51 protein-coding genes, 1 tRNA gene and 2 pseudogenes (1 of these 54 only partly in view) are annotated in these 56418 nt (G+C 67.9%); 25 read left to right on the forward strand and 29 right to left on the reverse strand.

Features of this window, described 5'->3' with window-relative positions; genetic code table 11:
- A pseudogene (locus D893_RS10365) lies at positions 1-192 on the reverse strand (IS256 family transposase); the annotation flags it as partial.
- Between D893_RS10365 and D893_RS13820 the strand changes: the two are divergent.
- Together D893_RS13820 and D893_RS10380 are read left to right on the forward strand one after the other, a co-directional pair.
- A complete protein-coding gene (locus D893_RS13820; protein WP_168409943.1) occupies positions 191-469 on the forward strand; it encodes a hypothetical protein in 279 nt (92 codons plus the stop codon). The pseudogene D893_RS10365 and the gene D893_RS13820 sit on opposite strands and share 2 nt — an antisense overlap.
- Before the next feature lie 522 nt (positions 470-991).
- Entirely contained in the window at positions 992-1513 is a 522-nt protein-coding gene (locus D893_RS10380; protein ID WP_110619744.1) for a hypothetical protein, read from the forward strand.
- A 60-nt stretch (positions 1514-1573) separates the two neighbouring features.
- On the opposite strand, the gene D893_RS10385 is transcribed toward D893_RS10380, so the two are convergent.
- The 6 genes and pseudogenes from D893_RS10385 to D893_RS10410 all read right to left on the reverse strand — a co-directional run bounded on the left by D893_RS10385 (position 1574) and on the right by D893_RS10410 (position 6548).
- Positions 1574-2614: a fatty acid desaturase gene (locus D893_RS10385; protein ID WP_110619745.1), complete on the reverse strand. Its 1041-nt coding sequence runs from the start codon at positions 2612-2614 to the stop codon at positions 1574-1576.
- A gap of 248 nt (positions 2615-2862) precedes the next feature.
- The gene (locus D893_RS10390; protein WP_018945626.1) at positions 2863-3555 is read right to left on the reverse strand and encodes a hypothetical protein; all 693 of its coding nucleotides are present in this window, start codon (positions 3553-3555) and stop codon (positions 2863-2865) included.
- Between the two features lie 547 nt (positions 3556-4102).
- Positions 4103-5095 (reverse strand): hypothetical protein, encoded by a 993-nt coding sequence (locus D893_RS10400; protein ID WP_246863912.1) that lies wholly within the window; start codon positions 5093-5095, stop codon positions 4103-4105.
- 130 nt (positions 5096-5225) lie between these two features.
- On the reverse strand, positions 5226-5414 hold the full coding sequence (locus D893_RS10405; protein WP_018945623.1) for a hypothetical protein: 189 nt from the start codon (positions 5412-5414) through the stop codon (positions 5226-5228).
- Between the two features lie 14 nt (positions 5415-5428).
- Positions 5429-5635: pseudogene (locus tag D893_RS13945) on the reverse strand (IS3 family transposase); the annotation flags it as partial.
- A 142-nt stretch (positions 5636-5777) separates the two neighbouring features.
- Complete coding sequence (locus D893_RS10410) at positions 5778-6548, reverse strand: class I SAM-dependent methyltransferase (protein ID WP_018945622.1); 771 nt, start codon at positions 6546-6548, stop codon at positions 5778-5780.
- A 150-nt stretch (positions 6549-6698) separates the two neighbouring features.
- On the opposite strand from D893_RS10410, the gene D893_RS10415 reads away from it, so the two are divergent.
- Positions 6699-8132, forward strand: a complete 1434-nt coding sequence (locus tag D893_RS10415) for a PLP-dependent aminotransferase family protein (RefSeq protein WP_110619747.1) — start codon at positions 6699-6701, stop codon at positions 8130-8132.
- A gap of 217 nt (positions 8133-8349) precedes the next feature.
- On the opposite strand, the gene D893_RS10420 is transcribed toward D893_RS10415, so the two are convergent.
- Positions 8350-8425, reverse strand: a tRNA-Ala gene (locus tag D893_RS10420).
- Positions 8426-8606: 181 nt separating this feature from the next.
- On the opposite strand from D893_RS10420, the gene D893_RS10425 reads away from it, so the two are divergent.
- Both D893_RS10425 and D893_RS10430 read left to right on the forward strand, forming a co-directional pair.
- A complete protein-coding gene (locus D893_RS10425) occupies positions 8607-9440 on the forward strand; it encodes a 3',5'-cyclic-nucleotide phosphodiesterase (RefSeq protein WP_051073598.1) in 834 nt (277 codons plus the stop codon).
- A gap of 64 nt (positions 9441-9504) precedes the next feature.
- Positions 9505-9930, forward strand: coding sequence for a glutathione S-transferase N-terminal domain-containing protein (locus D893_RS10430; protein WP_110619748.1), 426 nt, complete (start codon positions 9505-9507; stop codon positions 9928-9930).
- Between the two features lie 48 nt (positions 9931-9978).
- Here D893_RS10430 and D893_RS10435 read toward each other — a convergent pair whose 3' ends face one another.
- From D893_RS10435 to D893_RS10460, 6 genes are all read right to left on the reverse strand, one after another.
- The gene (locus D893_RS10435) at positions 9979-11889 is read right to left on the reverse strand and encodes a methyl-accepting chemotaxis protein (protein ID WP_110619749.1); all 1911 of its coding nucleotides are present in this window, start codon (positions 11887-11889) and stop codon (positions 9979-9981) included.
- 194 nt (positions 11890-12083) lie between these two features.
- On the reverse strand, positions 12084-13994 hold the full coding sequence (locus D893_RS10440; RefSeq protein ID WP_026288818.1) for a methyl-accepting chemotaxis protein: 1911 nt from the start codon (positions 13992-13994) through the stop codon (positions 12084-12086).
- A gap of 126 nt (positions 13995-14120) precedes the next feature.
- Positions 14121-15671 (reverse strand): DASS family sodium-coupled anion symporter, encoded by a 1551-nt coding sequence (locus D893_RS10445; protein ID WP_077243936.1) that lies wholly within the window; start codon positions 15669-15671, stop codon positions 14121-14123.
- A gap of 3 nt (positions 15672-15674) precedes the next feature.
- Positions 15675-16589 (reverse strand): ornithine carbamoyltransferase, encoded by a 915-nt coding sequence (argF, locus tag D893_RS10450; RefSeq protein ID WP_024329362.1) that lies wholly within the window; start codon positions 16587-16589, stop codon positions 15675-15677.
- Positions 16586-17782 carry an acetylornithine transaminase gene (locus D893_RS10455; protein WP_024329361.1) on the reverse strand — a complete coding sequence of 399 codons (1197 nt, stop codon included), beginning with the start codon at positions 17780-17782 and terminating at the stop codon, positions 16586-16588. Before D893_RS10455 ends, argF begins: the two co-directional genes overlap by 4 nt.
- Before the next feature lie 111 nt (positions 17783-17893).
- A complete protein-coding gene (locus D893_RS10460) occupies positions 17894-18475 on the reverse strand; it encodes a Fe-Mn family superoxide dismutase (protein ID WP_024329360.1) in 582 nt (193 codons plus the stop codon).
- Between the two features lie 232 nt (positions 18476-18707).
- On the opposite strand from D893_RS10460, the gene ppk1 reads away from it, so the two are divergent.
- Complete coding sequence (gene ppk1, locus D893_RS10465) at positions 18708-20798, forward strand: polyphosphate kinase 1 (protein WP_026288817.1); 2091 nt, start codon at positions 18708-18710, stop codon at positions 20796-20798.
- 33 nt (positions 20799-20831) lie between these two features.
- On the opposite strand, the gene D893_RS10470 is transcribed toward ppk1, so the two are convergent.
- Genes D893_RS10470 through egtD form a run of 3 tightly spaced genes read right to left on the reverse strand, consistent with a single transcriptional unit; the run spans position 20832 to position 23891 of the window.
- Positions 20832-22352, reverse strand: coding sequence for a Ppx/GppA phosphatase family protein (locus D893_RS10470; RefSeq protein ID WP_110619750.1), 1521 nt, complete (start codon positions 22350-22352; stop codon positions 20832-20834).
- 2 nt (positions 22353-22354) lie between these two features.
- Positions 22355-22858, reverse strand: coding sequence for a histidine phosphatase family protein (locus D893_RS10475; RefSeq protein WP_110619751.1), 504 nt, complete (start codon positions 22856-22858; stop codon positions 22355-22357).
- Between the two features lie 4 nt (positions 22859-22862).
- Positions 22863-23891 carry an L-histidine N(alpha)-methyltransferase gene (gene egtD / locus D893_RS10480; RefSeq protein WP_110619752.1) on the reverse strand — a complete coding sequence of 343 codons (1029 nt, stop codon included), beginning with the start codon at positions 23889-23891 and terminating at the stop codon, positions 22863-22865.
- A gap of 115 nt (positions 23892-24006) precedes the next feature.
- Between egtD and egtC the strand changes: the two genes are divergently transcribed.
- The 7 genes from egtC (at position 24007) to D893_RS10515 (ending at position 29642) form a co-directional block, all read left to right on the forward strand.
- The gene (gene egtC, locus D893_RS10485) at positions 24007-24789 is read left to right on the forward strand and encodes an ergothioneine biosynthesis protein EgtC (protein ID WP_018945609.1); all 783 of its coding nucleotides are present in this window, start codon (positions 24007-24009) and stop codon (positions 24787-24789) included.
- A gap of 15 nt (positions 24790-24804) precedes the next feature.
- Positions 24805-25986, forward strand: coding sequence for an SUMF1/EgtB/PvdO family nonheme iron enzyme (locus D893_RS10490; RefSeq protein ID WP_110619753.1), 1182 nt, complete (start codon positions 24805-24807; stop codon positions 25984-25986).
- 34 nt (positions 25987-26020) lie between these two features.
- Entirely contained in the window at positions 26021-26767 is a 747-nt protein-coding gene (locus D893_RS10495) for an SIMPL domain-containing protein (protein ID WP_077243941.1), read from the forward strand.
- 24 nt (positions 26768-26791) lie between these two features.
- Positions 26792-27112 carry a rhodanese-like domain-containing protein gene (locus D893_RS10500; RefSeq protein WP_018945606.1) on the forward strand — a complete coding sequence of 107 codons (321 nt, stop codon included), beginning with the start codon at positions 26792-26794 and terminating at the stop codon, positions 27110-27112.
- 97 nt (positions 27113-27209) lie between these two features.
- A complete protein-coding gene (gene dapC, locus D893_RS10505; RefSeq protein ID WP_018945605.1) occupies positions 27210-28406 on the forward strand; it encodes a succinyldiaminopimelate transaminase in 1197 nt (398 codons plus the stop codon).
- A 68-nt stretch (positions 28407-28474) separates the two neighbouring features.
- A complete protein-coding gene (gene dapD / locus D893_RS10510; protein WP_018945604.1) occupies positions 28475-29296 on the forward strand; it encodes a 2,3,4,5-tetrahydropyridine-2,6-dicarboxylate N-succinyltransferase in 822 nt (273 codons plus the stop codon).
- Positions 29289-29642: an ArsC family reductase gene (locus D893_RS10515; protein WP_018945603.1), complete on the forward strand. Its 354-nt coding sequence runs from the start codon at positions 29289-29291 to the stop codon at positions 29640-29642. Before dapD ends, D893_RS10515 begins: the two co-directional genes overlap by 8 nt.
- Before the next feature lie 15 nt (positions 29643-29657).
- On the opposite strand, the gene D893_RS14045 is transcribed toward D893_RS10515, so the two are convergent.
- The 4 genes from D893_RS14045 to D893_RS10535 form a co-directional block, all read right to left on the reverse strand.
- Positions 29658-31571, reverse strand: a complete 1914-nt coding sequence (locus D893_RS14045; protein ID WP_110619754.1) for a methyl-accepting chemotaxis protein — start codon at positions 31569-31571, stop codon at positions 29658-29660.
- 170 nt (positions 31572-31741) lie between these two features.
- The gene (locus D893_RS10525) at positions 31742-33073 is read right to left on the reverse strand and encodes a DEAD/DEAH box helicase (RefSeq protein ID WP_110619755.1); all 1332 of its coding nucleotides are present in this window, start codon (positions 33071-33073) and stop codon (positions 31742-31744) included.
- A gap of 171 nt (positions 33074-33244) precedes the next feature.
- A complete protein-coding gene (locus D893_RS10530) occupies positions 33245-35710 on the reverse strand; it encodes an EAL domain-containing protein (RefSeq protein ID WP_246863913.1) in 2466 nt (821 codons plus the stop codon).
- Positions 35711-35868: 158 nt separating this feature from the next.
- Complete coding sequence (locus tag D893_RS10535; RefSeq protein ID WP_110619756.1) at positions 35869-37494, reverse strand: methyl-accepting chemotaxis protein; 1626 nt, start codon at positions 37492-37494, stop codon at positions 35869-35871.
- A 268-nt stretch (positions 37495-37762) separates the two neighbouring features.
- On the opposite strand from D893_RS10535, the gene D893_RS10540 reads away from it, so the two are divergent.
- Positions 37763-38389: a class I SAM-dependent methyltransferase gene (locus D893_RS10540; protein WP_110619757.1), complete on the forward strand. Its 627-nt coding sequence runs from the start codon at positions 37763-37765 to the stop codon at positions 38387-38389.
- A 205-nt stretch (positions 38390-38594) separates the two neighbouring features.
- Entirely contained in the window at positions 38595-39305 is a 711-nt protein-coding gene (gene cysZ, locus D893_RS10550) for a sulfate transporter CysZ (RefSeq protein ID WP_110619759.1), read from the forward strand.
- A 53-nt stretch (positions 39306-39358) separates the two neighbouring features.
- Here the strand turns inward: cysZ and D893_RS10555 are convergent, their stop codons facing one another.
- Together D893_RS10555 and D893_RS10560 are read right to left on the reverse strand one after the other, a co-directional pair.
- Positions 39359-40582 (reverse strand): hypothetical protein, encoded by a 1224-nt coding sequence (locus D893_RS10555; protein WP_110619760.1) that lies wholly within the window; start codon positions 40580-40582, stop codon positions 39359-39361.
- A 245-nt stretch (positions 40583-40827) separates the two neighbouring features.
- Positions 40828-41274 carry a YaiI/YqxD family protein gene (locus D893_RS10560; RefSeq protein ID WP_028492305.1) on the reverse strand — a complete coding sequence of 149 codons (447 nt, stop codon included), beginning with the start codon at positions 41272-41274 and terminating at the stop codon, positions 40828-40830.
- Positions 41275-41742: 468 nt separating this feature from the next.
- Here D893_RS10560 and D893_RS10565 point away from each other — a divergent pair, with 468 nt between their 5' ends.
- Positions 41743-41919 (forward strand): PLDc N-terminal domain-containing protein, encoded by a 177-nt coding sequence (locus D893_RS10565; protein WP_110619761.1) that lies wholly within the window; start codon positions 41743-41745, stop codon positions 41917-41919.
- 38 nt (positions 41920-41957) lie between these two features.
- Here the strand turns inward: D893_RS10565 and D893_RS10570 are convergent, their stop codons facing one another.
- Together D893_RS10570 and D893_RS10575 are read right to left on the reverse strand one after the other, a co-directional pair.
- The gene (locus D893_RS10570) at positions 41958-42467 is read right to left on the reverse strand and encodes a nicotinamide-nucleotide amidohydrolase family protein (RefSeq protein ID WP_110619762.1); all 510 of its coding nucleotides are present in this window, start codon (positions 42465-42467) and stop codon (positions 41958-41960) included.
- On the reverse strand, positions 42464-42790 hold the full coding sequence (locus D893_RS10575; protein ID WP_077243950.1) for a PilZ domain-containing protein: 327 nt from the start codon (positions 42788-42790) through the stop codon (positions 42464-42466). Before D893_RS10575 ends, D893_RS10570 begins: the two co-directional genes overlap by 4 nt.
- 128 nt (positions 42791-42918) lie before the next feature.
- Between D893_RS10575 and D893_RS10580 the strand changes: the two genes are divergently transcribed.
- The gene (locus tag D893_RS10580) at positions 42919-43656 is read left to right on the forward strand and encodes a hypothetical protein (RefSeq protein ID WP_018945591.1); all 738 of its coding nucleotides are present in this window, start codon (positions 42919-42921) and stop codon (positions 43654-43656) included.
- A 69-nt stretch (positions 43657-43725) separates the two neighbouring features.
- On the opposite strand, the gene D893_RS10585 is transcribed toward D893_RS10580, so the two are convergent.
- Positions 43726-44931, reverse strand: a complete 1206-nt coding sequence (locus D893_RS10585; RefSeq protein WP_110619763.1) for a hypothetical protein — start codon at positions 44929-44931, stop codon at positions 43726-43728.
- 177 nt (positions 44932-45108) lie between these two features.
- Between D893_RS10585 and mutS the strand changes: the two genes are divergently transcribed.
- Together mutS and fdxA are read left to right on the forward strand one after the other, a co-directional pair.
- Positions 45109-47763, forward strand: coding sequence for a DNA mismatch repair protein MutS (mutS, locus tag D893_RS10590; protein ID WP_110619764.1), 2655 nt, complete (start codon positions 45109-45111; stop codon positions 47761-47763).
- 117 nt (positions 47764-47880) lie between these two features.
- Entirely contained in the window at positions 47881-48204 is a 324-nt protein-coding gene (gene fdxA, locus D893_RS10595) for a ferredoxin FdxA (protein ID WP_018870469.1), read from the forward strand.
- A 30-nt stretch (positions 48205-48234) separates the two neighbouring features.
- Here fdxA and D893_RS10600 read toward each other — a convergent pair whose 3' ends face one another.
- The 3 genes from D893_RS10600 to D893_RS10610 form a co-directional block, all read right to left on the reverse strand.
- The gene (locus tag D893_RS10600) at positions 48235-48588 is read right to left on the reverse strand and encodes a DUF4870 domain-containing protein (RefSeq protein WP_018945588.1); all 354 of its coding nucleotides are present in this window, start codon (positions 48586-48588) and stop codon (positions 48235-48237) included.
- A gap of 124 nt (positions 48589-48712) precedes the next feature.
- Positions 48713-49606, reverse strand: coding sequence for a DMT family transporter (locus D893_RS10605; RefSeq protein WP_018945587.1), 894 nt, complete (start codon positions 49604-49606; stop codon positions 48713-48715).
- 1 nt (position 49607) lies between these two features.
- The gene (locus tag D893_RS10610) at positions 49608-50111 is read right to left on the reverse strand and encodes a hypothetical protein (protein ID WP_028492309.1); all 504 of its coding nucleotides are present in this window, start codon (positions 50109-50111) and stop codon (positions 49608-49610) included.
- Between the two features lie 166 nt (positions 50112-50277).
- On the opposite strand from D893_RS10610, the gene D893_RS10615 reads away from it, so the two are divergent.
- The 6 genes from D893_RS10615 to D893_RS10640 all read left to right on the forward strand — a co-directional run.
- Positions 50278-51201, forward strand: a complete 924-nt coding sequence (locus tag D893_RS10615) for a UbiA prenyltransferase family protein (RefSeq protein ID WP_019589506.1) — start codon at positions 50278-50280, stop codon at positions 51199-51201.
- A complete protein-coding gene (locus D893_RS10620) occupies positions 51198-52187 on the forward strand; it encodes a lysylphosphatidylglycerol synthase transmembrane domain-containing protein (protein ID WP_110619765.1) in 990 nt (329 codons plus the stop codon). Before D893_RS10615 ends, D893_RS10620 begins: the two co-directional genes overlap by 4 nt.
- Positions 52184-53479, forward strand: a complete 1296-nt coding sequence (locus D893_RS10625) for an FAD-binding oxidoreductase (protein WP_110619766.1) — start codon at positions 52184-52186, stop codon at positions 53477-53479. The genes D893_RS10620 and D893_RS10625 overlap by 4 nt, the downstream gene beginning before the upstream one ends.
- Entirely contained in the window at positions 53476-54237 is a 762-nt protein-coding gene (locus D893_RS10630) for an SDR family oxidoreductase (protein WP_110619767.1), read from the forward strand. Before D893_RS10625 ends, D893_RS10630 begins: the two co-directional genes overlap by 4 nt.
- Positions 54234-55778 (forward strand): glycosyltransferase family 39 protein, encoded by a 1545-nt coding sequence (locus tag D893_RS10635; protein WP_110619768.1) that lies wholly within the window; start codon positions 54234-54236, stop codon positions 55776-55778. Before D893_RS10630 ends, D893_RS10635 begins: the two co-directional genes overlap by 4 nt.
- 171 nt (positions 55779-55949) lie before the next feature.
- On the forward strand, positions 55950-56418 hold the 5' portion of the coding sequence (locus D893_RS10640) for a molybdopterin-dependent oxidoreductase (protein ID WP_110619769.1). It continues 101 nt past the right edge of the window; 469 of the gene's 570 nt are visible here — the first part of the coding sequence; the start codon lies at positions 55950-55952; the stop codon falls past the right edge of the window.

Genomic DNA, 56418 nt, shown 5'->3' on the forward strand with positions numbered 1-56418 from the left:
GCGCTCCGGCTGATAGCCATTGCGCACCACCGCCCGGCGACCGTCCGGCAAACGATCCTCCGCGTAGGTCTCCATGAACGTCTGCAACTCTGCCTCCACCGCTTGCTTGATCAGATCCCGCGCCCCGCGGCGCAGAAGTTCGGTCAACGGGTCCTCTGGTCCGTTCGGCAGGTCTGTCGTATCGTGAGCCATGGTGGCGTATCTCCTCTGGCTGGCTGGTTGGTCGCACTCCCATTCCAGCCGGATACGCCGCCTTCCTCAATCCCCCCCGTACACCACTTTCGACAGTAACTCTAAAAACAGCGCGTTCGCCGGTCTGGAAGGCGGCCTGAAGTATTACGTGCTGGAAAACACCTACGTCCTGGGCCGCATGGAATACCAGTGGTTCTTCAGCCGCTCCAGCGATGCAGAGGATGCTTTCCGCGATGGCGCGTTCGCCTACACCGTAGGCCTTGGCTACAACTTCTGAGCCTTCTTGCCCGGGGCAGGGTCAATCCGAAAGAAGGCCTGCTGCCCTGCCCCGAGGCACACCACGATCAGGGGAGCAGCTGCCCCCCGCCACTATCCAGTCGGGCCAGAAAGTCGCTTCATAACGGGTCGAAGAGCCGGTTGACAGAAACCTGGGTCCGTCCACGATCCGGCCCCTTTCGTTCACGACCCAATGCACAGCGCCCTTGTCCTGGACGACATGGGGCGACCCCGCGAGAACACGCAAACGCGCTTCAACCAGCATCTCGCTGAAGATCCTTTTGAACACCTCATATGAAGTATCGAAAGAATCTTTAAGCACCTGTTCTCTTGCCTTTTTTCTGTCTCCTGTCACCTGAAACCCAACACGCCCGGTGACGAATGTGCGGCAACGAACAGATGCCCCCTCGGTTGCGACCCCAATCTGCCGTTTCGGATGCAAAGCGGGCCCTCCCGGTCGGAGTCGCACTCCAAAGGCTCTGCGCCAGGCCAACGCGGTGGGTAACGTTTCAGGAGGCACGTAATGATGAAAAAGGTGATCGCAGTCATGCCCTGCCTGGCTGGACCATTCACCCTTTCCGTCCAGGCTCAACAAGGATCGGCCGCCAACTTTGGGCCCTCCATAGGCGACCGCGAATTCTCGCTTTCCGGAAGTGGCAGCAGTGACCGGAGTTTCGACAACACCAACCTCGGCATCACGGGTGATATAGGCTGGTATCTGCGTGGCCACTTGGTCCTCGGCGTCCGCCAGGACATTCACTACGCCGACTTCGAGGGCGACTTCCTGACCAATGACTTCTTTCAAAACACTGCCGGCCGCCTGCGTCCCTTCGCTGGCGGTAGCCTGGGCGCATTCTACGGCGACGGCGTCAACGACAGCGGGTTCGCCGGATTGGATGGGGGCTTGAAGTACTACGTCCTGGACGACACCTACGCCCTGGGTCGCATTGAATACCAGTGGTTCTTCAGCCGCGCGAACGACGCAGAGAATGCGTTCCTCGATGGTGACGTTTCGTACACCGTCGGACTTGGCTACAACTTCTGATTCTCGTCCAGGGCCGGGACCAGACACGCACGCAGGATTTGCCTGTATCGCCCGTCGCTCTCACGGGCGCACCGGAGGCGTCTCCGCGTTCGCGTGCTCGAAGGGGACCAGACGCCGGCGCTCCTCGTCCCACAGGGCGAGTCGTGCGCAGTGGAGACTTTGCCGCAGCGTGAGACGACTAATCTCGCGAAGCTGCGGGAAATCCTTCAGCACCTCGGGCAACCGGTAGAACGGGATGCGGCTGGCGAGATGATGGACGTGGTGTACCCCGATATTCGCGGTCATCCAGCGCAACGGAGCCGGCAGATCATAGTAGGAGCTCCCATAGAGCGCGGCTTCGCGGAAGGACCACTCCTCGTCGTGCGCCCAGCAAGTATTCTCGAACTGGTGCTGCACATAGAACAGCCAGACGCCGATGGAAGAAGCCAGAATCCCGATCGGCAGGTGCACCAGAAGAAAGGTTCCCACCCCCACCAGCGACATCATCGCAATGACGACCAGCACGATGGCCGCATTCGTACCCATGGTGCTCAGCCACGGCATCCATCCCGCGCGCATGAACCCGACGGGTACGCGGTTCTGCAACATGAACAGGTAGACCGGACCCAGGCCGAACAGGATCAGCGGGTGGCGGTACAGCCGGTAACGCAGCCGCTGCGCCCGCGGCAGGGCCTGGTATTCACGTACGCTCAAGGTGTCGATGCCCCCCTCGTCAGCGCGATCCAGATTGCCCGAGTGCGCGTGATGGAGGGCGTGGGTGTGGCGCCAGAGGTCGTAGGGCGTGAGCGTCAATACCCCCAGGGCCCGTCCCACCCAGTCGTTGGCGCGCCGGGACGGAAAAAACGACCCGTGCCCGCAGTCATGCTGGATCATGAACAGCCGCACGAGAAATCCAGCGGCGGGTATCACCAGCAACAGGCCGAGCCAGTAGCCCGCGCTCACGCTTGCCCAGGTCAAAAACCAGAAAAGGCCGAACGGGATCATCGTAACGAGCAGTTCGAAGACGCTGCGGGCGAGGCGCGGCGCACGATAAGCGGACAGTGCCCGCTGTAACGCTCGGGGATCACCGGTTGTTTCCTGGTGCAGTACTTCTGGATCCATGTATGGACTCCGTAATAGGCTCGACCTCCAACCTACGGGTTCGCAACCCATCGCCGGCGTGCCGGTTTCTGACACAGAGCCATCGCCCCGATACCGGTCACAATAGCCATTGCCTTTTAAGACATATTGGACCCATGCGCGTTCACCGTCTGTTCGATACCGCACACCGAACCCGCGATGCCGCTACCCCGCGCAGGCAGCCCCGGGGTGGGCTTCAAAAGCGCCAACTACGTTGACCGATAGGGCACCTAACGGACGAGATCTGCTGTGCGGCGTGTGGTCGAGCCGAACCACAGGGGTTTGTCGACGACGAACTTCATCGACCGTTTCACCAGTCCTTGGCCGGGGGAGAAGCCAAGATCGAGCCAAAACCGGATCGCCGCCGGAGCATCAAGATCGATGCTCTGCTCGATCGGCACCAGGAAGCCTTCGTAATCACCCGCCGGAGTCGCATACCGCTCTAGAGTGATGGGCATGACTCGGTGCTTATACTCACCCGTGTGTTCAACCTCTTGCGTCTCTCTATTCACGACGGTGGCCCTGCCAGAGGCGCTCCATGTCCGATCGGGCACTATCCTGCTGGGTAGCAGCACCACGGGTGGCTCGTACAGCACGGTCTGGCCTTGCGTCAGCACGTCCAGACCGGTCAGCACCACGCTGCCATCCCAAAGCTCGGAAAGATGGAGAATGTTGTAGTCACCAAACCGAACTTCCCAGCGGCCTTCACCTTCTGCGGGAATCAGTTCCTGCACCACTTGCCGACCCTCTCCGTCTCCGTCAACCACCCTGAACGTGCTTTTTCCGGGAACCAGAGGGAAAAGATCCCCAGCCTCAACCTCTTGAACCGTCGATATCGGAGACGCCGATGTCTCCGCGAGGGTGGCCCCGGAGGTGCAGAGGCCGACGCCGATCAGTATCGCTCGCGCGTAAAACTGGTACATCGCATCTCTCCTGGAGTCTGAGGGCAAGGTGCCGCGCAACACTCGTGGCAGTGAAGCGACGTCAACGGGAGAACCGGCCCCACTGGCGGGGGATTGTGAGATCTCTCCTGGATTGTAGAGGACGTCCGCGTCGTGGTCCTCGGCGGTCCAGAGGTATTAGTCGGTTTCGCCCCCTATCGGTCAACGTAGTTGTCACCTGATTCAAGCCCAGAGGATGCAATGCGGCGCGCTCTCCACATCCGGGTTATAGCGGGCGAAAAATTCGAGCATCGTCGGGAAATGCGGATCGCTCGGCTTGCTGAAGCGATAGAACATGCGCGGCGCCTCTCCCGCCTGGCGCACCGCGTAGCCCCCTCTTCGATGAAATCCCACATGCGCTGCCCGAACTCGGCAGTCAACGACTCCACGCACAGCACGATATCGAGATCCCCCGTAGCGCGCGGATCCAGGCCGGCTTCCTCCTGCACCAGATAAGCCGCTGCCCCGCCGATCAGCACGTAGCAATCTTGGAAGCCGGCAAAGCGCTTGGCGAACCATTCCAGCCCTCTCACCATGGCAAGGCTTCCAGCATTTCCTCGACCGCCTGCTCCACACGCTCGTCGGTGCGGTCACGCAGGCTCAGATCCAGCGAGAGCGGGTCCACACATCCATCGCGCGCACTCGCTTCCGGCGGATAGCGCCATAGCTCCACCAGACAAGTGCCGTCGTCCTGCACGGGAATCAGCTCCAGGCCCTGCCCAAGCCGCCGCCAGGCGCGGCTGGCCAGGGCATAGACCGGCTCAGCGGGCGGTCCCAGCAGGGAGTACTCGGCCAGCGCCGACTCGCCAGCACGCGGCAACGACCACTCCGCAATATCCGTCGCCATCACCCGCACCGTCTCGCGTACCGGGCTGCGCAACCAGGGTTGCGCCTTCTGCCATAGATCCTTCGGCGGCGCGGCGAGCTCAACAACGCGCTCCCGCCCATGGAGCTCGGTGCGCACCAGCCCATTGCCTTCCAGCTCCTTGATTGCACGGCTCATACTCATAGCGGTATAGCCCAGTGGCTCAGCCATCGCAGTCGCGCTGGCAGGCATGCCGATCTGGCCGAGCAACATGGCCACGAAGACCGCCTGCGTAGCCGGGCTCAACCGCTCGGTGGGTGCCGCGCCCCGCCGCTGAGAGCGCTGGTTGGTCATCAGATAGCCCAGGCGCGGCCAGTAGATCTGCTCGCCGACCACCACGAAGGGCACCCGCACACCCACCAGCCGCCGTCGCAGATAGCTGGGCAATGCATCGGCCACCAGGCAGTACGCCGAGTCTGCCTCGCCTGCCAATTCCATGGCCTTCTCGATCTGCGCGACAAAGGCGCGGGTGCCGCGAACACGACTCTCGTCGCGCAGCAGCAGAACCACCGCGCGTTCGCCGTCGACCGTGCATTCGTGCAGCGCGAACAGTTGGCGCAGGTACGTGGGCAAATTGGCAAGCAAAGCCCGCCCCCAGGTCACGGGCAGCCCCGTCTCCTGCTCGAAGTACCGCGCAAATGCCTTTCCTAGTGTCATCGTCGGGCAACGCTAACACAATTTTCTAACGCTAACATTTTTTTTGTTAGCGTCCGGACATCCTGTTAGCCTCGTTCCGGGTCACCGAGGCAGGAACGGGCACCCCCGCGACAGCCCCCATCCTCGGGCATTACACACCACGCGCCGCCCGCTTCTCGGCCAGGGTCAGGTGGTGATCGTTGATCCGCTCGCCGCCAAAGGTGTCGAACCAGGGGGCCGACTCGACATCCTTGCCGCGATCCTTCTTCCAGTGGATGCTGGGCTTGTCGCGCAGCACACCCGCGCCCTTCTTCTTGATGTCGGCGGTGTTTGTCAACATAGTTGTCCGCTTTTTCATGCGGCGTGAGAACCCGCCGGAGCTTGGATTTCGGCATGCTCCTTCGGTGGGTTGAGCCAGACGTGATCGATCGGTGTCCAGTCCCGGGTGTGGCGGGACCAGCGGGCGGGGTTAGCCTGTTGAGCCGTTTGGTAGACCCGGTGCCGGTTGGCCAGGATCGCGATGTCCTCTCCGCGATGGCGTTGTCCAGGGATGACGAAGCGGCTCGGCTACCGGGCTCCACTCGAGGTGCTGGAGTGGTTGTTCGCAGGGCGTTGGCGGGGGACCGCACGCAGCAGGGGGCAGGCCCGCCCACCACTGGTGCGGACCTGTGTGGGCGGCGGGGGGCGGACCTCCGGGAGTTCCTCAGGTGCGAGGGCGGTAGGCGACCTGCTGAATGAAATCGACCTCGTCACGCTCGTAGGGGGTGGCGAAATCACCGTAACGGTTCACGTTGATGAAGCCGGCATCTTCCAGCAGGTGGGAGACATAGTCCTGGCGCAGGGGGTACATGTTGAGCTGGAAGTGCGCCCCGTCCGGGAACTTGTACTCGAACCGGGCGAGGTAGCGGTTGAGTTCCGCCGGATAGGCCTCCACGCCCTTGCCGGTGTAGTAGTGCTGGTGCTTCGAGTTGTAACCGTTGTCCAGCATGGAATCGTAATTGCGGTGGTCCAGGATGATCATGCCGCCGGGGCGCAGCGCCCGGAAGAAGGCATGCATGGCGTCGCGCCGGGCTTCGTGCTCGAACAGGTGGGTAAACGAGTTGCCCAGGCACACCAGCGCGTCGAAACGCTCTTCGCCCAGCTGGCGGTCGAGCTGAACCCAGTCGGCCACCTGGGTGTGAGCCAGCGTGACACCGAGTCGCTGCGCGTTTTCGCGGGTCTTGGCCAGCATGTTCTCGGAGCCGTCGGTGGCGGTGACCACCAGGCCGGAACGGGCCAGGTTGATCGCGTTGAAGCCGGTGCCGCAGGCGACGTCGGCGACTTCGCGGCCGCCGGCGTTTTTCACCAGCCGCTCGTAGAAACCACCTTCGGATTCGGTGCGGCCTTCCCAGCCGACCAGGTCGTCCCAGTAGTCGACAAAGTCAGGGGTGTACTGACCGTACTGATTGCCGGTGTCGAGGTTCTGAATGCTCATGCAGTGCTCCTTGGTTGCGCGGCAGCTCGCCGCTGACACCGACAAAGCCTACGCCGGAGCCGCGGATCATTGCAGATGTAGTAGGGTGTGCAATGAACCGGTACAGTTTGGGCTATATGAGAACTGTACCGATGGGTTCCGGAGGCAACTGTGACGGAAAGGCCGGCGGCGCATCGCTACGAGGCGGTAGCCAGAGCGCTGGAGGAAGCGATCGAGGCCCGCGTGCACGGGCCCGGTGACCGGCTGCCCGGGGTACGCAAGCTGGCAGCCCAGTTCGGGGTGAGCATTTCCACGGTGGTGGCCGCCGAGCACCTGCTGGAGGATCGCGGGCTGATCGAGGCCCGCCCGCGTTCGGGATATTACGTGCGCCGTCATCCGTGGCGGCCGCCGGAGCGGCCGGCACCTTCCAGGCCGGCGAACGAGCCGGTAGCGGTGACCAGTCAGGCACTGGTGCTGCGGGTGGTGCAGGCGGCCGGCGATCCCGATGTGATCCAGCTCGGTGCGGCGGTTCCGCACGCGGGTTTTCTCCCGGCACGTGGCCTGCGGCGCGCGTTCGCCGGAGTGCCGGCGCGCTGGGGTGGCCGGGAGCTGGATTACGCATTTCCGCCCGGGCCGTACGAGCTGCGGCAGCAGATCGCGCGGCGCAGGGCGGATGCCGGCTGCCAGATTACCCCGGAGGAGGTGGTGGTGACCAACGGTGCCCAGGAGGCGCTGGCGCTTTCGTTGCGCGCGGTCACCGAACCCGGCGACGTGGTGGCGATCGAGTCACCCACGTTCTACGGCCTGCTGCAGGCGATCGAGGCGCTGGGGCTGCGGGCACTGGAGATTCCCACCGATCCGGACGAAGGCATTGTGCCGGAGGCCCTGGCGCTGGCGCTGGACCAGTGGCCGGTGAAGGCGGCATTGCTCATGCCCAACTTCGGCAATCCGCTGGGGCACTGCGCTGGCGACGAGCGCAAGCGTGCCCTGGTGGAGCTGCTGGAGGATCGTGGGGTGCCGCTGATCGAGGATGACGTTTACGGGGATCTGGCCTTCGAGGGGCCGCGGCCGTGGGCGGCCCGGGCGTTCGAGACCCGGGGCGGGGTGCTCTACTGCGGTTCCTTCTCCAAGACATTGTCGCCGGGGTTGCGGGTCGGCTGGGCCGTGCCCGGACGCTTCCGCGACAGAGTGGAGTATCTGAAGTATTCCGGCAGTTCCTCCACGCCCGCCTGGCCGGGACTGGCGGTGACCGACTTCCTGGAGCGCGGTGGCTACGACCGCTATCTGCGCCGAGTGCGCGGTGATTACGCCCGCGCGGTGGATCGCGTGAGCCGGGCGGTAGCTCGTCATTTCCCGTCCGGGACACGCCAGACGCGACCGGCCGGCGGCTTCGTTCTCTGGCTGGAGCTCCCGGAGGCCGTCGATGCGCTGGCCCTGTATCGCCGGGCCCTGGGCGAGGGGATCAGCATCGCACCCGGCCCGCTCTTCTCGCCGACCGGCAAGTACCGTCATCACCTGCGCCTGAACTGCGCTCAGCCCTGGGGCGCGCGCCTCGAACGTGCACTGGCGCGCCTCGGCGCGATGGCCCGGGAAGCCGCTGCCTGAACCGGAATGCCCCCTCGGGATTCGTCTGGGCGTTCTCCACTTCGACTCGCGCCGGACATCGCGTCGCGGCCCGGCGTCCAATGGGGGCGCATCCGACGGGCGCACAAAAAAGCCCCGCCAGTAATTTACCGGCGGGGCCTACCGTTCCTAAGAATGGCAAACAGGATGGTATATATGGCGTTTTTTGCCCTATAACTTCCTGATTTTCTGGGGTGTTTGGTGGAGCGGAGGAGGATCGAACTCCCGACCTTCGCGTTGCGAACGCGACGCTCTCCCAGCTGAGCTACCGCCCCTCGAGATGCTGCGCATTCTAGCAGGGACCCAAGGCCACGGGAACCCCGGCGGCCATCCGGTTGTTCCCGGGAACGGGTCGCATTTCGGTAACGGGTGCCACAATCCGTGCGCCGTTTCGCGTGCGGCATGACAGGCAGCCGCCTAGAATGAGCTTTCTGATCGAGTCATTTGCCACAGCTCATGAGCGCGCATCCTCACATTGATGACTGGCCCCATACCTCTTCGCCGGAGTCCGGAACGAGTCTCTCCGTGCGTATCCTGGGAGCCAGCGGCGGCATCGGGCCGGGTCGCCGAACGACCTCCATTCTGATCGACCGGGACATCCTGATCGACGCCGGCAGCGGCGTGGGCGACCTGGAACTCCCGGAGCTCCAGGCCATCCGGCACGTCTTCCTGACACACTCGCATCTGGACCACGTGGCGTTCCTGCCTTTCCTGATCGACACCGTGTTCCGGGTGGACGCCCCGCCGGTAACCGTTCACGCGCTGCCCGACACCCTGGAAGCGCTGCAGCGCCACATCTTCAACTGGGTGATCTGGCCGGATTTCACCGCCCTTCCAACCCCGGAGCATCCCGCGCTGCGTTTTCGCGCTCTCGAACCCGGCGAACAGATCGACCTCGACGGACGCTGGATCACCGCCCTCCCCGCGAGACACACCGTTCCGGCGGTGGGCTATTCGGTCAGCCGCCCCGACATCGGGGCCTTCGCCTTCAGCGGGGATACCACCTCGACCCGGCACCTGTGGCAGACCCTCAATGAGCTGCCCCGCCTCGACCTGCTGATGATCGAGACCGGGCTGCCGGACGAGATGGATCACCTCGCCGGCGCCACCCGCCACTACACCCCGTTGCAGCTGGTACGCGACCTCGACCACCTGCGGCATCGGCCGAGAATCGCGATCACACACCTCAAACCCGGCTACGAGCAGACCATTCGCGAACAGCTGGCCACCCGCAACAACGGCGACATGATCGTCCTCTCCGGGAACGAGCGCTTCGAGCTGGTCGGCTGACACAGAACACGGACCGGACAGCGCCGCGATTGGTCGCGCACCGGAGCTGTGGCATCCTTGGCGGATGCGACCCCTGATCCGACTCTTTTTCCGCGGCGTGCGTCTGGTACTCACGCCCTTCATGCTCGTGGGCGAGAAGGTGACCCGCCCGCGCGGAATCCAGCGTGACCCCGAAGAACAGGCACGGGTGGACGAACAGACCCGCGCCCTCGCGCTCTACCACTTTCCCGCCTGTCCGTTCTGCATCAAGGCGCGCCGTGCCATGCAGCGCCTGTCACTGGACATCGAACTGCGCAATGCCCAGCCGGCCGGCGAACACCGCGAAACCCTGCAGACGGAAGGCGGCAAGCTGCAGGTCCCCTGCCTGCGGATCGAGGAAGAAGACGGCAGCGTGCGCTGGCTGTACGAGTCGGGCGCGATCATCGACTACCTCGAGTCGCGCTTTGATCCGGACCGGGCCGGAGCCGACCGCCATACCGAGGGCTCCTGAACCCGCAAATGACAGGGGGCGGCACGTGGCCGCCCCCTCGGGACCGGATCAGACCCGGAAGTGCCCAACCCGCTGCTGCTGTTCGGAAGCCAGCTTCGACAGCTCCTCGGAGGCATTCGCGATCTCGCGCGAGCCGCTGGCCGTCTCGTCCAGCACCTGGGTGATGTTGGAGATGTTGCGGTTGATCTCCTCGGCCACCGAGGACTGTTCCTCCGCCGCACTGGCGATCTGCGTGTTCATCTCCGAGATGGTCGTCACCGACTGCGTGATCGACTCCAGCGACTCGCCCGCCTCGTTCACCTTCTCGCGGCTGGAATGCGCCCGGTTCTTGCCCTCTTCCATCGCCTGAACCGCCTCGCGCGTGCCGTTCTGGACGCGTTCGATCATGCCCTGGATCTCGTGGGTCGAATCCTGGGTCCGGCTCGCCAGCGTGCGCACCTCGTCGGCCACCACCGCAAAGCCGCGGCCCTGCTCGCCGGCCCGCGCCGCCTCGATGGCCGCGTTCAGCGCCAGCAGGTTGGTCTGATCGGCGATGTCCCCGATCACCTCCAGCACCTTGTTGATTTCCTCGGCGTCCGTGGACAGCCGTTCGATCACTTCGGCGGTGTTGTCCACCTGCGAGGTCAGGTGGTTGATCGACTGCACCGTCTGCTGCACCAGCTCGCGCCCGGCGTTCGCATCCTGATCGGTGGTCTGGGCCGCCGTGGCTGCATCGGAGGCGTTGCGCGCGACCTCGGCCACGGTCGCGGTCATCTCGTTCATCGCCGTGGCCACCTGATCGACCTCGTCCTTCTGCCGCGTGACCTGACCGTTGGTCTGTTCGCTGGTTGCGGACAGCTCGTTGGCCGCGGCCGCCACCTGGTCGCCACCGGCGGCGACTTCCTTGACCAGGTCCTGGATCTTGCCCACGAAGCGGTTGAACGCCGCCGCCAGATCTCCCAGCTCATTGTTGCCGTCGGCCTCGAGCCGGCGCGTCAGGTCCCCGTCGCCGGACGCGATGTCGTCCAGACGCGTGACGGTCTGGCGCAGCGGCCGCACGATGCTGCGCGACAGCAGCCAGGCCAGCAGCAGACCAAGACCGATGGCGACCACGCCCACCGCCACCACGGTGGTGGTGGCATTGCGGGCCATCGCCACGTATTCGCTGCGATCGACCATCAGCTCCAGCACGCCCACCGGCTCACCGGAGAAATCCTCCACTGGACGCCCGACCACGGCCATCGGGCGGCCGTCGTGGCGAACGTTGCGGATCATCTCCTCGCCATCGAGGATGCGCCGCATCTCCTCCCGACTGAAGGCCGACTCGCCATTGATGGTTCCGGCAAAGACCTCGAAACCCCCATCACGATCGAGGTGTACCGCCACGGGTGATCCGGTTTCCTCGGTGAAGGACTCGAAGAAGGCGTCATCGAAGGCCATGCCGAATTCCAGCGAGCCGATGTGCTCGTTCTGGTAGGACACCGGCACCATCCCGCGGATCCCGATGCCGAACGGTCCCTCTTCCAGCCCGGTGATCGGCTGCCGATTGCGGTTCACCTCGAGGATCGTCTGGCGCACGTCCGACAGGTCGTCGCCGTAGTTGTCGGGACTGTGGGTACGCAGGAAAGAGGTCGCCGGCGGCGTATGGAAGTGATACTGGCGCACGTCGTGCTCGTCGCGCAGCTGGCCATATCCCGGCTCGGTCAGTTCCAGCAGGCGCTCACGATCCCCCTCGGCGAACGCCTGCTGAATCACCGGAATCTCGGCGATGGCCCGCGCCATCGATTCGCCCCGTTCGGCTTCCTGCTCCAACTGGCGGATCAGCAGCCCGCTCAGGTCGTTCAGTTCCCGTTGCTCCGCGCGATCGGCCATCGTGCCGAGGCTGTTCATCACGACGACCAGCGTGAGCACCACGACCGCCACCACAACGATGGTGACGCCGCCCATCAAGCGCGTTCCGATACGGATATTCCTGAGCATGGCTTTCCCTCTTTTGGTGTTCCGGCATTCTGATCAATGCGCATTCCGCCGGGCCCTGCCCGGCCGGATGGCCAAATCAGCATACCTTCACATACTAACGGCGGCCGTCCGGAAACCTTGATCCGAATCGGCCGCCGTCACGAAAACCCATCCTCCGGCACGGGGCACAACACCCCGGCCGGCAGGACCCACGGTCAGACACGGAAGCGCCCGGTGCGCTCCTGCTGCGCCGAGGCCAGCTTCGACAGCTCCTCCGAGGCGTTGGCGATCTGCTGCGATCCGGCCACGGTCTCGTCCAGCACCTGGGTGATGTTGGAGACGTTGCGGTTGATCTCCTCGGCCACCGAGGACTGCTCTTCGGCCGCGCTGGCGATCTGCGTGTTCATGTCCGAGATGCTGCTGATGGACTGCGTGATCGACTGCAGCGACTGCCCCGCATCGTTCACCTGTTCCACGCTGGAATGCGCCTGCCGGCGTCCGTCCTCCATGGCCTTCACCGCGTCGCGCGTGCCGTTCTGCACCCGCTCGATCATCCCCTGGATCTCCTGGGTCGAATCCTGGGTCCGGCTCGCCAGCGTGCGCACTTCGTCGGCCACCACCGCAAAGCCGCGGCCCTGCTCGCCGGCCCGCGCCGCCTCGATGGCCGCGTTCAGCGCCAGCAGGTTGGTTTGATCGGCGATGTCCCCGATCACCTCCAGCACCTTGTTGATTTCCTCGGCATCGGTCGACAACCGCTCGATCACCTGCGCGGTGTTCTCCACCTGGGTGGACAGGGTGTTGATCGCACTGACGGTCTGCTCCACCAGCTCCCGGCCATGGGCCGCATCCTTGTCCGTGCTCTGAGCGGCTTCCGCCGCTTCGGTGGCGTTGCGGGCCACCTCGGCCACGGTCGCGGTCATCTCGTTCATGGCCGTGGCCACCTGGTCGATCTCGGACTGCTGGCGGCCGACCTGTTCGTTGGTCTGCTCGCTGGTCGCCGACAGCTCGTTGGCCGCAGCCGCCACCTGGTCTCCTCCGGCGGCAACTTCCTTCACCAGATCATGGATCTTGCTCACGAAACGGTTGAACGCCGCGGCCAGATCCCCGAGTTCGTTGTTGCCGTCGGCCTCCAGCCGGCGCGTCAGGTCCCCGTCGCCGGACGCGATGTCGTCCAGACGCTCGACCGTATCGCGCAGCGGCCGCACGATACTGCGCGAAAGCAGCCAGGCCAGCAGCAGGCCGAGGCCGATGGCGGCCACGCCCACACCCACTACGGTGGCCGTGGCATTGCGGGCCATCGCCACGTAATCGCTGCGATCGACCATCAGCTCCAGCACGCCCACCGGCTCACCGGAGAAGTCTTCCACCGGACGCCCGACCACCGCCATCGGACGACCGTCGTGCTCGGTCCGGCGCACCAGTTCCTCGCCGCCGGCAATCCGCTCCATCTCCTCGCGACTGAACGTGGAATCGCCGTCGATGGTGCTGCCGAACGCCTCGAAGGTACCGTCGCGCTGCAGGTAGAGGGCCACCGGGGCTTCCGTATCCGCCGTGAAGTCCTCGAAGAAGGCATCGTCGAAGGCCATGCCGAATTCCAGCGACCCGATATGTTCACCCTCGTGGGAGACCGGGACGATGCCGCGGATGCCCAGGCCGGCCACCCCTTCCTCGAGCCCGGAGATCGGCCGGCGGTCGCGGTTGGTGTCGACCACGGTCTGGCGAAACCCGGAGAGGTCATCGTCGTAGCGATCCGGACGGTGCACCCGCAGGAAGGACGTCGCCGGCGGCGTATGGAACTGATACTGGCGTACGCCGTATTCCTCGTAGAGATGATCAAATCCCGGGACCGTCATCTCGTGCAGGCGTTCGCGGTCGCGCCGGGCGAAGGCCTGTTGCACGTCCGGAATGGCGGCCACGGCCTGCGCCATCGCGGTCCCGCGATCGGCCTCCTGATCGAGCTGCCGGATCAGCAGTTCGCTCAGGTCGTTCAGTTCCCGTTGCTCCGCGCGGTCCGCCATGTTGCCGAGGCTGTTCATCACCACCACCAGCGTGAGCACCACGACCGCGACCACCACGAGGGTGACGCCGCCCATCAGGCGGGTTCCGATCCGGATATTCCTGAGCATCTCTCTCTCCCTTGAAGCTTTCTTCGCGCCCGGGATTACGGGCGCCATGCTACGAGTCTCTCGCCCCCGCTAGCGGCCGGCCGCGGCCCGACTTGAGCCGCGCGGGTCACACGCCTCCCCACGCACTCAGCCCACGTGCCGCAGCAGCAAAGGCTCGGCGAGCGCATACACCGCGAGGCTGACCAGCACGATGGCGACCACCGACAGCAGGGCCCCGCCGCGGATCATGTCCACCACGCGCAGGCGATTGGAGGCAAACACGATGGCGTTGGGCGGCGTGGCCACCGGCAACATGAACGCGACCGACGCGGCGAACGCCACCGGCAGGGTCATCAGTCCCACCGGCACGTCCATGCGCAGCGCGAGCGCGGCCACCAGTGGCAGCAGGGTGGCGGCGGTAGCGGTATTGCTGGTCACGTGGCTGAGGGTCATCGTGACCAGCACCACCCCCGCGATCACCAGCAGCAGCGGCCACGCCTGCGCGCCCATCAGCGCCTCGGCGGTCAGTTCCGCCAGACCCGAGGATTCGATGGCGGAACCGAGACTCAGACCACCCCCGACCAGCAGCAGCACCCCCCAGGGCAGCTCCCGCGTGTTATCCCAGCACAGCAGCCGCCGCTGACCCGAGGCCCCGGAAGGGATCAGGAACAGCAGCCCCGCCCCGAGGATCGCGATCCCGGCATCCGTCAGTTCCAGCGGCAGCCACGCCTCCAGCAGGGGGCGAAACATCCAGGCCAGCGCCACCACCAGGAACACCGCCGCCACGCGCAACTCCGCATGGCTCCACGGCCCCAGATCGCCTACCTGCTCCTGCAGCATGCGGTCGAGCCCGTTGAGACGAATGCGATGCACCGGGAACACCCAGCGGGTCAGCAGGAACCAGGCAATGACCAGCAGGGTCAGCGACAGCGGCAGGCCCAGCAGCATCCAGTCGATGAAACCGATCCCGAGCTCGTAGCGGTCATTGAGAAACGCGACGGTCAGCGCATTGGGCGGGGAACCGATGATGGTGGCCATGCCGCCGATGTTGGCCGCGAAAGCGATGCCCAGCAGCAGCGCCAGGGCCGGACTGCGGCTGTCCGGCGCCATGCCCTGCAGGCCCTGGCCCCCGTCGCGCTCCATCAGCCCCAGCACCGACAGCGCGATCGGCAACATCAGGGCCGCGGTGGCGGTATTGCTGACCCACATCGACAGCCCCGCGGTGGCCAGCATGAAGGCACCCACCAGGGTGTGCAGACCGCGGCCGGAACGCGACAGGATCGCCAGCGCCAGCCGCTGGTGCAGGCCCCAGCGCTGCACCGCCAGGGCGATCGCGAAACCGCCCATGAACAGGAAGATGGTGGGATTGGCGTAGGGTGCGGTAGCCTCGTCCATCGCCACCACGCCGGTCAGTGGCAGCAGGGCGATGGGCAGCAGGGCCGTGACCGGGATGGGCAGCGCCTCGCTGATCCACCACACGGCCATGAACAGGGTCAGGCCCAGGACCCGCCAGGCCTCCGGGGAGAAGGCCTCCGGCGGCGGGACCAGCAGGAAGGCCACGAAGACCAGCGGCCCGAGGAACAGGCCGATGCGCGCCCGCAGAGCGCTTCCGGCGGACGATCCGCCGTGATCGTGTCCGGGACCGCCGCCGGCGCCCTGCGGCGGCGTTCGCTCCCCCTCCCCGGTGGTCTCCTGCATACGTCAGCCCGCCGCGCGCACCAGGAATTCCATCAATGCCTTCTGCGCATGCAGGCGGTTTTCCGCCTCGTCCCACACCACGCTCTGCGGGCCCTCCAGCACGTCGGTGGCCACCTCTTCCTCGCGATGTGCCGGAAGGCAGTGCATGAACAGGGCATTCGGCTGCGCGCGATCCATCAGGGCCTGATCCACGAAGAACCCGGCAAACGCCTGGCGCCGCGCGCTCTTCTCCTGCTCCTGGCCCATGCTCGCCCACACGTCGGTCACGACCAGATCCGCACCCGCGGCCGCCTCGCCGGCATCACGGGTCACGGTCACGTGATCGCGGGTCGCCTCCAGCACGGAGGATTCGGGTTCGTAGTCTTCGGGGCAGGCCGCCATCAGCTCGAAGTCCAGCAGATGCGCGGCATACATGTAGCTGTGGCACATGTTGTTGCCGTCGCCGATCCACGCCACGCGCTTGCCGCGGATGTCGCCACGGTATTCGAAGAAGGTCTGCAGATCCGCCAGCAGCTGCGCCGGATGCTCCAGATCGGTCAGCCCGTTGATCACCGGCACCGAGGAATGCCGCGCGAACAGCTCCACCTTCTCGTGCTCATAGGTGCGGATCATCACGCAGTCCACCATGCGCGAAAGCACCCGTGCGGTGTCCTCGATCGGCTCGCCCCGCCCGAGCTGGGTATCCCGCGGCGACAGGAACAGCGCGTTGCCGCCGAGCTGCTGCATGCCCACCTCGAAGGACACGCGGGTGCGGGTCGACGACTTCTCGAAGATCATTCCGAGGGTCTTGCCCCGCAGCAGGTCGTCATGGTGTTCGCCCGCCTTCAGCTGGCGTTTCAGCTCGATCGCGCGGTGCAGCACCGCGCGCGTCTCTTCGGCGGACAGATCGAGAAACGAAAGAAAATGGCGCGGATTCATGCAGAAGCCTCCCTGGTGGCCCCGGATGCCAGAAACGCATCCACCCGGTCGGCCACGCCGTTCGCGATCTGCGTGACCTGTTCGTCGTCGATGATCAGCGGCGGCAGCAACCGGATCACCCGCTCCGCCGTCACGTTCAGGATCAGCCCGGCCTCCAGCGCCTGTCCCACCAGCTCGCCGGCCGGCCGATCCAGCTCGATCCCCAGCATCAGGCCGCGGCCGCGGATCTCCACGACCTCCGGCCGGTGGCCCAAGCGCTCCTGCAGCTGCCGGCGCAGTGCCTGCCCCTGGCGTTCGGCCTGCTCGCACAGGGCCTCCTCCTGCATCACGTCCAGCACCGCCAGCGCCGCGCGCGACACCAGCGGACCGCCGCCGAAGGTGGTGCCGTGCATCCCCGGCCGGAACAGGTCGCGGGCCGCCCCCGCCACCAGATTCGCCCCGATGGGAATGCCGTTGCCCAGCCCCTTGGCCAGGCTCACCACGTCCGGGGTGATGCCTTCATGCTGAAACGCGAACCACTGGCCGGTACGACCGATGCCGGCCTGGATCTCGTCCAGCATCAGCAGCCAGCCGCTGGCATCGGCGATCTCCCGCAGGCGGCGCAGATAGCCGTCGGGGGGGATGCGGATGCCGCCCTCGCCGGTCACCGGCTCGACCAGGATGGCCACGATGTCTTCCTGTCCGGCCAGTGCCGCCACCGCGTCCGCATCGCCGTAGGGCACATGTTCGAACCCCTCGACCAGCGGCTCGAACCCGGCCTGGATCTTCGCATTGCCGGTGGCGGACAGGGTCGCCATGGTGCGCCCGTGGAAGCTCCCGTCCATCACGATCACGCGCGGGCGCTCGATCCCCTTCGCCCGTCCGTGCAGCCGCGCCAGCTTGATCGCCGCCTCGTTGGCCTCGGCCCCGGAGTTGCAGAAGAACGCGCGATCCATCCCCGCGAGCGAGCACAGCCGCCGGGCCAGCGTCTCCTGCAGCGGGACCCGGTACAGGTTGGAGGTGTGCACCAGGGTGGAGGCCTGATCACAGACCGCACTGGCCACCCGCGGATGCGCATGCCCCAGGCCGCAGACCGCAATCCCCGACAGCGCATCCAGATAGCGCCGGCCCTCGGTGTCCCACAACCAGGCACCCTCGCCGCGCTCGAAGGCGACCGGCAGGCGATTGTAGGTCTGCTGCAGGAAATCGTTCATGTTCCGTTCTCCAAACGCGAAAGCCGGCGGGTGGCCGCCGGCTTCCGGAATGCGGGTCGGACACCCGGCGCGGAACCCTCTTGCGGGAACCCGCCGGGCTCGTCGCCGATCTTACTGCATCTGCCGGGCGACGAAGTCCCAGTTCACCACGTTCCAGAAGTTCTCGAGGTACTTCGGGCGCGCATTGCGATAATCGATGTAGTAGGCATGTTCCCACACGTCGCAGGTCAGCAGCGGGGTCTGGCCGTCGCGCATCGGGTTCGCGGCGTTCGAGGTATTGACGATCTCCAGCGAGCCGTCGCCGTTCTGCACCAGCCAGGTCCAGCCGGAACCGAAGTTGCCGACCGCCATCTCGTTGAACTTCTCCTTGAAGGCGTCGAACGAACCGAAGGCGCTGTTGATGGCGTCCGCCAGCTTGCCGGAGGGCTCGCCACCCGCATTCGGACCCATGCAGTTGAAGTAGAAGGTGTGGTTCCAGACCTGGGCGCCGTTGTTGAAGATGCCGCCGGCCGGGGCCTTCTTGATGATGTCCTCCAGCGAGGCATTCTCGAACTCGGAGCCCGGCAGCAGGCCGTTGAGCTTGGTCACGTAGGTCGCGTGGTGCTTGTCGTGATGGTATTCCAGCGTCTCGGCGGAGATGTGGGGCTCCAGTGCGTCCTTCGCGTACGGCAGATCGGGCAGTTCGTAGGTCATGGGACCTCCTTCTTCGCGTTCGTTCGTTATTCGTGGTGATGTCTCGCGGGGACCACCCCTTCACGGGCGATCCCGAACCCGCTAACGATAGTCACCTTGGGCGGGCGATGCAATTCCCGAGTACACCACTCGACCTTTGCCGGGCCGCGGGTGCGGGCATCGTGATACCTTTTCTTCGCAACGTAACATCGCCGTGCTGGACTGCGCGGATTCCGCGATGTACCCGTCCCCGATGCAGGATACCGACTTGGAAGCCAACGACCGTTTTCTCAACCGTGAACTCTCGCTGCTGGAATTCAACCGCCGGGTGCTGGAACTCGCGCGGGAGCCCGGCTTTCCTCTGCTGGAACGCCTGCGTTATCTCAGCATCTCCTCGACCAATCTCGACGAGTTCTTCGAGGTCCGCGTCGGTTCGCTGCTGCAGCAGGTCGAACTGAACGTCAGCGCGCCCGGCCCCGACGGCCTGTCCGCGCAGGAACAGCTGCGCCGCATCAGCCCGGCCGCGCACCAGCTGGTGGACGAGCAGTACGCGATCCTCAACGACGAACTGATCCCGGCGCTGGCCGCCGAAGGCATCCATTTCGTGCGCCGCACCCACTGGACGCCGGAGCAGCAGGCGTGGGTGCGGGACTACTTCCGCGAGCAGCTGCAGCCGGTGCTCACGCCCATCGGCCTGGACCCGGCCCATCCGTTCCCGCGGATCCTCAACAAGAGCCTCAACTTCATCGTGACCCTGCAGGGCAAGGACGCCTTCGGCCGCGAATCCGGCCGCGCGGTGGTGCAGGCCCCGCGCTCGCTCCCGCGTCTGGTGCGTCTGCCGCCGGAGGTCGCCTCGGGGGACAACGACTTCGTGCTGCTCTCCTCCATCCTGCACGCCCATGTCGGCGAGCTGTTCCGCGGCATGCAGGCCACCGGCTGCTACCAGTTCCGCCTCACCCGCAACTCCGACCTGTTCGTGCAGGAAGAGGAGATCGACGACCTGCTCAACGCGCTGGAGGGCGAACTGCCGCAGCGCAACTACGGCGCTGCCGTGCGTCTGGAGGTCGCGGACAACTGCCCCGAGGAGGTCGCCCGTTTTCTTCTGCAGCAGTTCAACCTGACGGAAGAGGCCCTCTACCAGGTCACCGGCCTGGTCAACCTCAACCGGCTGATGGCGGTCCACGACCTGGTCGACCGCCCGGATCTCAAGTTCCCGCCGTTCGTGCCCGCGCTGCCGCGCCCGCACGTGGGCGCCGAACAGATCTTCCACTGCGTCCGCGAACACGACCTGCTGCTGCACCACCCCTACGAGTCGTTCATGCCGGTGGTGGAGTTCCTGCGTCAGGCCGCCAGCGACCCGGACGTGCTGGCGATCAAGCAGACCCTGTACCGCACCGGCACCCGCTCGCCACTGGTCGAGACCCTGATCAAGGCCGCGCGCAACGGCAAGGAAGTGACGGTGGTGATCGAGCTGCGGGCGCGCTTCGACGAGGCCGCCAACATCGAGCTGGCCAACCGCATGCAGGACGAAGGCGTGCACGTGACCTATGGCGTGGTCGGCTACAAGACCCACGCCAAGCTGGCGCTGGTGGTGCGCCGTGACGAAAACGGCATCAACCGCTATGCCCACCTGGGCACCGGCAACTACCACTCCGGCACCGCCAAGGCGTACACCGACTACGGCCTGATGACCGCCGATCCGGTGATCACCGAGGACGTCCACCGGGTGTTCCAGCAACTGACCGGGCTGGGCCAGGTCTCGCGCCTGCGGCGCCTGATCCAGGCCCCCTTCCGGCTGCACGACGCGATGCTGGAGAAGATCCGCCGCGAGGCCGAACATGCCCGCGCCGGACTCCCGGCACGCATCGTCGCGCGCATGAACTCGCTCAACGAGGCGGCGATCATCGAGGCGCTGTACGAGGCCTCGCAGGCCGGCGTGCGCATCGAGCTGATCGTGCGCGGGATCTGCGCCCTGCGTCCCGGGGTGGAAGGGCTGTCGGAGAACATCGAGGTGCGCTCGGTGCTGGGACGGTTCCTCGAGCACTCGCGGGTGTTCTGGTTCGGCAACGACGGCGAACCGGAGCTGTACCTCTCCAGCGCCGACTGGATGCCGCGCAATTTCTTCCGCCGCGTCGAGGTCGCGTTCCCGGTGACAGATCCGGCCATGCGCGAGCGGGTGGCGGAGGAGTCGCTGTTCGCCTATCTGCGGGATACCGCCACGGCCTGGCGCCTGCTGCCGGACGGTCGCTACCAGCGCGTGACGCCGGCGGAAGGCGAAGCGCCGTGGTCGGTGCAGCAATGGCTGCTGGACACCCTCTCGGGGACCCAGACCACCAGCGGGTAACGCCCGGACGCGCAGCCCGGGCCCGGATCCCGGTCAGGCGAACTCCAGGCGAACCCCGACCCGTTTGAGTTCCGCCGCCTCGGCCTCCAGATCGGCGCGGGTTAGCGGGTGCGCGTCCAGCCAGCCGTCGGCGAAGGTCAGTTCCAGGCCCGCCGTGCGCGGGCGCACCGTTTCCAGCGGCAGCGGGTCGTCGGTGCGTGGGCGGTGCAGCAGCACTGCCAGCCGCAGCAGCACCACGAGATGCCGAAAACCTTCGTCGTCCCCGGGACGCGGGTCCTTCAGCAGCGAGGGCTTGAGCTTGCGCCGATGCAGCCGCACCAGGCGCGCCAGTTCCTGTTGTTCCGGCCGCGAGAACCCGGGCAGGTCGGCCCAGTCGAGGATGTATTCCCCGTGCTTGTGGTACTTCGCGTGCGACAGCGCCAGGCCGATCTCGTGCAGCTCCGCCGCCCAGCTCAGGCGATCGCGATCATCCGCCACCAGGCCCAGCTCGTCGGCCACCTGCTCCGCCAGCCAGTCGGCGGTGGCCTGCACGCGCCGCGCCTGTTCCGCGTCCACCGCGAAGCGCTCACGCAGGTGATGGATGGTGCGTCCGCGCACGTCGGCGTGGCGGATGCGACCCAGCAGGTCGTGCACCACGCCCTCGCGCAGTGCACCGTCCGAGGGATGCAGACGCTCGATCCCCAGCGCGCGGAAGGCCCCGATCAGGACCGCCAGCCCGCCGGCGATCACCGGTCGGCGGTCCTCGTTGAGCCCCGGGAGGTCGTCCAGATCCGCGCTGCGTTTCTTGCGGATCATGCGCTCGCGCAGGGCCTCCAGCGAGGCCAGCGTCAGCCCCGGCTCGGGGTCCAGCTCCAGCCCTTCGACCATCCGGCTGAGGGCCAGGATGGTCCCCGACGAACCCAGCGCCTGTTCCCAGCCGAGCCGGCGATAGGCGCCGACCAGCGGCTGCAGCTCGCGCCCGGCCTGCAGTTCCGCGGCCTCGAACGCACGCCGGGTCAGGCGCCCGCGCGGGAAAAACCGGCGGGTGAAGCTGACACAGCCCATCTCCAGGCTCTCGGCCCGCTCGGTCTCGAAACGCGCACCGATAATGAACTCGGTACTGCCGCCGCCGATGTCGATCACCAGACGCCGGTCCCCCTCGTCCGCCAGGGTGTGAGCAACCCCCAGATAGACCAGGCGGGCCTCCTCGCGCCCGCCGATGATCTCCACCGGGTGCCCCAGCGCCGCCTCGGCGCGCTGCAGAAAGCGATCGGCATTGCGCAGCTGGCGCAGGGTATTGGTACCCACCGCGCGCACGCTGCCGGGCGGCAGCCCGCGCAGGCGCTGGCCGAAGCGCTCCAGGCAAGCAATGGCGCGTTCCGCGACCGCCGGGTCCAGCCCGCCACGGGCATCCAGCCCGCTGGCCAGCCGCACCATGTCCTTCAGCCGGTCCTGCATCAGGACCTCGCTGCCCTGACGCCGCGCCACGATCATATGAAAGCTGTTGGAACCCAGGTCCACCGCCGCGACGGTCTCGACCTGCCCGGGCTGGCCGGCCTGTCCCTCGTTCGTCATGGTCAGGCCCCGCCGAGGCGCTCCAGCACCCCGCGCGGCAGGTGCCAGACCAGGTGCAGCGGGCCGGGCAGATGGCCGCCCAGGCCGCAGGCATCGCCCTTGCCCATGGCCACCGGCGCCGCGCCGCCGGACAGCCCCAGAAGGCGGCCAGCGAGGCGCGACAGATCCGGCTCGTGCCCGACCAGCACGATACTGCCGCCGTTCTTCTCCTTCTGCAGCCGCTCCTGCAGCTCGGGGCCCACCAGCTGCCCCGGCCGCAGGCACTCCACGGTTTCCGCCTCGCAGGCCAGCGCCCGCGCCAGCGGCGCGGCCGTCTGCGCCGCGCGGTGCCAGGGGCTGACCCAGACCCGCGCCGGCTCCGCCAGCAGCGGCACCAGTGCACGGGCCATGGCCGCCGCGCTCGCTTCGCCTTCACGGGTCAGGGGACGATCGCGGTCGGGGCCGTCGAATGCCGACGGATCCTCGGACTGGGCGTGGCGCAGCAATACCAGATCGGGCCGTTTCACGGGATCAGGCCTCCGGGTCCGGGCGCAGCATCAGCAGCGAATACCAGCCATCGCCGGCCAGCCACTCGCGATCCCGCAGCAGACCGCTGCCCGCCAGCAGCCGGTCGATCATCGTCGCGTCGAACTTGCGCGAGATCTCGGTGCGGATCACTTCGCCCGCGGTCAGTTCCAGGGTGGTGTCGAACGTGTCCACCCGCACCTGCTGCGGGGCCTGCGCCACCAGGTGCATCTCGATACGCGAGCCCCCGTGATTGAACGGGGCGCGATGTACGAAACCGCGCTCGTCGAAATCGGCCCCCAGCTCGCGGTTGAGCACCGACAGCAGGTTCAGATTGAAGGCGGCGGTGACCCCCGCCGAATCGTCATAGGCCGCCTCCATTACGTCCACCGGCTTGACCCGGTCCAGGCCCAGCAGCAGGTGGTCATCCGGTCCCATGGTCCGGCGGATCGCCTGCAGCAGCGCGATCGCCTCGGCATCCTCGAAGTTCCCGAGGCTGCTGCCGAGAAAGGTGAACAGCCGGGCCTCGCCGTGACCGCTCTCCGCCTGGTCGTCGGTCAGGGCCTCCAGGGCGGCGATGTAATCACCCGCCAGCGCCCGGATGCTCAGCTGCGGGAAGCGCTCCACCAGCCGCGCACCGGCCTCGTCGAGGATCTCCGGACACACGTCGTTGGCGACGTAATGCGCCTGCTCGCCGGCCGCGCGTTCCAGTGGCGCCAGCAGGTATTCGGTCTTGCGCGAGGTGCCGCTGCCCAGCTCCACCAGCGTGGATGCCCCGGCAGCCGTAATGATCGCCTCGGCGTTGCGCTCCAGCAGCGAGGCCTCCAGACGGGTGGGATAGTATTCCGGCGTGTCGCAGATGGCGTCGAACAGCGCCGAGCCGCGGGCATCGTAGAAATACTTGGGTGGCAGGCTGCGCGGGGGTTCCAGCATCCCGGCGCGGAAGTCGGCGAGCAGTTCGGCGTGCGCGTCGCGAACCTCGACGGTGCGGCGGGAATAGCGCTCGGGAATGCGCTCGGCGGGAGATGCGGCCATCGGGGGTTCCGTCGTCCTGGGTTTTCCGGCACGCTAGCATGAAAACCGCGACGGCTCCCAGCACCGGAGTGCTTCGCCGGGACTTTCTCCGAACCACCCCGAACCGCCGACTCCCATGTGCCGCCACCTCGCCTATCTCGGTCCTCCCCTGCCCCTGCGGGCCCTGCTGATGGATCCGCCGCATTCGCTGACCGAGCAGGCCATCGGACCGCAGGAACTGGTCTACGCCCGGGTGAACGCCGACGGCTTCGGCTTCGGCTGGTTTGACGAGCGCGGCGAACCGCTGAACTATCGCCGCGCCGATCCCATCTGGCAGGACCCCAACCTGCAGACCCTCGCCGGGCACCTGCACCAGCCCCAGTGGATTGCGGCCATCCGCAGCGCGACGCCCGGCTTCGGCGGCGACACCGCCAATGCCCAGCCGTTCGCGCGCGACGGATTGCTGTACAGCCATAACGGCCTGATCCGGGGCTTCCTCCCGCGCATCCGCCGCTGCATCCAGCAGCGCCTGGAACCGGCGATCGAGGAGGGCATCCAGGGAACCACGGATTCCGAATACCTGTTCGCCCTGATCCGCCAGCTGCTGGCCGACGACCCGGAAACCACCCTGGAAGGCGCACTGGGCGAGGCCTTCTCGCTGGTGGCCGAATGGCTGGGGGACGAACACGCCCTGCTCAACGTGATCATCGGCGACGGTCGGCGCATCGTGGCCAGTCGCCACGCGGTGAATGCCGACTCGCCCAGCCTTTACTACACCACCGACGACGAGGCGTTCCCCGACGGCAGCGTGGTGATCGCCTCGGAACCCCTGACCGACCGCGAGGCCTGGCGGGCGGTGCCGCCGCATCATCTGCTGTGCGTGGAGCCCGAGAGCCCGCCGGAACTTCTGGCCCTGTAACGTGCTCTTGCCGACATGTCCGCGAACCCGCCCCTCAATCTGCGTGACTGCCTGGCCACCCAGCATGCGCGCCTGAACGACGCCCTCGACGGCACCCCACCCGCCGCGGGCCGCAATCAGTACCATCGCGATCTGAGCCCGGTCGACTGGCACTACGCCCACTGCCATTTCATCGAGGCGGTCTGGCTGGGCGAGCGCCTGCCGCAGCAACCGCCCGAGGCGCAGCGCGACTGGCACGACCTGTACTTCCCCGAACTGAGTCCCAAATGGCGCCGGGGCGGCCGCCTGCCCCCGCGGGACCGGCTGCGGGCCTGGGGCAACGAGCGCCAGACCCTGCACCGCGAATGGCTGGCGGACCCCGCGATCCAGGACCATCCGCTGATGGTCGGCGACTATCTCGCGGGCTTCCTTGCCCAGCACCATGCAATGCATCTGGAAACCCTGGAACAGGTTCGCTGGTTCGCCCGGCTGCACGGCGCGCAACCCGGACAGGCGCCCGCCCCGCCGCGGCCGGGCGCGGACACGGGCACCCCGGTGCCGGACCGGGACTGGATCCCGTTCGACGCCGCCCGCCACACCGTCGGCTACGCCGGCGTCGACGCCTTCGACAACGAACGCGGCGTCCACGAAACCACCACCGGACCCTTCGAGATCGCCACCCGCCCGGTCAGCAACGCCGATCATGCGGCGTTCATCGAACAGGGCGGCTACCGGCGCCCCGAGTTCTGGGATCGCGCCGGCCTGGAGTGGCTCCGGCAATCGGGTACCCGCGGCCCGCTGGGATGGTGGCGGGCATGGGATGGGCACTGGTGGCAGACCCGCCCGGATGGCGAGGCCCCGCTGGACCCGGATGCCCCGGCGATGGGCCTGTGCTGGTTCGCCGCGCGCGCCCACGCCCGCTGGGCCGGCGCCCGCCTGCCGCACGAACATGAATGGGAACGCGCCGCGCGGGAAGGTGCGTTGCAGGCCACCGGCCAGGTCTGGGAATGGTGCGACAACGCGTTCTTTCCCTATCCGGGATTCCGGGCCTATCCTTATGAAGGGTTCTCGGTGCCGTGGTTCGACGGGGAACACCGGGTCCTGCGCGGCGGCTGCGAATGGAGCGATCCGATCCTGTGCCGGCCCAGCCTGCGCAATTTCTTCACCCCGGAGAAGCGCCACGTGTTCGCCGGACTGCGCCTGGTGCGCGACCGCTAGGGAAACACTGATCAATGTCCGAGAAGGAACCGCCATGCCTGCCCCGACCTCTGTCCCGACCCGTATCACCACCCTGCTCTGCGGCCTGATCCTGGCCGGGGCCGCCACCGCCACGCCGGCCGCCGCGGGCGGCGACGGGGCCACGGTGTTCAAGCTCTCCGGCACCGCCGAGCGTCAGGTCGAGAACGACCGCATGATCGCTACCCTCGTGGCCGAGGCCCGCGCGCCCGAAGCGCGTGATGCCGCCGCCGAGGTCAACCAGCGAATGGAGGGTGCCCTGGCGCACCTCGAGGCATTCGAACACATCGACACCCGGACCCTCGACTACAGCACCCGCGCGATCCAGGACCGCAATGACCGCAGCCGGATCACCGCCTGGCAGGTCCGCCAGAGTCTGGAACTGCGCGGCGGCGACTTCGACAGCCTCACCGAGCGCGTCGGCGAGCTGCAGCAGGAACACGAGCTCACCGTCAGCGGCATCCGTTTCGGCGTGTCCGCCGAGCGCGAACGAGAAGCACGCCGCGAGATGATCGACGACGCGGTGGAGGACCTGACGGATCAGGCCCGCGCGATGGCGCGCAGCATCGGCGCCTCGCATCTGCGGCCGCTGGAGATGGAACTGACCCGCCAGCGCAGTCACGGACCGCAGCCGATGATGGCACGCTCCGAAGGAGTTGCCAGCGCCCCTGCCCTGGAAGCCGGCGAGAGCACCCTGACCATCCGTGTGGACGGTCGCATGCAGGCCCTGGGAGCGGACACCCTGCGCGTGACACCCCGATAAGCCGGGCACGACAGCGGAGACCGCATGCGCCAGATGACCGCGCCGGAACTGAACGACTACCTCGCCACGGCGGACCCGCCGCCGCTGCTGCTGGACGTGCGTGAACCCTGGGAGTTCGAGCACTGCCATATCGAGGGATCACGCCTGCTGCCGATGGGCCAGATCCCGTCGCACCGGGACGAACTGGATCCGCAGGCCGAGATCGTCGTCATCTGCCACCATGGCGTGCGCAGCCAGCAGGTGGCGGGATTTCTCGAACGAGCCGGCTTCGGCCACGTCATCAACCTGCGCGGCGGCGTGGACGCCTGGGCGCGCGAGGTGGACGTGAACATGCCCGTCTACTGATCCCGCCCGACCCGGCCCCGGCCGGTGCGGGGAATACTGGGACGTGCCGGCCTCATTCCGTATACTGACCGGTTTTCCGGCCCACTGCGAGCAAGCGATGAATCCTGACCTCGACCGGCTCCAGCCCTATCCGTTCGAACGCCTGCGGGCGCTGTTCGCCGATCTGGAGCTGCCCGGGGGCGTGGATCCGATCGCGCTGTCCATCGGCGAACCGCGGCACCCGCTGCCGGACTTCGTCGAACCCACGCTGCAGGCGGCGGTCAGCGGCTACAACCACTACCCGACCACGCGCGGCGCCCCGGCCCTGCGCGAGACCATCGCCCTGTGGCTGCAGCAGCGCTTCACCCTGCCCGACGGGATCGACCCGGAGCGCCAGATCCTGCCGGTGGCCGGCACCCGCGAAGCGCTGTTCGCCATCGCCCAGGCGGTGGTCGATCCGCATGCCGGGGCCCGCGTGCTGATGCCCAACCCGTTCTACCAGATCTACGAGGGCGCGGCCCTGCTGGCCGGGGCCGAACCGGCGTTCTACGACCTGGATTCCGAGCGCGGCTGCCTTCCCGACTTCTCGCAGGTACCGGAATCGCTGTGGAAATCGGTGCAGCTGGTGTATGTCTGCAACCCCGGCAATCCCGCAGGCACGGTGATCCCCGAGGACCAGCTGCAGACCCTGATCGAGCTGGCCGAGCGCCACGACTTCGTGATCGCCGCCGACGAGTGCTATTCCGAGATCTACCATCCGCGCGGCCATCCGCCGCCGGGGCTGCTGGGCGCCGCCGCGCGCATGGGCAACGACACCTTCCGGCGCTGCATCGCGTTCCACAGCCTGTCCAAGCGCTCCAACCTGCCGGGGCTACGCTCGGGCTTCGTGGCGGGCGATGCCGGGATCCTCGAACGCTTCGCGCTGTACCGCACCTATCACGGCTGCACCCTGCCGACCCCGACCCAGGCGGTCAGCCGCGCGGCCTGGGCGGACGAGGCCCACGTCGAGGCCAATCGCGACCTCTACGCCGAGAAGTTCGCCCGGGTTGTGCCGAAGCTCCAGGAGGTGATGGAGGTCAGCACGCCGGAAGCCGGGTTCTACCTGTGGCCGCGGGTACCGGACGGCGACGACGAGGCCTTCGCCCGCCGGCTGTATGCCGAGGCCGGGGTCACCGTGCTGCCCGGGCGCTATCTCGGCCGCAGCCACCCCGACAGCGGTTACAACCCCGGCGCCGGCCATGTGCGCATGGCGCTGGTCGCCGAACCCGAGGCCTGTGTCGAGGCCGCCGAGCGCATCGTCGCGCTGTATCGCTGAGCCCGTCACGGCCCCTTTTTCGCACCACCATTTTTCCGTCCTACGATCGACCACAAGGAAACGTCACCATGTCGGACCTGCAGAACACCATCGAAACCGCCTTCGAGCGCCGCACCGAGATCAGCCCGCGCAACGTCGAGACCAGCGTGCGCGACGCCGTGAACGAGGCGCTGGACATGCTCGACAGCGGCCGCGCCCGCGTCGCCGAGAAGAACGGCGGCGAGTGGGTGGTGAACGAATGGCTGAAGAAGGCCGTGCTGCTGTCCTTCCGTATCTCGGAGAACGAGTTCATCAAGGGCGGCTTCACCAACTACTACGACAAGGTCGCCTCCAAGTACGCCGACACCTCCAGCCGCGACTTCCGTGAAGGCGGCGTACGCGTGGTGCCGCCGGCCACCGCCCGCCACGGCAGCTACATCGGCCCCAACGTGGTGCTGATGCCTTCCTACGTCAACATCGGCGCCTACGTGGACGAAGGCACCATGGTGGACACCTGGGCCACGGTCGGCTCCTGCGCGCAGATCGGCAAGAACGTCCACCTGTCGGGTGGCGTCGGCATCGGCGGCGTGCTGGAGCCACTGCAGGCGAACCCGACCATCATCGAGGACAACTGCTTCATCGGCGCACGCTCCGAGGTAGTCGAAGGCATGATCGTCGAGGAAGGCGCAGTGATCTCCATGGGCGTCTACCTCGGCCAGTCGACCCGCATCTACGACCGCGAGAACGACGAGATCATCCGTGGCCGCGTGCCCGCCGGCGCGGTGGTCGTGCCCGGAACCCTGCCGGCAGAGAACGGGAAGTACTCGCTGTACTGCGCGGTCATCGTCAAGCGCGTCGACGAGCAGACGAAGGCCAAGGTCGGCATCAACGAACTGCTGCGCGATGTCTGAGGTCGTCCTCCACGGCATCGCCAACTGCGACACCGTGCGGCGGGCACGCCGGGCGCTGGAAGCGGCCGGCGTGGAATATCGCTTCGTGGATTTCCGCAAGGACGGGCTGGATGCCGAACGCCTGCGGGAATGGGCGATGGAGCTGGGCTGGGAGGCCCTGATCAACCGCCGCGGCGCAACCTGGCGCCAGCTGCCGAAGGAACAGCGCGAGGCCCTCGACGAGGACAGCGCACTGGCCCTGATGCTGGAGAAGCCGACCCTGATCCGCCGTCCGGTGATCGAACACGCCGGCCGCGTGCGGCTGGGCTGGGGCCCGGAGAACGCCCGGGCCCTGGGCGCCGAGTAAGCGCCCGGGTTCGCCTCAGTCGCCGGACTTGCGGTAGCCGGCGACCTCCTGCTGCAGCTGCCGGGCGAGGCCCTCCAGGGCCTCCACCGCCTGCTGCATATCGGTCGCGCCGTCGGCACTCTGGGCCGCCAGATCGTTGATATGGTGCACGTTGCGGTTGATCTCCTCGGCGACCTGGCTCTGCTGCTCGGTGGCGCTGGCCACCTGCCGGGTCATGTCATCGATGGTGCTGACCGACTGGTCGATGGCGTCCAGTGAACTGCGGGCCTCGTCCGCCTTGCCAACGCTGGATTCGGCCTGCTGCTGACTGGCATCCATGGCCTCCACCGCACGGCCGGCCGCGCCCTGCAGCCGCTCGATGATCCCGCGGATCTCCCCGGTGGAGTCGTTGGTGCGCTGCGCCAGGTGCCGGACCTCGTCCGCCACCACCGCGAAGCCGCGTCCGGCCTCCCCGGCACGTGCCGCCTCGATGGCCGCGTTCAGCGCCAGCAGGTTGGTCTTGTCGGCGATCTCCTCGATCACCTGCAGGATCGTACCGATGTTGTCGCTGTCGCCCTTGAGCTCGTCGATCACGTCGCGCGAGCGGTTAATCTCCCCGGCCAGGGCATTGATGGTCTCCTGCGTGGCGGACACCACGTCGCGCCCCCCATGCACCGCCTGAGTCGCCTGATCGGCCTGCTCCGCGGTGCTCTGGGTATTGTTCGCAACCTCCTGCACGGTGGCCGACATCTCGTTCATCGCCGTCACCACCTGCTCCACGTCACTGCGCTGCTCGCCGGTCGCCCGGCTGAGTTCCGCACTGCGTCCTTCCAGCTGACGCGCCGAGGCGGCGATGCCGTCGGCCGCGTCCGCGACCTGGCCTATCAGTCCCGACAGCCGTTCCATCACCTGGTTGAACGCACGGCCGGTGCGGCCGATCTCGTCGCGCGTGGCGATATCCACGCGATACCCCAGATCCGCCGAGCCGCAGCCCACCGCTTCCAGGCCGGTGGCCAGACGCTCCAGCGGCCGGGTCAGCACCCCGGCGTAGATCCAGCCAATGGCCAGGGCGACCAGGAAGGCCACCACCCAGAGCCCCCACAACAGCCACCACAACATGTTCACGGGGGCATACAGCTCGCCCAGGGTCTGGTCGACGATCAGGCCCCAGTGGACGTCATACTCCTGCGCCATTTCCGGGAGCATCCGGGTCAGACCCCATTTGCGGTCACCGTCGCCGCTGAGGAATTCGCCGCCCGGGTCCCCTTCGCGATGGCGCAGCGGGGCCTGCATGATGGTGTAGTCGCTCATGTCGTAGCCGAACCGGTCCATGTTCCGGTGCCCGATCAGCCGTCCGTCGCCGTTGAACAGCGTGGCGCGACCGGTCTCTCCGATCGCCACGCGGTCGGACACCGCCTTGACGGCGTCCATCGGCAGCTGCGCCGCCAGGACCCGGCCGTCATCCAGGGGTTCCAGATAGGTGATGAAGCGCCCGTCGGCGGAATCCGCCCCGACGTCGACATCCAGCAGGCGGTCACCGGCCTGCGCCGCGCGCACCTTGCCGTCACGGGTGGCGCCCGGGCCCGCCCCGGCGCGTTCGGCCATGCGCCCCGACTCCGCCAGGACTGCCCCGGCGTCGTCCAGCAGGCCGGCCCAGCGGAACCCTTCGTACTCGGCACGCAACCCTTCCAGCGCCGTTTCCGCATCCCGCGGATCGGCGAGCTCGGCCCGGGCCACGCTGCGCAGAGCCTGACCGTGTTCCACCACGCGCCGGTCGACTGCCGCCTGCACCTGCTCGCCGACGTTGATCAGCGTCTGTTCCAGGCTGGCGTTCAGCTGACCCTTCATGCTGTGGAAGGTCACCCCGCCCATGATGGACAGCGGGATGGTGCTGACCGCGATCACCAGCAGGATCAGTTTGAGGCGCAGGCCCTGTATCTTCATCGTCATCCTCCGGTTCCTGATCCCTTTGACGGCCAAACTCCAGCCGCCTTGAGCCCCACGAAAAAACGCACCCCGGGAGGTGCGTTTCGTGTACTACTTCACATTTCTTCGGGAGCGGACGGAAGACGCTCGCCCCGCATTCCCCGGTGCCGCGCCGCGACACCGGGGAAGCCGTGTCAGCGGCGCCCGGAGGCGGCCTGACCGCGACCCCGGCCTTCGGCGCCGCGGCCCTGCCCCTGCCGCGGGCCACCTCCGCCGCGTCCGGAACGATTGCCGGCGCCATTTCCTTTGCCCTTGCCACGGGGAGCACCACTGCCCTTGCCACGGCCACGGCGGGGGCGGTCATCCGCCACCGGCTGCGGCGCCGCGTAGCCGTCGGTCTCCATCCGCTCGATCGGACGCTGGATCAGCTTTTCGATCCCGGCCAGCAGCTTCAGCTCGTCGCCGCCAACCAGCGACAGCGCCGAGCCTTCACACCCCGCGCGGCCGGTGCGGCCGATGCGATGCACATAGTCCTCGGGCACGTTGGGCAGCTCGAAGTTGACCACCTGCGGCAGCTGGTCGATGTCCAGCCCGCGCGCGGCGATATCGGTGGCCACCAGCACCGGCACGCGGCCGGACTTGAACTGTTCCAGCGCCCGGGTGCGGGCGTTCTGGCTCTTGTTGCCGTGGATCGCGGCGGACTGCACCCCGTCCTTGGTCAACTTGTCCGCAAGGCGATCGGCCCCGTGTTTGGTCCGCGTGAACACCAGCACCTGCTCCCAGTCGTTGCTGCGGATCAGATGGCTCAGCAGATCCCGCTTCTGATGGCTTTCCACCAGGTGGACCTTCTGCTCCACGCTCTCCGAGGCGGTGTTGCGTGCCGCCACTTCCACGCAGGCCGGGTCGGTCAGCAGGCCATCGGCCAGCTTGCGGATGTCATTGGAGAAGGTGGCCGAAAACATCAGGTTCTGCCGCTTCTTCGGCAGCATCGCGATCAGCTTGCGGATGTCGCGGATGAAGCCCATGTCGAGCATGCGATCCGCCTCGTCCAGCACCAGGATCTCCACCCCGGACAGGTCGATCGTCTTCTGGTTCGCGTGATCCAGCAGGCGCCCGGGCGTGGCTACCACCACGTCCATGCGGCTGCGCAGCGCGCGGATCTGCGGATTCATGCCCACCCCGCCGAAGATGGTCATGGAACGCTGCTCCAGATGCTGGCCGTAGGTCTTCACCGAATCGTGAACCTGGGAAGCCAGCTCCCGCGTCGGGGTCAGCACCAGGGCGCGCGGACGGCCGTTGCCGGCGCGCGCCGGCGGATTTTCCGCCAGCTTCTGCAGGATCGGCAGGGTGAAGCCGGCGGTCTTGCCGGTTCCGGTCTGGGCCGCGGCCAGCAGGTCGCGACCGGCCAGCACTTCGGGGATGGCCCCGGCCTGGATCGGCGTGGGATGGGTGTAGCCGGCGGCGGAAAGCGCGCGCAGCAGGGGGTCGGCCAGATTCAGGCCGGCAAAAGTCGGTTGGTCAGACATGAGTGCTCCAGCGCAACCCGCCGCTCAACGCTCGGCCAAGGGGCACCCATCGGGGAAGACGACATCGGGGGGATCGAAACGATCAAGTGAACGGACGCTGACGGGCGAGGCGTTCGGTAATCCGCCACCATACGGCCTTCCCGGCCCCATTACAAGCCAGCGCGGGCTGGCTCAGTCACGGCAGGGGCACTGCTCGGCCGGCACCGGAGGGGACCACAGATACCCCTGCCCCTCGCGACACCCGACCTGCAGCAGGAAATCACGCTGCGCTTCGGTCTCGATACCCTCGCCAATCACTTCAAGATCCAGGGTCCGCGCAAGCGCGAGGATCGCACGAATGATGTCCTCGTTGGAGCGGGAACGCCCGATATCCTGTACCAGCGACTGGTCCAGCTTGAGGCGGTTCAGCGGCATGCGATGCAGCCGGGCCAGATTGGAATAGCCGGTGCCGAAATCGTCCATTGCCAGCTCGACTCCCAGCTCCTTGAGCCGCCCCAGCTCGGCCAGTGCGTTCTCCGGAGTACGCATCAGCATGGTCTCGGTCACTTCCAGTTCCAGGCGATGCGGTTGCAGGCCGTAGCGGTCCAGGACCGACTGCACCATTCGGGTCAGATGCCCGTCTTCCAGCTCCATCACCGACAGGTTCACCGCCATGCGGGGGACATGAAGCCCCTGCGCATCCCGCTCCGCCAGGTGGGCGCAGGCCTGGTCCAGCACCCACTGATCGATCGCCATGACCAGCCCGGTTTCCTCGGCCAGCGGGATGAATTCGCCCGGGGACACCCGGCCCCGTTCCGGGTGGTTCCAGCGTACCAGTGCCTCGACCCCGGTCAGGACGAACGGGTCCAGGCCATATTGGGGCTGCAGAAACAGCTCGAACTCCTCGCGCACCAGCGCCTCGCGAAGGTCGCTTTCCAGCAGGGTGCGCCGCGATGTGCGTTCCCCCAGACCGGAGACGTAGGCTTCCCGGCGGTTGCCTCCTCCGCGCCGCGCCTCGTCCAGCGCCAGTTCCGCCGCGGTCACCAGTTCTTCGGTGGTGGCCCCGTCCACCGGGAATTCCGCATAGCCCGCGCTTACGGTAACCCGCAGGGACCGTCCCGCCAGCCGGAACGGTTCGCGCAGCACGTCCAGGAGTCCGTCGAGCCACTGCTCGCGGGCCTCCCCCGCTGGCGGCCGTTCCAGCAGCAGGGCAAACTCGTCCGCGCCGGAGCGCGCCACCGTGTCCTGCGGGCCGGCATACTGTGACAGACGCTGGGCGACGCCGAGGAGGACCTGGTCCGCCAGCGCCGTGCCCAGCGTCTCGTTCAGCCCCTTGAAGCGGTCGACATCCAGCAGGACGATCAGCCGTCGCGACTCGTCCTGCCCCATCGCCATCTCGATGCTATGTCCGATCCGGTCGTGCAGCAGGGTCCGATTGGGCAGCCCGGTCCGGCTGTCGTAATGGCTCAGAAGGCGCAGCTGCTCACGCTGTTCAAAGCTCTGGGTCAGGTCGGTCCAGCTGCCGATGATCTCGCCCACTCCACTACGGGTGGGCGCGGGACTCCACTGCATCTCGTCCCGCACGCGGCGCACCCGGCCCCGGGCGTCATACAATCGGTATTCGATCACCGCATGTCCCTGCTCCCGCGCCTGTTCACGCGCCCGCCGGGCCAGGGTTCGGTCCTCCGGATGCAGACGTTCACGCCACCAGCCGGGTCGCAGCGCTTCCTCGGGGGAGTAGCCGAACAGCGGATGGAGGTTGCCACTGACCCAGTGCAGCGGGTCCCCGGCGGAGGACAGCGAGTAGATCACCACCGGCGAGCTGTCGAGCAGATGCCGAAAGCGGCGGTTGGCCCGTTTCAGTTCCCGCGCGCGCCACCGCACCTGCCAGCGCAGGACCAGTGCCAGCACGCCGAACAGAAGCACCAGCCCGCCCGCGCTCGCAAGGACCGGCGCCGCCCAGCGGGGCAGTACCCCCCGGACTTCCGGGGTCAGCGTCTCGGCCATGGCACGGTGATACGGTGAATCGGGCGTGCCCTTCCACGAAGCCAGATGACGATCCACGGCCTCCAGGATGGCCGGGTCCAGCGCGGGCGAGGCGGCGAAATACAGCCCCGTGTGGTCGAAGGAGACCGGCGTTTCGAACAGCCCGGAGCGCTCCGCGTGACGCCCGCCGTGGAAATTGTTGGTCACCGCGACGTCCGCAGCCCCCGCGTCCACCGCCTCCAGCACCCGGTCCAGAGACTGGCGGCTTGCCAGGCGCGGCTCACCATCCCCCGACGGCTCCATCTCCCGGGTCAGCCAGCCCTCGTGCACCGAACCCTCCAGCACCGCGATCCGCTGGTCCGTCAGGTCCGCCAGCGAGCGCACCGACGCCTCGCGCGGGGCATAGACCTGGCTCCATGACTGCGCGACCGGGATTTCGTGGAAACGAAACCGATGCTCGCGCTCCCCGGTCAGGGCCACATCCGGCATCAGGTCCAGTTCGCCCCCCTCCAGTTGCGCCAGGCATTCGGCCCACTGGCAGTCCCGGTACTCCAGGCGCCACCCTTCCCGCTCGGCCAGGGCCTCCAGCAGGACCGGGAACAGCCCGGCCGGGCGTCCGTCTTCCCGTGTGTAGATCTTGGGCTCGTTCTCGTACAGCCCCACCCGCAGCATCGTCGGGTCGTCCCGCGAAGTATCGCCACCACATCCGGCGAGTACAAAAAAGCCCGCGACCACCAGCGTGGGCGCAGGCATTCGCCATAGCCGATCTACGGCGTTCCCTGCTGTGGACATGCGGGCCTCCGGCCTTCCACCGTTCGACCCGTCTTATCCTACACCCGAAAACGCTCCACGCGCTGGCGCAATTCGGACGCCAGTCGCGAAAGCTGCTCGCTGGCCGTGGCCACCTGGCTGGAGGCGCTGAAGCTCTCGTCCGCCACGGTGCTGATGTTCTGCACGTTGCGGTTGATCTCCTCGGAGACGGTGCTCTGCTCCTCGGCCGCGCTGGCGATCTGGGTGGTCATCTCGTCAATCGTGCGGATGGACTGGCTCAGCTGCTCCAGGCGATCGCGCACACCGTGGACTTCCTCGACCACGCTGCGGGCACTGTTCTCGTTGGTCTCCATCGCGCCCACTGCGTTCTTCACGCCCTTCTGCAGGCCGGTAATGATGGAACCAATCCGCTCGGTGGACTCGTGGGTACGCCCGGCCAGCACCCGCACCTCGTCGGCCACCACCGCAAAGCCACGGCCGGCCTCGCCGGCCCGCGCCGCCTCGATCGCCGCGTTCAGGGCCAGCAGGTTGGTCTGCTCGGTGATCTCCTGGATCATGTTCAGGATCTGGCCGATCTCTTCGCTCTTCTCGGCCACCTCGCGCACCGCATCCGACGAAGAGTGGATCTCGGAAGACAGCCGGTCCACCGCCTCGGCGGTCTGGCGCGTGGTCGCGTTGGCCTCGGTGGCCGCCTGATCGCCGGCGCCGGCCGCGTCCGCCGCGGACTGGGTGTTGCTCGCCACCTCGGCCACGGTCGCGGACATCTCGTTCATCGCGGTGGCCACCTGATCGGTCTCATCCTTCTGGCGCGCCACGCCATTGCGGGTCTGCTCGGCCACCGCCGCCAGCTGATCCGTCGCCGAGGCGACCTGCTCCCCGGAATCCACCACCTGGCGCACCAGGCTCTGCATGTCCTGTTCCATGGTGTTGAAGGCGTCGGTCGCCACGCCGATCTCGTCGCAGCCACGCACCGGCAGCGGCTCTCCGCGCAGGTCGCCGTCCGCCATTTCCACCGCCCGGGCACGCAGGGCGTCGATCGCGCGCACCAGATAGCCGGCCAGCAGTATCGCCATCAGCACCCCGGCGAGGATCGCCACGCCGGAGGTACCGAGCATAATCCCCGCCGCCCGGAACTGTGCGCCGCGCGCGGCTTCGCTCATGGCCTCGCTTTCGGCCGTCAGCAATTCCTGCATGCGCTGCAGACCCTGCTCCATGGTTTCCAGATGCGCGAGTGTCTGCCGACTGTAGGTCGCCTCCGCTTCGCCGTCATTGCCGTCCCGCACGGCCCCCGTAATGGCATGTGCGCTGGCGTGCAGGTTGTAATGCGGCTGCTCCAGGCGGTCGAACGCCCGGCGAAATTCCGGGCTGGCCATTTCGTAGGCTTCGGATTCCTGGAAATCGTAATACCACTGCCCGAAATTGCACTGGGTATGGTCCAGCTCGCCGGTGAATTCATTGCCGGTCAGCAGCGACTGCGACAGATCCAGCGCCCATTTGACGTGCTGGGTCTCCATCTGGATCTGGAACTGCACGTCCTCCATGCGTTCCATCGCCGCCTCGTACTGCGCCGTGGCGTACCGGTCCCCGGTCAGGCTGGTCACCGCCATGGCCACCATCAGGAGCAGGACCACGCCGAAGGCCAGGGCCAGCTTGCTGCGAAGCTTGAGGTTAGCGAGCCATTGCATCGGGATCCCCTTTGAAAAATCTGTGAACTATTTAACGCCACAAAGTCCCGAAACTTAAACCACATTGACAACGGCGTCTTCCAAGACCGAGCCCTTCACTCGGGCATCAACCAACCCTGCAGACCGATAATCCGGATCCCATGCGGCGAACCTGCGCCACCTCAATGCCGCGCGTGCCCTCGCCCGGGCATGCACGGATCCACGCACGCGGGCACGATCCGGTATCCTGCGTGTTCGTCCCGGCCGCCCCCCGCGAACCGCCCAGCACATGCTCCGAAGCCGCATCTACGACAGCCTGATCCTGCGCATGACCGCGCGCTGGTACGCCGAAGTCCTGGAGCGCCTGCCGCCCCGGGTGGCCCTGCTGGACGTCGGGATCGGCACCGCCGGCGCACTGCTGGCAAACGCCGAGGCCGTCACACGCAAGGAGCTCGCGATCACGGGGATCGACATCGACCCCGACTACGTCGAACGCGCGCAGCAGCGGCTGGCGGCATCGTCGGTGGCCGCCCGGGTCACGGTGCACCGGCAATCGGTCTACGAGCACGCCGGCGGCCCCTACGACGCGGTGTATTTCTCCGCCAGTTTCATGCTGCTGCCGGATCCCGGGGCGGCCCTGCGCCACTGTGCCGGCCTGCTGCGCCCCGGCGGTCGGATCTACTTCACCCAGACCATCCAGCAGCGCCCGTCACCGGTGCTGGAGCGTCTCAAGCCCGCCCTGCGCCGGATCACCAGCATCGACTTCGGCCGCGTCACCTACGAGGACGAGTTCCGCGCCCGGCTGCGCGCCGCCGGTCTGCGGCTGGACGAATGGACCGTGCTCGAACGTCACGGCGCCCGGGCCGCCTGCCTCGCGGTGGCATCGCCGGAGAGTGTTACGCTGGATCCATGCTGAACGTCGCACCAAAACCTTTACCGGAGCGATTGCGCAAGCACCACCCCTGCCCTCCACCACACGGCCTGAAGCGGGACACAAGCGCCCCCTTCGAGCAGGGCGAGCGCCTGCGGGAACTCGGCTGCGAGGTCGTCCAGGGCTACGGCATCGCACGCCCGATGCCGGCCGAAGAGATTCCCCGGTGGCTGGCCCAGTGGCAGGCGGGATGAACGCCCTGTTCGCCTTCCTCGCACCGTTTCGCGGGCTGGCGCGCGTATTCGACCCGGGCCTGCGCGGCCTGGTGATCGGTCCGCTGCTGATCAACATCGCGGTCATCGTCGGGATCGGCATCGCCGCCGGATTCGGTTTCGAGATCCTGCTGGACACCTGGCTGCCGGCCGGCTGGGACTGGCTCGCCTGGTTGCTCTGGCCGCTGTTCGTGCTGACCCTGCTGGTGGGCTTCGGGGTCTCCGCGGTGGCCCTGGCCGCGATCATCGCCAGTCCTTTCTCCGGACCGCTGGCCTACCGCACCGCCCGGGGCCTCGGCCACGAACCGCGCCAGCCCGCACGCTCGCTGGCGGGCGAGATGGGCCACGCCACGGCCACCGCCCTGCGCAAGTTCGGCTATTACGCGCTGCTGTTCATCCCGGTGTTGCTGATTACCGTCATTCCCGGCATCAACCTGCTGGCCTCGCTCGCCTGGTTCGTCTTCGGCAGCTGGGTTCTGGCGGTGGAGTTCCAGGAGCCGCCGCTGGCCAACGACGGCCTGACCTTGGCCGAAATCCGCAAGGGGCTGGGCACGCGCCGTCCGGAGACCCTCGCGTTTGGCGCCGGAACGACCCTCCTGGCGATGGTGCCGGTGGTCAACCTGCTGCTGGTCCCGGCGGCAGTGATCGGCGCCACCCACCTGTGGGCGCGCCAGCAGTCGCGAGGCTGAGAGGACGGGGCAGGGTCAGGACCCGTTGCGCGCCGGGGAGGTCTTCCTGCCGTTCACCGTTCCAGCCGTTCGGTCAGACGGCGGAATTCCTCGCGGATCTTGTCGTTGCGGAATTCCGCGGTCTCCGGGACCTGCAGTTCGGACAGGGTCTCGAAGGTGTCCAGGCCATCGCGGATCAGATCCGCCACGTTGGCGCTGAGCTGCACGGTGCGGTAGGTGTTGACCGCTACCTGCTTCTCGTAACGGCTGATCTCCAGCGCCTCGGCCACCTGTTCGCGCTGGCCGGTCACCACCTCCAGGTACAAATCGATCGCCTGACGGGTCAGCTCGTTGGCCGCGATGTTGGACTCCAGGCTGTCCCGGTGCCCGCCCTCGCGGATCAGTTCCCGGGACTGGGCGATGATCTCGTCGGCCTCTTCACGGTAGGCCTCCAGGCGCGGGACGATCTCCCCGTCCACCCGCTCGACGAAGCGCTCCTGCATGGTCACCACCAGCCGGTGCAGGATCACCACCATGCCGTAGTAGCGGCCGGCCACGTTGAGGTTCTCTCCGCTCTCGCGGGTGAGCTCCTCGAGGCGCTGCGTCAGCGTGCGGATGCTGCGGAACACCACCGCCATGGACACCACGTCGTCGCCGATCGCAGAGCTCATCCACAGTTCCAGCTGGTCCGGCGGCATGGACAGACCCACGTCCTCCAGCGCCGCGGCCATATCGCCCTTGAGCGCCTCCAGGTCCTCCTCGTACGCGGCGATGTTGCGCTCGCGTGCCTCGATCAGGCGGTCGAAGTCGCCGCGCGTGCGGGCGGTCATCTCGCGCAGGGTCTCGGTGGGCGTGAAGCGGGCCAGGGTACTGGCGTCGGTATCCGGCGCGAACATCCGCTCCTCGCGCAGATCGGCCCGGCGTTCCTGCTCGGTCATGATCCGGTCTTCCAGCTCCCGGTACTGGCGACGCATGGACACGATCTCGGGCACGTCCATGACCTCCAGCGCGTCATCGATCAGGTCGTCGATGTCCTCCCGGGCGCTCTGCTGATCGCGCCGCAGCCAGCGGCTTTCCGGCAGCTCGGTCAGCTCGTCGAAGTGCCGGCTCGCTTCGCCCAGCAACTCCACCGCCCGACGCTGGTCGAACGACAGCGCGTCCTCCTCGCCGTCATCCTCCTCCACCACCTCGTCGATGGCGACCCCGTCGAGCGCCGCCGGATCCTCGCGGTCCGAGGCCGCCACCGGGGCGCAGACCAGCGCCAGGCCCGCGAACACCGCCAGTACTTGCCACTTCATCGCATGCCCTCCAACACTCGGGGTCCATCATGCCACAGGCCCGTACGGCGCCGGGCACCCCTCCAAATGAAGGCGCATCGACAGCTCCACCCTGCAGGGCGAACCCACGGGTGAAACGAAACTCCCGGAGGTGGAGGGGCGCGATGCCCTGGTTCTGCACCGGAACGAGGACGCCCTGGAGAACCCTTCGAGTTCGACGACGACAAGATCGTCGAACACCGACCATACACCCAGCTGGAACTGCCCTAGGTGTTACGCGCCAGCCAGCGGTCCAGGGCATTGCCGAAGGCCTGACGGTCGCGCGGGCCCAGTGCCGCCGGCCCGCCGGTGTCGACCCCGCTGGAGCGCAGGGTGTCCATGAAGTCGCGCATGCTCAGCCGCTCGCGGATATTGTCGCGGGTATAAAGCTCGCCCCGCGGGTTGAGCGCCTCGCCGCCCTTTTCGATCACCTCGGCCGCCAGCGGGATATCCGCGGTGATCACCAGATCACCCGCCTCGAGCCGCCGCACGATCTCGTTATCCGCCACGTCGAAGCCACTGCCCACCCGGATCGAGTCGATCAGCTTCGACGGCGGCGTGCGCACCGGCTGATTCGCCACCAGGGTCATCGCCACCCCGGTGCGCTTCGCGGCCCGGAACAGGATCTCCTTGATGACCGCCGGACAGGCGTCCGCGTCCACCCAGATCTTCATACGGATGCCCCCGCATGCCCCGACATCCGACGGACAGGCACGCGGGACCCGCGGTCGGGCACTGACCCCTTTCTCATGGTTCCCTCTCGGAAGTTCGGACGGCTCAGTCCGGATCGATTCCCGGGTCCGCGGCCACCGCAAGCCAGTAGGGCTCGGCCTCGCAGGAACAGCAGTCGCACCAGACTTCCACACCTTCGTGCATGCTCGGGCTCCGGACGGCGGCCGTCGGCGTGCCCTCGTCGCCGGTCTCGCTGTCGCGCTCTTCCGCTCGCCTCGTCGGAGCCCCCGGATCCGGGGGAGCACCCGAACCCGACGTTGCGGGAATCCTCCGCATGACCATACCTCCCGTGCCGCCGGCACCCTTCAGTAACTTTTCCGTATAGACCATCGCCCCGGCGGGCTGGTGTTCCGGCCCTGCACGTGATATCCGTGCGTTCGACGCGATTCACGCCGCTACCGGAGCACCGCATGGGCATTGAAATCACCGGCATTCTGGGCCTTGTCTGGCTGCTGATCATCATCTGGGCGATTATCCGGACCGCACAGAGTCCCGCCGGCCCGGTGGTGAAGGTCCTGTGGATCCTGATCCTGCTGTTCCTGCCCCTGCTGGGGCTGATCGCCTGGCTGCTGCTCGGACCGAAGTAGGCCTCCGCGCACCGCGGTCCGCTCGCCGGGCGCGTGCTTCAGCCCAGTTCGTGCTCCAGCAGCGAGGCCAGGGCATGCAGCATGGCCTGGCGACGGACCTCGTGGCGCTCGCCGTCGAAGTGCCGCGTCTCGGTGCGCACGGCTCCGTCGCGCGCCTGCCAGCCGAAGCACACCATGCCCACCGGCTTGTCCGGCGAACCGCCGCCCGGCCCGGCGACGCCGGTGACCGACAGGGACAAGTCGGCGCCGCTGTGCGTCAGGCCGCCCGTGGCCATCGCGGCCGCCACTTGTTCGCTCACGGCGCCATGGGCGTCCAGCAACGCCGGATCCACGCCCACCAGACGGGTCTTGGCCGCGTTGCTGTAGGTCACCCAGCCACACTCGAACCAGGCCGAACTGCCGGGCACATCGGTCAGTGCCTGGGCAATCCCGCCCCCGGTGCAGGATTCCACCGTGGCCATGACCAGCCCGCGCGCAGTCATCCGCTCGCCCAGGTCATAGACCAGGGCCGACAGCCCGGTGACATCCGCCTTGCGCAATTCGGTCATGGTGTCGCGTCTCCCGTGGGTTCTTCTTCAAAGGCCACCGCGAGGCGCCATCGGCGCCGGCCCTCACGGTCGGGATCCGCGCTGTCACAGCGCAGCACCCGTCCCCGCCGCTGCAGGTTCTCGATGCGCGGATCGGGGCTCGGCACCGTCACCATCACCACCACCCCGGCATCCACCTCGAAGCCGGTCATCAGCGCACAGCCGCCGGCGGCCAGGTCATGGATTTCCACTCGCGTGGTCTGCCCCGAACCGGTCCAGTACACCTCCCCGGTCACGCCCACGGGGATGCGACGATCCCGCCGCCGGTCCTCCTCGCCAAACATGTCTCCATCCTTGCCCCTGGGGATTCGGACTCCGAGTCTGACACATTCCGGTTCGTTTGCAGCAGGGGCTGCCCCGACGGGACGGAATGGCATACGATGGATCCACCACCTCCAGAAACGCGCCCGCCATGCTTGCACGCCTGTTCCAGCCCGATCCGGTCCTTGATGTCGACACCCGCGAGTGGATCCGCGCGGTGTTTGCGTGGGTGGACCGTCAGCCCGCCGCCGACCGGCCCTTCGACCCGCCGACCCTGGTGCAGCCCATCCGCGAGCATTTCCCGGGCGAGGCGGACAGCCCGCACGGCATGGCCGAGCAGGTGTTCGCCAGCGTCCGCCGGCATGCGGGCCTGGAGCAGCGCGCGGCCCGCCTGGCGGAACCCGGAGGACTGGCACCGCAGCCGGTCACCGCGCTGGGCGCGGCCAGCACCGGCGGCGAGCGCATCTTCCATTACGACCCGCAGCTGATCGGGAATCGTCAGGCCCTGGTCGGCACCTTCGCGCAGGAACTGGCGGCCTGGTGGGTGGAGGGCATCCGCGAACCCGCCCCGGCCGCCGAGGGCAATGCCGACGCCATTGCCGAGCTGGTGGCCACGCGCATGGGCTTCGGCATCTTTCTGGCCAACACCGCGTTCCGCGTGCGGGTCAACGGCTGCGGGGCCTGCAAGGGCCCGTCGGCCGATCGCGACGCCGACCTCGGCCGCGACGAACTCGCCTGGGCCCTGGCCCTGTTCTGCCGCGACCACGGCATCGCCCCGGCACGCGCCCGCGCGCATCTCGAATCGCCCCTGCGCACCACCTTCCGCAAGGCCTGGCGCTACACCGGGTCGCGCGAGGGCCGCGAAGAACGCCCCGCCGCCACCGCCTGACCGGACAAAAAAAGGCGGTGTCCGGGAACCCCCGAACACCGCCCGTCTGGCACCGAACCAGCGGCGCGATCACGCCTGCTGGGAGGCGCCCTCGGTCGCCGGTTCCGCCCGCAGCAGCTTGCGGTTCAGCCGGAACAGCGTGGCGATCGTCACCACCTGCAGGTAGACCACCGGGGCCAGCAGGGCGAAATACGCCACGCTGAACTGCTCGACGACCCCGTTGGACACCAGTCCCAGATTGATGAAGAACCAGGAGAAGACCACCAGGGCCACCCCCGGGCAGATCAGCGCGTAGCTGACCGGGCTCTTCTTCTCGCCGTGGATGTAGTCACGGAAGTAGCCCAGCTTCTTCATCACCACGTAGCCGATCAGGCCGAACACCAGCTGAGCGCCCAGCACCAGCGAGGTGAACACGAACAGCATCGCTTCGTTCAGCGGAGCGCCAAAACCGTGGTGCAGCCCCATCTGATGACGGATGAAGGCAATGCCCAGCAGGGTCAGGATCGGGATCGCGATCCACAGGCTCGGGCTGGCCGCCTCCGCGATCCCGTAGCGCAGCGTCGACTTGAAGCCCAGCACGAACATCACCAGCCCCAGCACCAGCGCCAGCGCGGCAAACGTCAGCGAGAAGAAGATCCCCGCGGCGTTGATCGCCAGATTCTCGCTCATCGCCCCCGGCGCCGCGAGACCCACGGCGATCATCGCGAACGCGAACACCGCCAGCAGCTGGCTCAGGTTGTTGTTGCCGGTGAAATCGAAATCCCCCTCGGTGAACAGCCGTGCCAGGAAGCGCGAATAGATCACCAGCGCGAAGGCGCCAACCGCCAGGAAGGCCAGCATGGCCAGCGGGAACAGGTACTCGACCACGTTCCACAGCCCCGGCACGAACACCGCGCCGACGATGAAACCGGCGTTGATGGTCATGGCCAGGGTCAGCGGGATCGCCATCAGGGCCACTTCCTGGTTGGAGCGGCGCAGCCGGGCGAAGGCCTCGGTCCGGCGAAACTGCCGGTATTCGCGGATGTTCCACACCAGCAGGCGCAGATGCAGGGCCAAGAAGAACAGGATGCCGGCCATGGCCGCGCCCACCAGCACGGCGATCAGCGGGCCCTCGCCGGTCATCAGCGCCATCATGGCCTCGTACGTGGGGATCGGGGTGTCATAGGGCGTCATGAACATCAGGAACATGAAAAACGTAACGGCCGTGCCACCGGCCCCCAGTGCGCCCAGGAAATACATCGGGCTGTATTCTTCCCCGAGGTTCTTCCGAATCATGCGGGCTCTCCTTTCCTGTTATTTAGTGTTTTCTAATATAAGCACCCTCTTATCCTTGAGCAAGGGAAGTCCCGCGGCCCCCGGACATTCCGGCGATTGCGTCACATAACCCACCGCACCCCCCGCCGGACCCGTTACAATCCGGCCACCGACGCCCCCGAACAGCAGGAACGGCCAGTGAGCGACGCGGACGCCCTGTCAAAACATACCCCCATGATGCAGCAATACCTGCGGATCAAGGCGGAGTACCCGCAGACCCTGCTGCTCTACCGCATGGGGGACTTCTACGAGCTGTTCTACGACGACGCCGAGCGCGCCGCCGGGCTGCTGGACATCACCCTCACCCGCCGCGGCGAGTCGGCCGGCGAGCCGATCCCGATGGCCGGGATCCCGGTGCACACCCTGGAGAGCTACCTCGCGCGGCTGCTGAAGCTGGGCGAGAGCGCGGCGATCTGCGAGCAGACCGGACAGGTGGGCGAGAACAAGGGCCCGGTGCAACGCGAGGTGGTGCGCATCGTGACCCCCGGCACGGTCACCGAGGACGCCCTGCTGGAAGCGCGCCAGGTCAATCGCATGGTCGCCGTGTGCCCGGCCGCCTGCGCTGCCGTGCGCGGCCGCAACGAAGGCTACGGCATCGCCAGCCTGGAGTTCGCCAGCGGCCGTTTCCGGGTGCTGGAGGTCGCCGACGCGACCGAACTGGAGGCCGAACTGGCGCGTCTCGACCCGGTGGAATGCCTGGTCCCCGACCCGGCCCCGGCGATCCCCGGGATCGAGGCCTGGGCCCCGCGACATCATGCCGACTGGCATTTCGACGCGATCTCCGCGAAGCGCACCCTGACCCGGCATTTCGGCACCACCGACCTGGCCGGCTTCGGCTGCGACGACCTGGTGCTGGGCCTGGCCGCCGCGGGCGCGCTGCTGGCCTACGTGCAGGCGCAGCATCGCGGCAACCTTGCCCATATCACCGGGCTCGGGCGCGAACACCGCGGCCAGATGCTGATGCTGGACCCGGCGACCCGGCGCAACCTGGAGCTGACCCGCACCCTGAGCGGGGAGCGCCGCGGCTCGCTGTTCGACCTGCTGGACACCAGCCGCACACCCATGGGGGCCCGGCTGCTGTCGCAATGGCTGCACCAGCCGCTGGCCGACCGGGCCCTGCTGCGGGAACGCCAGCAGGGCATCGCCACGCTGCTGGACCACGCGGCCGAACAAGGCCTGCGCGAGGCCCTGACCGGCATGGCCGACGTCGAACGCATCGTCTCGCGCATCAGCCTGGGCTCCGCACGGCCGCGCGATCTGGTCGCGCTGCAGGCGGCGCTGGAACGCCTGCCCGGCCTGCACGCGGCACTGGAGCCCGCCGCAGGCGAGGCCGACACCCTCGCCGCCCTGCGCGACGAACTCGCGCCGGAGACGGAACTGAGCGAAACCCTGGCCCGCGCGCTGGTCGACGAACCGCCGATCCGGGTCACCGACGGCGGGCTGATCCGCCCCGGCTTCGACCCCGAACTCGACCGCCTGCGCGATCTGGAACACAACGCCGACGGCTTCCTGCGCGACCTGGAGGCGCGCGAACGCGAGGCCACCGGCATCGCCACCCTCAAGGTCGCCTACAACCGGGTGCACGGCTACTACGTCGAGGTGGGCCGCTCGCGCTCGGAGGAGCTGCCCGGGCGCTTCATGCGCCGCCAGACCCTGAAGAATGCCGAACGCTACACCACCGAGGAACTCAAGCGCTTCGAGGACGAGATCCTGTCCGCACGGGAACAGGCCCTGGCGCGCGAGCGCCAGCTGTTCGACGACCTGCTCGCCGGCCTGCAGGGGCGCGCCGACCGCCTGCGGGCGATCGCCGACGCGGTGGCCCGGCTGGACGTGCTGGCCACCCTGGCCGAACGCGCCCGGCGGCTCGACTGGAGCCGCCCCGAACTGGTGCCCGAGACCGGCGTCCACATCGAGCAGGGTCGTCACCCGGTGGTGGAGGCCAGCCTGGACACCCCGTTCGTGGCCAACGACACCCGGCTGGATCCCGAGAGCCGCCGGCTGCTGGTCATCACCGGCCCCAACATGGGGGGCAAGTCCACCTACATGCGCCAGACCGCACTGATCGTGCTGCTGGCCTGCATGGGCAGTTTCGTGCCCGCGGACGTGGCCCGCATCGGTCCGGTGGACCGCATCTTCACCCGCATCGGCGCCTCCGACGACCTGACCTCCGGGCGCTCGACCTTCATGGTGGAGATGACCGAGGCCGCCAGCATCCTGCACAACGCCGGCGAGCGCAGCCTGGTGCTGATGGACGAGATCGGGCGCGGCACCTCCACCTTCGACGGCCTGGCGCTGGCGCTGGCCTGTGCCGAGCGCCTGGCGCGGGAGAACCGCGCGCTGACCCTGTTCGCCACGCATTACTTCGAGCTGACCGCGCTGGCCGAACGCGAACCGGCGGTGGCCAACATCCATACCGACGCGGTGGAACACGGCCACGACATCGTGTTCCTGCATCAGGTCCGCGAGGGGCCGGCCAACCAGAGCTACGGGCTGCAGGTGGCCTCGCTGGCGGGGGTACCCGCCGACGTGCTGCAGCGCGCCCGCACCCATCTGGCCGATCTGGAAAGCCGCGCCCGGGACAGCGACTCGCCCCAGCTGGGGCTGTTCCCGCCGGAGCCGCCCGCACCCGAGACGGCGGAAGAACCCGCCCCGCGGGCACCCGAAGTACCCGAGCCGGGGCGGGACGTCGCGCGGGCCCTGGCGGAACTCGATCCGGACGGCCTGACCCCGCGCGAGGCGCTGGACGCGCTCTACCGGCTCAAGGACACGCTGGAACGGGGAGTCGCGGAATAACAGCCGCAGCAGCCGGGATTCCCGGCCGCTCGGGAGGAGCGGTTACAATACGCCGAACGGACCGAGCGGCGGCACACAGGAGCCGTGGCGTCGCAACACGACCAATGGAGAAGCGCAATGGCTTTCATCGTTCTGGAGAACTGCATCCGGTGCAAGTACACCGATTGCGTCGAAGTCTGCCCGGTGGACTGCTTCCACGAGGGGCCCAACTTCCTCACCATCGACCCCGACGAATGCATCGACTGCACCCTGTGCGAGCCGGAGTGCCCGGCCGAGGCGATCGTCCCCGAGGATGACGTGCCCGAGGACCAGGTGCACATGATCGAGCTCAATGCCGAACTGGCGCGCACCTGGCCGGTGATCACCGCGCGCAAGGACCCGCCGGAAGACGCGGAAGAGTGGGACGGCGTCGAGGGCAAGCTGCAGTACCTGGAGCGCTGAGACCCCGCCCGGAGCCCCGCACTACGGGGCTTACCAGAGCCAGGTGGCCGGGTCCTCGATGGCCCGGTCGTCGCTGTTGCGGATCACGCCCTTGATGCACCGCACCAGCACCCACACCAGGAACAGCAGCCCGATGATCAGCCCGATCCCGATCGCCGCGGTCAGGGTCGCCAGCACGGCCATCAGCAGACCGATCCAGAAGGTCCGGATCTGATACTGCAGGTGGGTCTCGCTGATCGCATCCGCATCGCTGCGCTTCACATGCGCCATGATCACCCCGACCAGGGCCGTGATGGCGACAAAGAAGCCAACGAAGTACAGCACGTAGATGATCGTCACGAACGTGCGCTCGGTGCGGGGTTCATTCGCCAGTTCCGTTTCCATACCTCTCTCCTTCTACGATTCCTGCATTCGCGCGCGAGCGCGCTCCTACGGGTCATTCCGGTGTTTGATTGTGGGAGCGTGCTCGCACGCGAATACGGCGCGGAGGGCTTCGAGCCCACGGGGCTCAGCCCGCCCCGCCCAGCACGATCAGCACGATGCCGACCAGCGCAAAGCCGAAGCCCGCGAGCTGCAGCCGGCTCATGCGCTCGGCCTGAAAGAACCGCGCCAGAAGTGCGGTGGGTGCCGGCGACAGGGCCCCGGCCACCGCGATCACGGATAGAAGTCCGATACGCACCGCCACCACGAAGGCCAGGGTCGCCAGCCCCTGCAGCAGGCCCGCCAGCGCGACCAGCACCAGCGTGCTGCGGGCCATGTGTCGCTCGGGGCGATGCAGCAGCATCACGCCCAGCAGCACCAGCCCGCCCACGCCGCCGGCCATGACCACCGGCCACAGGGCCGAGCCTTCGCTGGCCTGGTCAAGGAACACGAACACCAGGCCGAAGGCGACCCCGGCAAGCACGCCGTCGAACACCCCCAGCAGCGGATGCGGCCCGCGGTGACCGTGGCCGTCCGCCCCCCGCACCGGCGCGTCCGGGTCACGCGGACTGACCTCCCGGGCCCCGCCCGAGACCAGCGCGATCGCCACCACGATGGCCACGATCCCCGCCAGCGAGAACCATCCCGGGCGTTCGCCAAGAGCCAGCCCCGCCGCCAGCGGCACCAGCGCCGACAGCACCCCGGTCACCGCCGCGACCAGCCCCATGTAGCCTTCGGCCAGCCCGCGGTAGTAGGCCAGCAGGCCCAGCGCCATCGCCACCCCCGAGGCGCCGCCCCACAGCAGGGCCGCCTCCCCGGGCAGCCCCGCCATCAGCAATGCCAGCATCAGCAGCGGTGCGGTGACCAGCAGCTGCGAATAGCAGGCCACCACCAGCGCCGAAACCCGCCGCGAGGCCAGGCCGCCGAGAAAATCCCCCGCGCCGTAGCCCAGCGCGGTCAGCAGGCCCAGCAGGAAGGCCATTTCAGTCGCCGGCGCCCTCCAGCATCTGCCGCAGGGCGGCCTCGCTGGCGGCCGCGCCGGTGCCGGTCACCGTACCCTCGCCATCCAGGAACACCACGCTCACATGATCGCGCTGATGCGGCATGAAGCCCATGTCCCCGGGGCCTTCGGTCACCCCGGTGCGATAGGGGCGCTCCTGCATGCGCGGCATGACCACGTTCTCGAGCACGAACGGCGGCATGCCGTGGGTATCGGCCACGTAGCGGATGCCGGCCTCCTCGATCGCCTCGGGCCCCATGTCCCCGAGGACATCATTGGTGATGTCGGCCGGGGCCATCTCCACGGTCATCAGCACCACGCGCGCATCGCCGGGTAGCTCCAGCGGCTCCCCGTGCTGGTCGTTGAGGGTGACGTCGGGGAAGGCGTCGCCCTCGGACAGATCGGCGGCCGCCGGCGCGGCGGCCAGCAGCAGGCCCAGGCCGGCAGACAGGACGACGGTTTTCTTCAGGACGGACAGTGCTTGCATGACAGACTCCCGGTGACAGCGGATTGATCGGAGAAACGTCCCGGATGGTAACCGATCGCACCCGCGCACACTGCGAAACCGGGCACGTGCCCATCTTCGCGGGTGCACCGGCCGGCGCATTTGCCTACACTGCCAGCCCGTTCCGCCGGCCTTTCCGCACGCACCGATGCTCCAGCCGATTTTCAAACTGCTGCGTCCGCACCAGTACATCAAGAACGGGTTCGTGTTCCTTGGACCGGTGTTCGCGCATGCCTGGGAGGGCGAGACCCTGCTGGCGGCCACGCTCGCCTTCCTCGCCTTCTGCGCGATGGCGAGCGCGGTTTACGTGCTCAACGACATTCTCGACGTCGAAGCCGACCGCCGGCACCCGACCAAGTGCCGCCGCCCGCTGGCCAGCGGGGCCATCGGCATCCCGGCCGCGCGGATCATCCTGAGCGTGCTGGTGGTGCTGGCGCTGGCCCTCGGCCTGCTGGTCAGCGCCTGGGTCACCGGGCTGCTGGCGGGCTATCTGGTGCTGAACATCGCCTATTCGCTGGCGCTCAAGCATGTCGTCATCCTGGATGTGTTCAGCATCGCCGGCGGTTTCATGCTGCGCATCCTGGCCGGAACCCTGGGGCTGGGCATCGAACCCTCGCAGTGGCTGCTGCTGTGCGGCCTGATGCTGACCCTGTTCCTGGGCTTCGCCAAGCGCCGCTCGGAGCTGGCGGAAACCGCCGTGACCGCCGGCCCGGCACCCGCGGACCCCGCACCCGAATCCCGGGACGACAGCCGGGGTGACACTCGGGGCGACACCCGGCGCGTGCTGGACGACTATTCCACCGCGCTGCTGGACCAGTTCATCGCCATCAGCGCGGCCTGCACGGTGATCGCCTACGGGCTGTACACCGTCAGCCCGGAGGTCATCGCCCTGCACGGCACCGATGAGCTGATCTATACCCTGCCGTTCGTGATCTACGGAATCTTCCGCTATCTGTACCTGCTGCATTTTCGCGGGCGCGGCGGCGACACCTCGCGCGACCTGTTCACCGATGCCCATCTGCTGGTGACGGTGGTGGCCTGGCTGGGCGTGACCCTCGCGGTGCTGTCGTGAGCGGGAACCCGGTCCTGACCGGCTGGCGCCTGCGCGGGCTGATCCTGTCGGTGATCGTTGCCGCCGCGGCGTATCTGGGCATCGCCATCTGGGCCGGTGCGGAAGAGGTCTGGCACGCGCTGGTGCAGGTCGGCCCGTTCGGCCTGCTGCTGGCCCTGTCGTTGTCGCTGGTCAACTACAGCCTGCGATTCGCCCGCTGGCAGCTGTATCTGCGGGCGCTGGCCCATCGCATCGCTGCGCCCGCCAGCCTGCACATCTACCTGGCCGGCTTTGCCCTGACCACCACCCCGGGCAAGGCCGGCGAGGCCCTGCGCGGCGTACTGCTCAAGCGCCGGGGTGTCCCCTATCCGGACAGCTTCGCTGCGTTCGTCAGCGAACGGCTGTCGGATCTGGTGGCGGTCGTGCTGCTGTCGCTGCTGGGGCTCACGCTGGTGACTCAAGGGACCTCGCTGATCCTGGCCGGCGTGGCGGCCGTCGCCACGGGCCTGCTGGTGCTTTCGCAACGCCGACCGCTGGAGGCCCTGCAACGCCATGCGGACCGCCCCGGCCGGCGGCTGTGGCGCGGCCTGCATCACGCCGCCACCATCCTGCTGCAGGCGCGGCGCTGCCACGCACCCGGCCTGCTCGCCGGCGCCACCGTCCTGAGCGTGGTGGCCTGGAGCGCCGAGGCGCTGGCCTTCTGGTGGATCCTCAACGCGATGGGCTTCGAGGCCGGATTCGCGTTCGCCGCCTTCGTGTTCGCCCTGGCCATGCTGGCCGGGGCGCTGAGCTTCCTGCCCGGCGGGCTGGGCGGCACCGAGGCGGTGATGATCGGCCTGCTCCTGCTGCACGACATGCCGGCGGCGGATGCGGTGGCGGCGACCACGCTGATCCGCCTGACCACCCTGTGGTTCGCGGTGCTGCTGGGCCTGATCGCGCTCGGCAGCCACCCCGACGCACGCGGCGACACGGCCCCGGAGCGCCGACACGACGGGGGACCGGCATGACGACCAGCGGCTGGAACCGCATTCCGCGGGTGGAACACGCCGCGCACAGCGCGCCGGCGTTCCGCCCGGACCGGCTGCCGGAAGGGCCGCTGCTGGCCCACGGCATGGGACGTTCCTACGGCGACTGCTGCCTCAACGCCGGCGGCCATCTGCTGCACACCCGCGGGCTGGACCGCTTCGTCGAGTTCGACACCGACACTGGAGTAATCACCGCCGAGGCCGGGGTCACGCTGGACGAACTGCTGGAACTGAGCGTGCCGCGCGGCTGGTTCCCGCCGGTGGTCCCGGGGACCCGCTTCGTGACCCTGGGCGGCGCGGTGGCCAACGACGTGCACGGGAAGAACCATCACGTCGCCGGCAGCTTCGGTGCGCACGTTAAGCGCATGACACTGCACCGCAGCGATGCCGGCCGCGTCGAGGCCAGCCCCGAGCACAACCCGCGCTGGTTCGCCGCCACCATCGGCGGGCTGGGCCTGACCGGGCTGATCGAGACCGTAACCCTGCAGCTCGTGCCGGTGTCCTCGGCCTGGATGTCGGTGTGGTCGGAACGCTTCCACAGCCTGGACGATTTCTGGGCCCTGGATGCCCGCGCGCGCCGTGAATGGCCCTACACCGTGGCCTGGATCGACTGCCTGGCCGATGGTCGGCGCCATCCCCCGGGCCGCGGGATCTATTCCGCCGGCCGCCACGCGGTCACCCCGCCCCCACGCGCCCGCTTCCGCGAACCCCGGCGGCGGGTGCCGGTGGACCCGCCGTTCTCGCTGGTCAACGGCCCCGGCCTGCGCGCGTTCAACGAGCTGTATTTCCGCCAGCCGCTGCGCCGCAGCCCGCATCCGGCGCATCATCGCGGCTGGCTGTTCCCGCTGGACGGGATCCGCGACTGGAACCGCATCTACGGCCGCCGCGGGTTCTATCAGTACCAGTGCGTGCTCCCCGAACGCACCGCGCGCGATGCCGTCGCCGAGCTGCTGCGCCAGATCGCGCGCAGCGGCCAGGGCTCGTTCCTCGCGGTGCTCAAGACCTTCGGCCGCCAGCCACCGGCCGGGATGCTGTCGTTCCCGCGCCCGGGCACCACCCTGGCCCTGGATTTCCCCGATCGCGGGGCGGCGACCCATGCGCTGTTCGAGCGCCTCGACCGTGTGGTGCGCGAGGCGCACGGGGCGCTCTACCCGGCCAAGGACGCCCGCATGTCCGGCGCGATGTTCCGTGCCGGGTTTCCTGAATGGATCGAGTTCGCTAAGTTGACCGACCCTCAATTCTCCTCCAGCTTCTGGCGCCGGGTGACCGCATGAATCCGCTGAACAACGTCGTGATCTTCGGCGCGACCTCCGCCATCGCCAGTGCCGTCGCCCGCCGTCTGGCCAGCTCCGGCGCCCGCCTGTTCTGCGTCGCCCGCAATCCGGAGCGTCTGGAAAGCCTGCTGGCGGATCTGCGCGTGCGCGGCGACGACGCCGCCGGCGAGCGCATCCGCGGGCTGGCCGCCGATCCCGCCGACCCGGCCACCCACGCCGACGCCTGGACCGCCGCCCGCGAACACCTGGGCGAGGTGGATGCCGCGCTGCTGGCCTGGGGCAGCCTGCCCGATCCCGCCACCTGCCACGACTCGGTGGAGGCCACCCAGGAGGCGCTGCGGATCAACGGCACCAGCGCCGTCGCCCTGCTCACCCGCATCGCCCCCGACTTCGAGGCGCAGGGCCATGGCGTGATCGGCGCCATCGGCTCGGTCGCCGGCGATCGCGGCCGCCAGAGCAACTACGTCTACGGCACCGCCAAGGGCATGCTGGCCACCTATCTGCAGGGCCTGCGCCACCGCCTCGCACCGGCCGGGGTCGACGTGGTCACCCTCAAGCCGGGCTTCGTGACTACCCCGATGACCGAGGGCTTCGACCGCTCGGGACCGCTGTGGGCCTCGCCCGACAGCGTGGCCCGCGGCATCCTCCGCGCGCTGCGCCGGGGCCGCGCGGTGGCCTATCTGCCGTGGTTCTGGCGGGTGATCATGACCATCATCCGCGCCATCCCCGACCCGCTGTTCCGGCATCTGCGGCTGTGAGCCTGCCCGCCGACGCCCCCTGGCCCGCCCGCCACTACCCGGCGGTGCTGCTCGCGGTGATCGCGCTGAAGGCGCTGATCGCCACGCTGCTGCCGATCACCGGCGACGAGGCCTATTTCCTGATCTGGGCCGCCCATCCGGATCTCGGCTACTACGACCACCCGCCGATGATCGGCTGGTGGCTGAGCGCGGTCACCGCAGTGTCCGAACACCCGCTGGTGATCCGCATCCCGGGCATCCTGGTGTCCGTGGCCCCGGCCCTGCTGATCCTCGCTCTGTGGCACCGGCACGACCCGGTGCGCGCCCGCCTGGTCTCGCTGCTGGCGCTGTTCATGCCGCTGCTGTTCATCGCCGTGCTGGTGGCCACCGACACCCCGCTGATCCTGTTCGGCCTGCTGGCCACCGGGCTGGTGTGGTACGCGCTGCGGGAACCGCGCCCGGGCCTGGCGGCGCTGGCCTTCTTCCTCGGCGGGGTCGCGCTGGGGCTGGCGTTTCTGTCGAAATACTTCGCCGTGCTGCTGGGCGTGGCCATCGGCCTGCACATCGTGCTGTTCGCCCGCGAGCACTGGCGCGGCCTGCTGCTGATCATCCTCGGCGTGCTGCCGGCGGTGGCCCTCAACCTGTACTGGAACTGGGACAACTGCTGGTACAACGTGATGTTCAACGTGGTGAACCGCCACGGCGGGGACGGCTTCGACCCCGGCGGCACCCTGAGCTATGCCGCCCTGCTGGTGTACCTGTTCACGCCCTGGCTGCTGTGGTTCCTCGCACGCCAGCGCCGGGCCGTGGTGCAGGGCGTGCGCGAACACCGCCTCGGGGTGTTCGTCTCCGCCGGGCTGATCCCGCTGGGCCTGTTCGCCCTGCTGTCCCCGTTCGCCGGGATCGGGCTGCACTGGCTGGCGGTGTTCGCCCCGCTGCTGCTGGTGCCCGCGCTGTTCCTGACAACCCGCGCCCTGCGGATCTCGGTCTGGCTCTCCGGCCTGCTGGCCCTGCTGCACGCGCTGTTGCTGCTGGCCATCGCCACCCTGCCGGTGGACTGGCTGCGCGGTCACGGCGACCACGCCAGTGCGGTGTTCTACCTCGCGCCCGAGGAGGTCGCCACGCTGACCGAACGCTATTCCGACGCAGACCGGGCCGACGAAGACTGGCATTTCTTCACCCGCAGCTACTCGCGCTCGGCCATGCTGAGCCATTACTCCGGGCACTACTTCGGGGTCTTCGGCGAAGGCTCGCACTACGGCCGCCAGGACGACCTGATCACCGATTTCCGTGCCCTCGACGGCGAGAACTTCGTATTCATCCCGCGCCGTGGCGAGGTCGACCGCGAGGACCTGGAACCGTTCTTCGACCGTGTCGAGATCCGCACCGGCGAGGCCGGCGGCATCCCCTGGCAGGTCGCCGAAGGCCACGGCTTCGACTACGCCGCCTACCACGAGGACGTCCTGCGCCCGACCCTCGAACGCTACTACGACATCCCCGCCTGGCTCCCCGACGGCCGCTGCGCCTTCCGCGAGCGTTACGCCGAGACCGCGGATTACTGACGTTGGGCCGTCCGATGCAGGCCCGGACACCCCCCTCCATCCGGAGGGGGTGTCCCGAATCACGTTCCGGCACACTGTTTTCAGCGCGCGATTTCCCCCTTCTTCCATAGGGCAGGATTTCGCGCGACACTGCCTTCGAACTGGTGGTTACCATCCGTCCGGAGGTTTGTCATGTCCGTCGTCCGAATTCATCCGCCCGGCGCGCATGCGCCCGGCCTTCTTGCCGCCCTGGTGGCCATGCTTCTGTTCCTGCCCTTCAGTGCGACTGCTGCGGATCCCGGGGACTCCGCTCCGGGGTTCGATCCGGGAGCCGAACCCGAGGGCAAGGTGATTCTGCGGGTCGAGGGGGCCATCGAGCATGCGAACGACGGAGACCGGGCCCTGCTGGACCGGGCAATGCTGGACCGCCTCCCGGAGCGAGAACTGGAGACCTCCACGGTGGTCACCGACGGGGTCAACCACTTCGAGGGCTTTTTGATGCGCGACCTGCTGGAAGCCCTCGGTGCGGAGGGTGACGAGGTGGTGGCCACGGCCCTGAACGACTACATCGTCGACATCCCCATGGAAGACTTCCACGATTATGACGTGATCGTCGCCCATACCCGGGACGGCGAGGCCCTGACCCCGCGCGACAAGGGTC

It is taken from the genome of Thioalkalivibrio sp. ALE21 (assembly GCF_003208255.1).
GTDB lineage: Bacteria > Pseudomonadota > Gammaproteobacteria > Ectothiorhodospirales > Ectothiorhodospiraceae > Thioalkalivibrio > Thioalkalivibrio halophilus.

Coding starts and splice junctions, on each gene's coding strand:
- D893_RS13820 (WP_168409943.1), top strand. CDS start 191: ATGGTGGCGTATCTCCTCTGGCTGGCTGGTTGGTCGCACTCCCATTCC.
- D893_RS10380 (WP_110619744.1), top strand. CDS start 992: ATGATGAAAAAGGTGATCGCAGTCATGCCCTGCCTGGCTGGACCATTC.
- D893_RS10385 (WP_110619745.1), bottom strand. CDS start 2,614: ATGGATCCAGAAGTACTGCACCAGGAAACAACCGGTGATCCCCGAGCG.
- D893_RS10390 (WP_018945626.1), bottom strand. CDS start 3,555: ATGTACCAGTTTTACGCGCGAGCGATACTGATCGGCGTCGGCCTCTGC.
- D893_RS10400 (WP_246863912.1), bottom strand. CDS start 5,095: ATGACACTAGGAAAGGCATTTGCGCGGTACTTCGAGCAGGAGACGGGG.
- D893_RS10405 (WP_018945623.1), bottom strand. CDS start 5,414: ATGTTGACAAACACCGCCGACATCAAGAAGAAGGGCGCGGGTGTGCTG.
- D893_RS10410 (WP_018945622.1), bottom strand. CDS start 6,548: ATGAGCATTCAGAACCTCGACACCGGCAATCAGTACGGTCAGTACACC.
- D893_RS10425 (WP_051073598.1), top strand. CDS start 8,607: ATGAGCGCGCATCCTCACATTGATGACTGGCCCCATACCTCTTCGCCG.
- D893_RS10430 (WP_110619748.1), top strand. CDS start 9,505: ATGCGACCCCTGATCCGACTCTTTTTCCGCGGCGTGCGTCTGGTACTC.
- D893_RS10435 (WP_110619749.1), bottom strand. CDS start 11,889: ATGCTCAGGAATATCCGTATCGGAACGCGCTTGATGGGCGGCGTCACC.
- D893_RS10440 (WP_026288818.1), bottom strand. CDS start 13,994: ATGCTCAGGAATATCCGGATCGGAACCCGCCTGATGGGCGGCGTCACC.
- D893_RS10445 (WP_077243936.1), bottom strand. CDS start 15,671: ATGCAGGAGACCACCGGGGAGGGGGAGCGAACGCCGCCGCAGGGCGCC.
- argF (WP_024329362.1), bottom strand. CDS start 16,589: ATGAATCCGCGCCATTTTCTTTCGTTTCTCGATCTGTCCGCCGAAGAG.
- D893_RS10455 (WP_024329361.1), bottom strand. CDS start 17,782: ATGAACGATTTCCTGCAGCAGACCTACAATCGCCTGCCGGTCGCCTTC.
- D893_RS10460 (WP_024329360.1), bottom strand. CDS start 18,475: ATGACCTACGAACTGCCCGATCTGCCGTACGCGAAGGACGCACTGGAG.
- ppk1 (WP_026288817.1), top strand. CDS start 18,708: ATGCAGGATACCGACTTGGAAGCCAACGACCGTTTTCTCAACCGTGAA.
- D893_RS10470 (WP_110619750.1), bottom strand. CDS start 22,352: ATGACGAACGAGGGACAGGCCGGCCAGCCCGGGCAGGTCGAGACCGTC.
- egtD (WP_110619752.1), bottom strand. CDS start 23,891: ATGGCCGCATCTCCCGCCGAGCGCATTCCCGAGCGCTATTCCCGCCGC.
- egtC (WP_018945609.1), top strand. CDS start 24,007: ATGTGCCGCCACCTCGCCTATCTCGGTCCTCCCCTGCCCCTGCGGGCC.
- D893_RS10490 (WP_110619753.1), top strand. CDS start 24,805: ATGTCCGCGAACCCGCCCCTCAATCTGCGTGACTGCCTGGCCACCCAG.
- D893_RS10495 (WP_077243941.1), top strand. CDS start 26,021: ATGCCTGCCCCGACCTCTGTCCCGACCCGTATCACCACCCTGCTCTGC.
- D893_RS10500 (WP_018945606.1), top strand. CDS start 26,792: ATGCGCCAGATGACCGCGCCGGAACTGAACGACTACCTCGCCACGGCG.
- dapC (WP_018945605.1), top strand. CDS start 27,210: ATGAATCCTGACCTCGACCGGCTCCAGCCCTATCCGTTCGAACGCCTG.
- dapD (WP_018945604.1), top strand. CDS start 28,475: ATGTCGGACCTGCAGAACACCATCGAAACCGCCTTCGAGCGCCGCACC.
- D893_RS10515 (WP_018945603.1), top strand. CDS start 29,289: ATGTCTGAGGTCGTCCTCCACGGCATCGCCAACTGCGACACCGTGCGG.
- D893_RS14045 (WP_110619754.1), bottom strand. CDS start 31,571: ATGACGATGAAGATACAGGGCCTGCGCCTCAAACTGATCCTGCTGGTG.
- D893_RS10525 (WP_110619755.1), bottom strand. CDS start 33,073: ATGTCTGACCAACCGACTTTTGCCGGCCTGAATCTGGCCGACCCCCTG.
- D893_RS10530 (WP_246863913.1), bottom strand. CDS start 35,710: ATGCTGCGGGTGGGGCTGTACGAGAACGAGCCCAAGATCTACACACGG.
- D893_RS10535 (WP_110619756.1), bottom strand. CDS start 37,494: ATGCAATGGCTCGCTAACCTCAAGCTTCGCAGCAAGCTGGCCCTGGCC.
- D893_RS10540 (WP_110619757.1), top strand. CDS start 37,763: ATGCTCCGAAGCCGCATCTACGACAGCCTGATCCTGCGCATGACCGCG.
- cysZ (WP_110619759.1), top strand. CDS start 38,595: ATGAACGCCCTGTTCGCCTTCCTCGCACCGTTTCGCGGGCTGGCGCGC.
- D893_RS10555 (WP_110619760.1), bottom strand. CDS start 40,582: ATGAAGTGGCAAGTACTGGCGGTGTTCGCGGGCCTGGCGCTGGTCTGC.
- D893_RS10560 (WP_028492305.1), bottom strand. CDS start 41,274: ATGAAGATCTGGGTGGACGCGGACGCCTGTCCGGCGGTCATCAAGGAG.
- D893_RS10565 (WP_110619761.1), top strand. CDS start 41,743: ATGGGCATTGAAATCACCGGCATTCTGGGCCTTGTCTGGCTGCTGATC.
- D893_RS10570 (WP_110619762.1), bottom strand. CDS start 42,467: ATGACCGAATTGCGCAAGGCGGATGTCACCGGGCTGTCGGCCCTGGTC.
- D893_RS10575 (WP_077243950.1), bottom strand. CDS start 42,790: ATGTTTGGCGAGGAGGACCGGCGGCGGGATCGTCGCATCCCCGTGGGC.
- D893_RS10580 (WP_018945591.1), top strand. CDS start 42,919: ATGCTTGCACGCCTGTTCCAGCCCGATCCGGTCCTTGATGTCGACACC.
- D893_RS10585 (WP_110619763.1), bottom strand. CDS start 44,931: ATGATTCGGAAGAACCTCGGGGAAGAATACAGCCCGATGTATTTCCTG.
- fdxA (WP_018870469.1), top strand. CDS start 47,881: ATGGCTTTCATCGTTCTGGAGAACTGCATCCGGTGCAAGTACACCGAT.
- D893_RS10600 (WP_018945588.1), bottom strand. CDS start 48,588: ATGGAAACGGAACTGGCGAATGAACCCCGCACCGAGCGCACGTTCGTG.
- D893_RS10605 (WP_018945587.1), bottom strand. CDS start 49,606: ATGGCCTTCCTGCTGGGCCTGCTGACCGCGCTGGGCTACGGCGCGGGG.
- D893_RS10610 (WP_028492309.1), bottom strand. CDS start 50,111: ATGCAAGCACTGTCCGTCCTGAAGAAAACCGTCGTCCTGTCTGCCGGC.
- D893_RS10615 (WP_019589506.1), top strand. CDS start 50,278: ATGCTCCAGCCGATTTTCAAACTGCTGCGTCCGCACCAGTACATCAAG.
- D893_RS10625 (WP_110619766.1), top strand. CDS start 52,184: ATGACGACCAGCGGCTGGAACCGCATTCCGCGGGTGGAACACGCCGCG.
- D893_RS10630 (WP_110619767.1), top strand. CDS start 53,476: ATGAATCCGCTGAACAACGTCGTGATCTTCGGCGCGACCTCCGCCATC.